The 57671-nt window shown below is 69.2% G+C and carries 44 protein-coding genes (2 of these 44 running past the window's edge); 31 read left to right on the top strand and 13 right to left on the bottom strand.

Going from position 1 to position 57671, the window contains the following annotated elements:
- The 11 genes in view from nuoG to AC07OX_RS05860 are tightly spaced (at most 37 nt apart) and all read left to right on the top strand, a layout consistent with a single transcriptional unit that may run on beyond the window.
- Positions 1-1159 carry the 3' portion of an NADH-quinone oxidoreductase subunit NuoG gene (gene nuoG, locus AC07OX_RS05910; RefSeq protein ID WP_495260228.1) on the top strand. 1007 nt of this gene lie to the left of the window's left edge, so only the last 1159 of its 2166 coding nucleotides appear in the window; its start codon lies off the left edge, out of view; its stop codon occupies positions 1157-1159.
- Complete coding sequence (nuoH, locus tag AC07OX_RS05905) at positions 1156-2232, top strand: NADH-quinone oxidoreductase subunit NuoH (RefSeq protein ID WP_095949076.1); 1077 nt, start codon at positions 1156-1158, stop codon at positions 2230-2232. The genes nuoG and nuoH overlap by 4 nt, the downstream gene beginning before the upstream one ends.
- Before the next feature lie 18 nt (positions 2233-2250).
- Entirely contained in the window at positions 2251-2796 is a 546-nt protein-coding gene (gene nuoI, locus AC07OX_RS05900; RefSeq protein WP_062475395.1) for an NADH-quinone oxidoreductase subunit NuoI, read from the top strand.
- A gap of 37 nt (positions 2797-2833) precedes the next feature.
- Positions 2834-3493: an NADH-quinone oxidoreductase subunit J gene (locus tag AC07OX_RS05895; RefSeq protein WP_062475392.1), complete on the top strand. Its 660-nt coding sequence runs from the start codon at positions 2834-2836 to the stop codon at positions 3491-3493.
- Positions 3490-3798, top strand: coding sequence for an NADH-quinone oxidoreductase subunit NuoK (gene nuoK / locus AC07OX_RS05890; protein WP_007837741.1), 309 nt, complete (start codon positions 3490-3492; stop codon positions 3796-3798). Before AC07OX_RS05895 ends, nuoK begins: the two co-directional genes overlap by 4 nt.
- A 7-nt stretch (positions 3799-3805) precedes the next feature.
- Entirely contained in the window at positions 3806-5851 is a 2046-nt protein-coding gene (nuoL, locus tag AC07OX_RS05885) for an NADH-quinone oxidoreductase subunit L (protein WP_070063108.1), read from the top strand.
- Between the two features lie 25 nt (positions 5852-5876).
- Positions 5877-7355 (top strand): NADH-quinone oxidoreductase subunit M, encoded by a 1479-nt coding sequence (locus tag AC07OX_RS05880; RefSeq protein ID WP_062475386.1) that lies wholly within the window; start codon positions 5877-5879, stop codon positions 7353-7355.
- A 24-nt stretch (positions 7356-7379) separates the two neighbouring features.
- Positions 7380-8867 (top strand): NADH-quinone oxidoreductase subunit NuoN, encoded by a 1488-nt coding sequence (nuoN, locus tag AC07OX_RS05875; protein ID WP_062475383.1) that lies wholly within the window; start codon positions 7380-7382, stop codon positions 8865-8867.
- A gap of 14 nt (positions 8868-8881) precedes the next feature.
- Positions 8882-9187 carry a DUF2818 family protein gene (locus AC07OX_RS05870; RefSeq protein WP_062475381.1) on the top strand — a complete coding sequence of 102 codons (306 nt, stop codon included), beginning with the start codon at positions 8882-8884 and terminating at the stop codon, positions 9185-9187.
- Positions 9188-9192: 5 nt separating this feature from the next.
- Positions 9193-9798, top strand: a complete 606-nt coding sequence (locus AC07OX_RS05865; RefSeq protein ID WP_062475370.1) for an NUDIX domain-containing protein — start codon at positions 9193-9195, stop codon at positions 9796-9798.
- Between the two features lie 7 nt (positions 9799-9805).
- Positions 9806-10291 carry a DUF1178 family protein gene (locus AC07OX_RS05860; RefSeq protein WP_095949073.1) on the top strand — a complete coding sequence of 162 codons (486 nt, stop codon included), beginning with the start codon at positions 9806-9808 and terminating at the stop codon, positions 10289-10291.
- A gap of 39 nt (positions 10292-10330) precedes the next feature.
- On the opposite strand, the gene AC07OX_RS05855 is transcribed toward AC07OX_RS05860, so the two are convergent.
- Complete coding sequence (locus tag AC07OX_RS05855) at positions 10331-12118, bottom strand: ABC transporter transmembrane domain-containing protein (RefSeq protein WP_495260227.1); 1788 nt, start codon at positions 12116-12118, stop codon at positions 10331-10333.
- Between the two features lie 78 nt (positions 12119-12196).
- Here AC07OX_RS05855 and AC07OX_RS05850 point away from each other — a divergent pair, with 78 nt between their 5' ends.
- The 5 genes from AC07OX_RS05850 to AC07OX_RS05830 are packed head-to-tail and all read left to right on the top strand — an operon-like array spanning position 12197 to position 18100.
- On the top strand, positions 12197-12733 hold the full coding sequence (locus AC07OX_RS05850; protein ID WP_159271080.1) for a MarR family winged helix-turn-helix transcriptional regulator: 537 nt from the start codon (positions 12197-12199) through the stop codon (positions 12731-12733).
- Positions 12726-14204, top strand: coding sequence for an efflux transporter outer membrane subunit (locus AC07OX_RS05845; protein ID WP_495260226.1), 1479 nt, complete (start codon positions 12726-12728; stop codon positions 14202-14204). The genes AC07OX_RS05850 and AC07OX_RS05845 overlap by 8 nt, the downstream gene beginning before the upstream one ends.
- Positions 14205-14239: 35 nt before the next feature.
- Positions 14240-15574: an HlyD family secretion protein gene (locus AC07OX_RS05840; RefSeq protein WP_495260225.1), complete on the top strand. Its 1335-nt coding sequence runs from the start codon at positions 14240-14242 to the stop codon at positions 15572-15574.
- Positions 15575-15609: 35 nt separating this feature from the next.
- The gene (locus AC07OX_RS05835; protein ID WP_062474087.1) at positions 15610-17172 is read left to right on the top strand and encodes a DHA2 family efflux MFS transporter permease subunit; all 1563 of its coding nucleotides are present in this window, start codon (positions 15610-15612) and stop codon (positions 17170-17172) included.
- 19 nt (positions 17173-17191) lie between these two features.
- A complete protein-coding gene (locus AC07OX_RS05830) occupies positions 17192-18100 on the top strand; it encodes a LysR family transcriptional regulator (protein WP_495260224.1) in 909 nt (302 codons plus the stop codon).
- 16 nt (positions 18101-18116) lie between these two features.
- Here the strand turns inward: AC07OX_RS05830 and AC07OX_RS05825 are convergent, their stop codons facing one another.
- The 3 genes from AC07OX_RS05825 to AC07OX_RS05815 all read right to left on the bottom strand — a co-directional run bounded on the left by AC07OX_RS05825 (position 18117) and on the right by AC07OX_RS05815 (position 20545).
- On the bottom strand, positions 18117-18560 hold the full coding sequence (locus AC07OX_RS05825) for a cupin domain-containing protein (protein WP_495260223.1): 444 nt from the start codon (positions 18558-18560) through the stop codon (positions 18117-18119).
- 51 nt (positions 18561-18611) lie between these two features.
- Positions 18612-19229: a cysteine hydrolase family protein gene (locus tag AC07OX_RS05820; RefSeq protein WP_495260222.1), complete on the bottom strand. Its 618-nt coding sequence runs from the start codon at positions 19227-19229 to the stop codon at positions 18612-18614.
- Between the two features lie 107 nt (positions 19230-19336).
- Positions 19337-20545 (bottom strand): AGE family epimerase/isomerase, encoded by a 1209-nt coding sequence (locus AC07OX_RS05815; protein ID WP_495260221.1) that lies wholly within the window; start codon positions 20543-20545, stop codon positions 19337-19339.
- A gap of 305 nt (positions 20546-20850) precedes the next feature.
- Here AC07OX_RS05815 and AC07OX_RS05810 point away from each other — a divergent pair, with 305 nt between their 5' ends.
- The 8 genes from AC07OX_RS05810 to AC07OX_RS05775 all read left to right on the top strand — a co-directional run bounded on the left by AC07OX_RS05810 (position 20851) and on the right by AC07OX_RS05775 (position 28170).
- Entirely contained in the window at positions 20851-21621 is a 771-nt protein-coding gene (locus AC07OX_RS05810; RefSeq protein WP_062474077.1) for an ABC transporter ATP-binding protein, read from the top strand.
- Position 21622: 1 nt separating this feature from the next.
- Positions 21623-22330, top strand: coding sequence for an ABC transporter ATP-binding protein (locus AC07OX_RS05805; RefSeq protein ID WP_062474075.1), 708 nt, complete (start codon positions 21623-21625; stop codon positions 22328-22330).
- Positions 22331-22367: 37 nt separating this feature from the next.
- Complete coding sequence (locus tag AC07OX_RS05800) at positions 22368-23567, top strand: ABC transporter substrate-binding protein (protein WP_062474073.1); 1200 nt, start codon at positions 22368-22370, stop codon at positions 23565-23567.
- Between the two features lie 31 nt (positions 23568-23598).
- The gene (locus AC07OX_RS05795; protein WP_062474071.1) at positions 23599-24795 is read left to right on the top strand and encodes an ABC transporter substrate-binding protein; all 1197 of its coding nucleotides are present in this window, start codon (positions 23599-23601) and stop codon (positions 24793-24795) included.
- A 45-nt stretch (positions 24796-24840) separates the two neighbouring features.
- The gene (locus AC07OX_RS05790) at positions 24841-25716 is read left to right on the top strand and encodes a branched-chain amino acid ABC transporter permease (protein ID WP_062474069.1); all 876 of its coding nucleotides are present in this window, start codon (positions 24841-24843) and stop codon (positions 25714-25716) included.
- A gap of 10 nt (positions 25717-25726) precedes the next feature.
- The gene (locus AC07OX_RS05785) at positions 25727-26713 is read left to right on the top strand and encodes a branched-chain amino acid ABC transporter permease (RefSeq protein ID WP_174254353.1); all 987 of its coding nucleotides are present in this window, start codon (positions 25727-25729) and stop codon (positions 26711-26713) included.
- Positions 26714-26820: 107 nt separating this feature from the next.
- Entirely contained in the window at positions 26821-27270 is a 450-nt protein-coding gene (locus AC07OX_RS05780) for a cupin domain-containing protein (RefSeq protein ID WP_495260220.1), read from the top strand.
- 141 nt (positions 27271-27411) lie between these two features.
- A complete protein-coding gene (locus tag AC07OX_RS05775) occupies positions 27412-28170 on the top strand; it encodes a hypothetical protein (protein WP_495260219.1) in 759 nt (252 codons plus the stop codon).
- Between the two features lie 21 nt (positions 28171-28191).
- Here the strand turns inward: AC07OX_RS05775 and AC07OX_RS05770 are convergent, their stop codons facing one another.
- On the bottom strand, positions 28192-29283 hold the full coding sequence (locus tag AC07OX_RS05770; protein WP_495260218.1) for a lipocalin-like domain-containing protein: 1092 nt from the start codon (positions 29281-29283) through the stop codon (positions 28192-28194).
- Between the two features lie 5 nt (positions 29284-29288).
- On the bottom strand, positions 29289-30368 hold the full coding sequence (locus tag AC07OX_RS05765) for a PLP-dependent cysteine synthase family protein (RefSeq protein ID WP_070063094.1): 1080 nt from the start codon (positions 30366-30368) through the stop codon (positions 29289-29291).
- Between the two features lie 98 nt (positions 30369-30466).
- Between AC07OX_RS05765 and AC07OX_RS05760 the strand changes: the two genes are divergently transcribed.
- The 6 genes from AC07OX_RS05760 to AC07OX_RS05735 all read left to right on the top strand — a co-directional run bounded on the left by AC07OX_RS05760 (position 30467) and on the right by AC07OX_RS05735 (position 48251).
- Entirely contained in the window at positions 30467-32974 is a 2508-nt protein-coding gene (locus AC07OX_RS05760) for a penicillin acylase family protein (protein WP_495260217.1), read from the top strand.
- A gap of 223 nt (positions 32975-33197) precedes the next feature.
- Positions 33198-33905, top strand: a complete 708-nt coding sequence (locus AC07OX_RS05755) for an STN domain-containing protein (protein ID WP_495260216.1) — start codon at positions 33198-33200, stop codon at positions 33903-33905.
- Between the two features lie 3 nt (positions 33906-33908).
- Positions 33909-34436, top strand: a complete 528-nt coding sequence (locus AC07OX_RS05750; RefSeq protein ID WP_062474055.1) for an RNA polymerase sigma factor — start codon at positions 33909-33911, stop codon at positions 34434-34436.
- A 72-nt stretch (positions 34437-34508) separates the two neighbouring features.
- On the top strand, positions 34509-35501 hold the full coding sequence (locus tag AC07OX_RS05745; RefSeq protein ID WP_495260215.1) for a FecR family protein: 993 nt from the start codon (positions 34509-34511) through the stop codon (positions 35499-35501).
- Positions 35502-35905: 404 nt separating this feature from the next.
- Positions 35906-47584 carry a filamentous hemagglutinin family protein gene (locus AC07OX_RS05740; protein ID WP_495260214.1) on the top strand — a complete coding sequence of 3893 codons (11679 nt, stop codon included), beginning with the start codon at positions 35906-35908 and terminating at the stop codon, positions 47582-47584.
- Entirely contained in the window at positions 47571-48251 is a 681-nt protein-coding gene (locus AC07OX_RS05735; RefSeq protein ID WP_495260213.1) for an RNA polymerase sigma factor, read from the top strand. The genes AC07OX_RS05740 and AC07OX_RS05735 overlap by 14 nt, the downstream gene beginning before the upstream one ends.
- 4 nt (positions 48252-48255) lie before the next feature.
- Here the strand turns inward: AC07OX_RS05735 and AC07OX_RS05730 are convergent, their stop codons facing one another.
- Positions 48256-50841 (bottom strand): FtsX-like permease family protein, encoded by a 2586-nt coding sequence (locus tag AC07OX_RS05730; RefSeq protein ID WP_495260212.1) that lies wholly within the window; start codon positions 50839-50841, stop codon positions 48256-48258.
- A gap of 73 nt (positions 50842-50914) precedes the next feature.
- Here AC07OX_RS05730 and AC07OX_RS05725 point away from each other — a divergent pair, with 73 nt between their 5' ends.
- Positions 50915-52348 (top strand): serine hydrolase domain-containing protein, encoded by a 1434-nt coding sequence (locus AC07OX_RS05725; RefSeq protein ID WP_495260211.1) that lies wholly within the window; start codon positions 50915-50917, stop codon positions 52346-52348.
- Between the two features lie 5 nt (positions 52349-52353).
- Here the strand turns inward: AC07OX_RS05725 and AC07OX_RS05720 are convergent, their stop codons facing one another.
- From AC07OX_RS05720 to AC07OX_RS05695, 6 genes are all read right to left on the bottom strand, one after another.
- Positions 52354-53586 (bottom strand): RNA polymerase sigma factor, encoded by a 1233-nt coding sequence (locus AC07OX_RS05720; RefSeq protein ID WP_495260210.1) that lies wholly within the window; start codon positions 53584-53586, stop codon positions 52354-52356.
- Positions 53583-53957, bottom strand: a complete 375-nt coding sequence (locus AC07OX_RS05715; protein WP_070063082.1) for a YciI family protein — start codon at positions 53955-53957, stop codon at positions 53583-53585. The genes AC07OX_RS05720 and AC07OX_RS05715 overlap by 4 nt, the downstream gene beginning before the upstream one ends.
- A 149-nt stretch (positions 53958-54106) precedes the next feature.
- Positions 54107-55468: an NAD(P)H-dependent oxidoreductase gene (locus AC07OX_RS05710; protein WP_495260209.1), complete on the bottom strand. Its 1362-nt coding sequence runs from the start codon at positions 55466-55468 to the stop codon at positions 54107-54109.
- A 5-nt stretch (positions 55469-55473) separates the two neighbouring features.
- Positions 55474-56349, bottom strand: coding sequence for a phytanoyl-CoA dioxygenase family protein (locus AC07OX_RS05705; protein ID WP_495260208.1), 876 nt, complete (start codon positions 56347-56349; stop codon positions 55474-55476).
- Positions 56346-57050, bottom strand: a complete 705-nt coding sequence (locus AC07OX_RS05700) for a GntR family transcriptional regulator (protein WP_495260207.1) — start codon at positions 57048-57050, stop codon at positions 56346-56348. Before AC07OX_RS05700 ends, AC07OX_RS05705 begins: the two co-directional genes overlap by 4 nt.
- An 83-nt stretch (positions 57051-57133) precedes the next feature.
- Positions 57134-57671 carry the 3' portion of an LLM class oxidoreductase gene (locus AC07OX_RS05695; RefSeq protein WP_495260206.1) on the bottom strand. The gene runs 488 nt beyond the window's last position, so 538 of the gene's 1026 nt are visible here — the last part of the coding sequence; its start codon lies off the right edge, out of view; the stop codon is at positions 57134-57136.

Below are 57671 nucleotides of genomic sequence, written 5' to 3'. Positions count from 1 at the left end.
CGGCAGCGACAACATCGACTACCGCCTGCGCAATGCCGAATTCACGGCCTTCGAAGGCGTGCGTTGGCTCGGCACTTCGATCGCTTCGCTCACGCAAGTGCAGCGCGCGCTGGTCGTCGGTTCGAACCTCCGCAAGGAACACCCGCTGTTTGCGCAGCGCATCCGCCAGGCCGTGCGCAAGGGCGCCGCGCTGTCGGTGATCACCTCGTCCAGCCTCATGGCCGACCGCGGTGCCTGGGCCATCGACGTGGCGCAAGCGGCCATCGTCGAAGCCGACCAGTGGGTCGAGGCGCTGGCCGCCGTGGCCGCTGCCATCGCCCAGACCAACGGCGCCGCCGCACCGCTGGCACCGAAGAACGCACCCGACGCCGTCGCGCAAGCCATCGCAGCCTCGCTGCTGAGCGGCGAACGCAAGGCGATCCTGCTCGGCAATGCCGCCGCGCACCACGCGCAAGCCAGCAGCCTGCTGGCCCTCGCGAACTGGATCGGCGCACAGACCGGCGCCACCGTCGGCTACCTGACCGAAGCGGGCAACACCGTGGGCGCACAGCTCGTCGGCGCCTTCCCGCAGAACGGCGGCCTCGATGCCGGCCGCATGCTCGCCGCCGGCTCCGGCCTCAAGGCCGTGCTGCTGCTGAACACCGAACCGGTGTTCGACTCGGCCGCCGGTGCTGCCGCCGCCGATGTCATCGGCAATGCGCAGATGGTGGTCACGCTGAGCCCCTTCAAGGCCAACCTCGAGTTCAGCGACGTGCTGCTGCCCATCGCCCCGTTCACCGAAACGCCCGGCACCTTCGTCAATGCCGAAGGCCGCCTGCAGGGTTTCCATGCCGTCGTGAAGCCGCAAGGCGAAACGCGTCCGGCCTGGAAGGTGCTGCGCGTGCTGGCGAACCTGCTCGGCCTGCCGGGCTTCGCCTTCGAATCGACCGCCGAGGTGCTGGCCACCGTCGGTGACAAGGGCACCGTGCCGGCGAACGCGCTGAGCAACGCCACCTCCGCCAAGGCCGTCGCGGCCAGCGGCGCCGTGGCCGCACCCGTGGTCGCGAGCATCTACCAGCTCGACTCGATCGTGCGCCGCGCACCGTCGCTGCAGCTGACCGCCGACGCGCGCCACAGCGCACAGGCCGCACCCGCTCGTGCCGAGGAGGCCCTGGCATGATCGACGCAATTCATGGCTTCGGCCAGGGGCTGGTCGCCGCAGGCTGGTGGACGTCCGTCGTCTGGCCCGTGGTCTGGACGCTGATCAAGATCATCGTCGTCGTGATCCCGCTGATGTTGGCTGTGGCGTACCTCACGCTGTGGGAGCGCAAGGCCATCGGCTTCACGCAGATCCGCGTGGGCCCGAACCGCATCGGGCCGCTGGGCCTGCTGCAGCCGATCGCCGACGCGCTCAAGCTGATGACCAAGGAAATCATCCTTCCGACGGTCGCCAACAAGGGCCTGTTCCTGCTCGGTCCCATCATGACCATCATGCCGGCGCTGGCCGCATGGGCCGTGATTCCCTTCGGCCCCGACGTGGCGTTGGCCAACATCAACGCCGGCCTGCTGTTCGTGATGGCCATCACCTCGCTCGAGGTGTACGGCGTGATCATCGCCGGCTGGGCCTCGAACTCGAAGTACGCCTTCCTGGGTGCGCTGCGCGCCTCGGCGCAGATGGTGAGCTACGAAATCGCGATGGGCTTCTGCTTCGTCGTGGTGCTGATGGTCACGGGCAGCCTGAACATGTCCGACATCGTGACGGTGCAGGGCAAGGGCATGTTCCAAGACATGGGCATTGGCTTCCTGTCGTGGAACTGGCTGCCGCTGCTGCCGATCTTCGTCGTGTACTTCATCTCGGGCCTGGCCGAAACCAACCGCCACCCGTTCGACGTGGTGGAAGGCGAATCCGAAATCGTGGCCGGCCACATGATCGAGTACTCGGGCATGAGCTTCGCGATGTTCTTCCTGGCCGAGTACGCCAACATGTGGCTCGTCTCGATCCTGACCGTGGTGCTGTTCCTCGGTGGATGGCTGCCGCCGTTCGAGTTCCTGAGCTTCATTCCGGGCTGGATCTGGCTGGGCCTGAAGACCTTCTGCGTGGTCACCATGTTCCTGTGGGTGCGCTCGACGTTCCCGCGCTTCCGCTACGACCAGATCATGCGTCTGGGCTGGAAGATCTTCATTCCCGTCACCCTGGTGTGGCTGGTCGTGGTCGGTGGCTGGATGCAGACGCCGTTCAACATCTGGAAATAAGCAGGAAGCGACGACATCATGACTGCTTCACACACCGCCGGAGGGCTCGGACGCACCTCCAAGCTGGCCTCCGCACCGTTCTCGCTCAAGGACTTCCTGGGCAGCTTCATGCTGTTCGAACTGTTCAAGGGCCTGGCCATCACGGGCAAGTACGCCTTCGCGCGCAAGATCACCGTCCAGTTCCCCGAAGAGAAGACGCCGCTGTCGCCGCGCTTTCGCGGCCTGCACGCGCTGCGCCGCTACGAGAACGGCGAAGAGCGCTGCATCGCCTGCAAGCTGTGCGAGGCCGTGTGCCCCGCGCTGGCGATCACCATCGAATCCGACGTGCGTGACGACGGCTCGCGCCGCACCACGCGCTACGACATCGACCTGACCAAGTGCATCTTCTGCGGCTTCTGCGAAGAGAGCTGCCCGGTCGACTCGATCGTCGAGACGCACATCTTCGAATACCACGGCGAAAAGCGCGGCGACCTGTACTTCACCAAGGACATGCTGCTGGCCGTGGGCGACCGCTACGAAAAAGAAATCGCGGCGAACAAGGCGGCCGACGCCAAGTACCGCTGAGCCGGCTCCGCTCGAAACCCGTACCAATCGAATTCCAATGGACGTCAAGACCGGTCTGTTCTATCTGTTTGCCGCGGTGCTGCTGTTTGCAGCCTTCCGCGTCATCACCTCCCGCAACCCCGTGTACGCCGCGCTGTACCTAGTGCTGGCTTTCTTCCAGGCCTCGGCCATCTGGCTGCTGCTGCGCGCCGAGTTCCTGGCGATCTCGCTCGTGCTGGTGTACGTCGGTGCCGTGATGGTGCTGTTCCTGTTCGTCGTGATGATGCTGGACATCGACGTCGACGGCCTGCGAGAGGGCTTCTGGAAGCACTTCCCGCTGGCCGCCGGCATCGGCGCGCTCATCGCGCTCGAAATGGCCGCCGTGCTCATGGGCGGCTTCCGCCTGGGCGAAGGCCCGCGCGCCATGGCGACGACCTCGCCCAACAGTTCGAACACGCTCGAGCTGGGCAAGCTGCTGTATTCCGAATACCTCTATCCGCTGGAAATCGCCGCGGTCATCCTGCTGGTGGCCATCATTGCCGCCATCGCACTGACGCTGCGCACCCGCAAGGACAGCAAGTACGTCAACCCGTCGGACCAGGTGCGCGTGAAGGCGCGCGACCGCGTGCGCATCGTGCAGATGCCCGTCACGCGCGCGGCCGAGCCGGTGGTTGAGGCCCCGGCAGCGGATGCCGCTGCAAAGGAAAACAAGGCATGACGCTCACGCTCGGACACTTTCTCTCGCTCGGCGCGATGCTCTTCGCGCTGTCGGTGATCGGCATCTTCCTGAACCGCAAGAACCTGATCGTGCTGCTGATGGCCATCGAACTGATGCTGCTGGCGGTCAACATGAACTTCGTGGCCTTCTCGCACTACCTGGGTGACATGCACGGCCAGATCTTCGTGTTCTTCATCCTGACGGTGGCGGCGGCCGAATCGGCCATCGGCCTGGCGCTGCTGGTCCTGTTGTTCCGCAACAAGTCCAACATCAACGTCGACGAACTCAACTCGCTCAAGGGTTGACAGCAGTATGAGCGCAACCCTTTCCGCATCCACCTTGCTGGCCGTGCCGCTGGCACCCCTGGTCGGCGCCGCACTTGCCGGCCTGTTCGGCACGAAGTTCGGCGGCAACCACATCGGCCGCAAGGTCACGCATTCGCTGACCATCCTGGGCGTGTTCGTCGCCTTCGTGATCTCGGCGATGACGCTGAAGTCGGTCATCGTCGACGGCGCCCGCTTCAACCAGACCATCTACGAATGGATGATCGTCGGCGGCCTGAAGATGGAAGTCGGCTTCCTGGTCGACGGCCTCACAGCCATGATGATGTGCGTGGTGACCTTCGTGTCGCTGATGGTGCACATCTACACCATCGGCTACATGGAAGAAGACGACGGCTACAACCGCTTCTTCTCGTACATCTCGCTCTTTACCTTCTCGATGCTGATGCTCGTCATGAGCAACAACATGCTCCAGCTGTTCTTCGGCTGGGAGGCGGTGGGCCTGGTGTCGTACCTGCTGATCGGCTTCTGGTTCAACAAGCCCACGGCCATCTTCGCGAACATGAAGGCCTTCCTGGTCAACCGCGTGGGTGACTTCGGCTTCATCCTGGGCATCGGCCTGATCGCCGCCTACGCCGGCACGCTGAACTACGGCGAAGCCTTCGCCAAGGCGCACACGTTGGCCGGCATCACCTTCCCGGGCACCGAGTGGATGCTCATCACGGTGATCTGCATCTGCCTGTTCATCGGCGCGATGGGCAAGAGCGCCCAGTTCCCGCTGCACGTGTGGCTGCCCGACTCGATGGAAGGCCCGACCCCCATCTCGGCGCTGATCCACGCGGCGACCATGGTGACGGCCGGCATCTTCATGGTGGCGCGCATGTCGCCGCTGTTCGAGCTGAGCGACACGGCCCTGAGCTTCATCCTCGTGATCGGCGCCATCACCGCGCTGTTCATGGGCTTCCTGGGCATCATCCAGAACGACATCAAGCGCGTGGTCGCGTACTCGACGCTGTCGCAGCTGGGCTACATGACGGTGGCGCTCGGTGCCTCGGCCTACTCGGTCGCGGTGTTCCACCTGATGACGCACGCCTTCTTCAAGGCGCTGCTGTTCCTCGGCGCGGGCTCGGTGATCATCGGCATGCACCACAACCAGGACATCCGCTGGATGGGCGGCGTGCGCAAGTACATGCCCATCACCTGGATCACCTCGCTGCTGGGTTCGCTCGCCCTCATCGGCACGCCGTTCTTCTCGGGCTTCTACTCGAAGGACAGCATCATTGAGGCCGTGCACGAAAGCCACCTGTGGGGCGCGCAGTTCGCCTACTACGCGGTGCTGGCCGGCGTGTTCGTGACGGCGTTCTACTCGTTCCGCATGTACTTCCTGGTCTTCCACGGCAAGGAACGCTACGACCAGAACCCGGACGCACACCACGACGACCATGCGCACGACGCGCACGGACACGACGACCACGGCCATGGCCACGACGCCCACAAGCCGCACGAATCGCCGATGGTGGTCTGGCTGCCGCTGGTGCTGCTGGCGATCCCCTCGGTGGTGATCGGCTTCATGACCATCGACCCGATGCTGTTCGGCAGCTTCTTCAAGGACGCGATCTTCGTCGACGGTGCCAAGCACCACGCGATGGGCGAACTGAAGGAAGCCTTCCACGGCCCGGTCGCCATGGCGATCCACGGCCTGCAGACCGCACCGTTCTGGCTGGCACTGGCTGGCGTGGCGCTGTCGTACTACATGTACATGATGAACCCGGCACTGCCGGCGGCCATCAAGCGCGCCTTCAGCCCGATCTACAACCTGCTCGAGAACAAGTACTACCTCGACTGGATCAACGAGAACATCCTCGCCCGCGGTGCGCGCCTGCTCGGCACGGGCCTGTGGAAGGGCGGCGACCAGGCGCTGATCGACGGCGCGCTCGTCAACGGTTCCTGGAAGGTGGTGGGTCGCGTGGCCGGCGTCGTGCGCTGGCTGCAGTCGGGCTTCATCTACCACTACGCCTTCGCGATGCTGCTGGGCATCTTCATCCTGATGACGTACTTCGTCTGGTTCAAACGTTGAGCCCGAACGCTGGAGAAAAAGAAAAATGGGTTTGTTGAGCCTTGCCATCTGGGTGCCGATCGCATTCGGCGCCGTGCTGCTGGCGTTTGGCCGCGACGAGCACGCCAAGGGCGTGCGCTGGGTCGCGCTCGTCGGTGCCATCGTGAGCTTCCTGGTCACGGTGCCGCTGTTCACGCGCTTCCAGAACGGAACCGCCGCGATGCAGTTCGTCGAGAAGACGAGCTGGATCTCGCGCTTCAACGTCAACTACCACCTGGGCATCGACGGCATGTCGCTGTGGCTGGTGCTGCTGACCTCGTTCATCACGGTCGTGGTCGTGATCTCGGCCTGGGAAGTGATCACCGAGCGCGTGAACCAGTACATGGGCGCGTTCCTGATCCTGTCGGGTTTCATGATCGGCGTGTTCTCGGCGCTCGACGGCATCCTGTTCTACGTGTTCTTCGAAGCCACGCTGATCCCGATGTATCTGATCATCGGCATCTGGGGCGGCCCGAACAAGATCTACGCGGCGTTCAAGTTCTTCCTGTACACGCTGCTCGGCTCGCTGCTGATGCTGGTCGCGCTGATCTTCCTGTACAACAAGTCGGGCGGCAGCTTCGACATCCTGAGCTGGCACAAGCTGCCGCTGGGTTCGACCGCGCAGACCTTCCTGTTCTTTGCCTTCTTCGCGGCCTTCGCCGTCAAGGTGCCGATGTGGCCGGTCCACACCTGGCTGCCCGACGTGCACGTCGAGGCCCCCACGGGCGGTTCGGCCGTGCTGGCCGCGATCATGCTGAAGCTGGGTGCCTACGGTTTCCTGCGCTTCTCGATGCCCATCGCGCCTGACGCTTCGCACGAATGGGCCTGGCTCATGATCGCGCTGTCGCTCATCGCCGTGATCTACGTGGGCCTGGTTGCGCTGGTGCAGCAGGACATGAAGAAGCTGGTGGCGTACTCGTCGGTCGCCCACATGGGCTTCGTGACGCTGGGCTTCTTCATCTTCAACGAGCTCGGCGTGTCCGGCGGCATCGTGCAGATGATTGCCCACGGCTTCGTGTCGGGCGCCATGTTCCTGGGCATCGGCGTGCTGTACGACCGCGTGCACTCGCGCCAGATCGCCGACTACGGCGGCGTGGTCAACACCATGCCCAAGTTCGCCGCGTTCGCGCTGCTGTTCGCCATGGCCAACTGCGGCCTGCCGGGCACCGCCGGTTTCGTGGGCGAATGGATGGTGATCCTGGGCGCCGTGAAGGCCAACTTCTGGGTCGGCCTGGGGGCCGCCACCGCACTGATCTTCGGCGCTGCCTACACCCTGTGGATGTACAAGCGCGTGTACCTGGGCCCGGTCGGCAACGACCACGTCAAGGAACTGAAGGACATCAACGCCCGCGAATTCCTGATGCTCTCGCTGCTGGCAATCGCCGTGCTGTGGATGGGCCTGTATCCGAAGCCTTTCACCGACGCGATGGATGCCTCCGTCGTCGAGCTTCTGCGCCATGTGGCGATTTCGAAGCTGCCCGTCTGATGCCACGCTGAAGAAGAGAACGAGATGATTGACAAACTCAGCTGGGTGACGATCTACCCCGAAATCGTGTTGCTGGTCATGGCCTGCATCATTGCGCTGGTCGACCTGTCGGACACGAGCCCGCGCCGCACCCGCACCTACATCCTGACGCTGCTCACGCTGGCGGCGGTGGCCGTGCTGACCGGCCTGGCCGCTGTCGGCGGCAAGACCTCCTACGGCTTCGGCGGCATGGTGGTGAGCGACACGATGGGCAACTGGCTCAAGTGCTTCGCCTCGCTGGCCCTGATGGTGACGCTGGTCTACGGCCGTCCCTACGCGGCCGACCGCGAGATGCTGCGTGGCGGCGAGATGTTCACGATCAGCATGCTGGCCCTGCTGGGCATGTTCGTGATGATCGGCGGCAGCAACTTCCTGCTGATCTACCTCGGCCTGGAATTGCTCACGCTGTCGAGCTACGCGCTCGTGGCGCTGCGCCGCGACAACGCGGTGGCCAGCGAAGCCGCCATGAAGTACTTCGTGCTCGGCGCCATGGCCAGCGGCTTCCTGCTGTACGGCCTGTCGATGATGTACGGCGCCACCGGCTCGCTCGACCTGAACGAAGTGTTCAAGGCGATCTCGACCGGCAAGGTGAACCACCAGGTGCTGGTATTCGGTCTGGTCTTCATCGTGGCCGGCCTGGCGTTCAAGGTCGGTGCCGCTCCGTTCCACATGTGGGTGCCCGACGTCTACCAGGGCGCGCCGACGGCGATCACGCTGCTGATCGGTGCCGCGCCAGAGCTGGCTGCCTTCGGCATCATCATCCGTCTCCTGGTCGACGGCCTGCAGCCGCTGGCCATCGACTGGCAGCAGATGCTCGCCGTGCTGGCGGTGGCGTCACTCGTGATCGGCAACCTGGCCGCCATCGCGCAGAGCAACCTCAAGCGCATGCTGGCCTACTCGACCATCGCGCAGATGGGCTTCATGCTGCTGGGCCTGGTGGCGGGTTCCGACCTGCAGGGCACGCAGAACGCGCAGGCCGCCTACAGCGCCGCGATGTTCTACGTCGTGACCTACGTGCTGACCACGCTGGCGAGCTTCGGCATCATCCTGCTGCTGGCGCGCGAAGGCTTCGAAAGCGAAGAGATCACCGACCTGGCCGGCCTGAACCAGCGCAGCCCGCTGTACGCCGGCGTGATGGCCATCGCGATGTTCTCGCTGGCCGGCCTGCCGCCACTCGTTGGCTTCTACGCCAAGCTGGCCGTGCTGCAGGCGCTGATCGCCTCGGGCGCCGCCATCTACATCGGCCTGGCGGTGTTCGCCGTGATCACCTCGCTGATCGGCGCGTTCTACTACCTGCGCGTGGTCAAGGTCATGTACTTCGACGCGCCCGTCACGGCGACCACCGTGTCGGCCTCGTTCGACGTGCGCACCGTGCTCACGATCAACGGCGCGCTGATCCTGATTCTTGGTGTCCTGCCCGGCGGTCTGATGACGCTGTGCTACGACGCCATCGCGGCCACGCTGGCCCACTGACGCGGCCCGCACAGGTGTCGCAAACCGCGTCGGTCTGGGTGGTGCTGCTGGTGGCCCTGGTGGCCGCCAACCTGCCGTTCCTGAATGAGCGTCTGTTCGGGGCGGTGCCCCTGTCGACCGCGCACAAGTCGCTCGCCATCCGCTTCGGCGAACTGGTGGTGCTGTACTTCATTGCTGGCGGCATCGGCCTGCTGTTCGAGCGCAGGGCAGGGCAGATCGCCGCCCAGGGCTGGGAGTTCTACGCGGTGACGGCCTCGCTGTTCGTCGTGCTGGCCTTCCCCGGGTTCACCTGGCGCTACCTGATGAAGCACAGGCACTGACCGACATGACTTCTCCCGCCCCCGATTCGCATCTGAAGGAAGCGCTCGTCAGCAGCGAAGAGCTCTTCAAGGGCAAGTTCCTGCACGCCAAGCGCGACACCATCCGCCTGCCCGACGGCCACAATGCCACGCGCGAGTACGTGGTGCACCCCGGTGCGGTGGTGGTGATTCCGCTGCTCGACGACGGTCGCGTGGTGCTGGAGCGCCAGTTCCGCTACCCGGTGGACCGCGTGATCGTGGAGTTTCCCGCGGGCAAGCTCGACGCTGGCGAAGATCCGCTGCTGTGCGGTCAGCGCGAACTGCTCGAGGAAACCGGCTACTCCGCGCGCGAATGGGCGCATGCGGGCGCCACGCACCTGGCGGTGGCGTACTCGACCGAAATCATCCACATCTACTTCGCACGCGGCCTCTCGCTGGGCGAGCGCCAGCTCGATCACGGCGAGTTTCTCGACGTGTTCACCGCCACGCCGCAGGAGCTCATCGGCTGGTGCCGCGACGGCACCGTGACCGACGCGAAGACGCTCACCTGCGCCCTGTGGCTGCAGAACGTCCTGTCGGGCGCATGGGCACTGGATTGGCAGGCCGCAGCCTCGCAAGGCGGCGCGGGATAATCCGCGCATGAAGGTCCTCGATCTCCGCTGCACGCACGGCCACGGCTTCGAGGGCTGGTTTGCGTCCAATGAAGCGTTCGACAGCCAGCTCGCCAGCGGCCTCGTCGAGTGCCCGGTCTGCGGCGACACCGCCATCGTCAAGCTGCTGAGCGCGCCCCGCCTGAACCTGAGCAACGCCAAGGCGCCGAAGGAAGAAGGGCGCGGCGACGCGGCCCGCGCGCCGGCGGCACCCGCAACGCCTTCCACGCAAGTATCCGCAAGCGCGACTTCACCTGAAGCCCGCTGGATGCGCGCCGTGCGCGAAGTGCTGGCCAAGACCGAAGACGTCGGCGACCGCTTTGCCGACGAGGCGCGCAAGATGCACTACGGCGAAACCGCCGAGCGCGGCATCCGCGGCCAGGCCACGCCAGAGCAGACCGAGGCGCTGCTCGACGAAGGCATTCCGGTGATGGCGCTGCCGATTCCGGCGGCGCTGAAAGAAACCCTGCAGTAACCGACCGGCTCGACGACGAGCCAGTCCGGCCCGGCCCGCTCAGGCCGTGAACTGCAGCGCGGCCAGCCGCGCGTACACGCCGCCTTGCGCCACCAGCGCCGCGTGCGTTCCCTGTTCGACGATGCCGCCGTGGTCCAGCACGATGATGCGGTCGGCCTTCTGCACGGTAGCCAGGCGGTGGGCGATCACGAGCGTGGTGCGGTTTTCCATCGCCGATTCGAGCGCGGCCTGCACCATGCGCTCGCTCTCGGCGTCGAGTGCGCTTGTGGCTTCGTCCAGCAGCAGCAGCGGCGGGTTTTTCAGGATGGCCCGCGCGATGGCGATGCGCTGGCGCTGGCCGCCCGACAGCCGCACGCCGCGTTCGCCCAGGAAGGTGTCGTAGCCCTCGGGCAGGGCCTGCAGGAAGTCGTGTGCGAAGGCGGCGCGCGCCGCGGCGTGCACCTCGTCGGCGCTGGCCTCGGGCCGACCGTAGCGGATGTTCTCGAAAGCGCTGGCCGAGAAGATCACCGCGTCCTGCGGCACGAGGCCGATGCGGGTGCGCAGGTCGTGCAGCGCGAGCGCATCGAGCGACGCGCCGTCGAGCACGATGCGGCCCGACTGCGGGTCGTAGTAGCGCAGCAGCAGCTGGAACACCGTGCTCTTGCCCGCGCCGCTGGACCCCACCAGCGCCACGGTCTCGCCCGGCGCGATGTCCAGGCTGAAGTCGCGCAGCGCCGGCGTGCCCGGCCGCGAGGGGTAGTGGAAGGTGATCGCGTCGAAGCGGATCGCGCTGCCCGCGGCGGGAACGGGCGCGACGGCCGGCTGTGCGGGTGAGGCAATGGCCGTCGGCGCGTGCAGCAGTTCCATCAGGCGCTCGGTGGCACCGGCGGCGCGCAGCAGGTCGCCGTACACCTCGCCGAGCACCGCGGTGGCGCTCGCGAGGATCGCCACGTAGACCACGGTCTGGCCCAGGTGGCCGGCCGTGATGTCGCCGCGCAGCACGGCCTGCGTGCCTTCGTACAGGCCCCAGAGCAGGGCGGCCGAGGTGGCAATGATGATGAAGGCCACGAGCACCGAGCGCGCGCGCGTGCGGCGCACGGCGGTATGAAAGGCGTTCTCGGTCGAGCCCTTGAAGCGGTCGGCCTCACGGCCTTCGGCCGTGTAGCTCTGCACCACCGGAATGGCGTTCAGCACCTCGGCCGCGATGGCGCTCGAGTCGGCCACGCGGTCCTGGCTGGCGCGCGACAGCTTCCGCACGCGGCGGCCGAACCACATGCTCGGCAGCACCACCAGCACCAGGATGCCCAGCACCTGCACCATCACATAGGGGTTGGTCCAGACCAGCACCGCCAGCGCGCCCACGCCCATGACGGCATTGCGCAGGCCCATGCTCAGCGACGAGCCGACGACCGTCTGCACGAGCGTGGTGTCGGCCGTCAGGCGCGACAGCACCTCGCCGGTCTGCGTGGTCTCGAAGAAAGCCGGGCTCTGCTGCAGCACGTGGCCGTAGACCGCGTTGCGCAGGTCGGCCGTGACGCGCTCGCCGAGCCAGCTCACCGTATAGAAGCGCGCGGCCGAAAACAGGCCCAGCGCCACGGCCACCGCGAAGAGGGCGCCGAAGTGCTCGCGCAGCGCCATGGTCTGGGCGCCCTTGTCGGCACTGACCAGGCCGCCGTCAATCAGGCTGCGCAGAGCGATAGGAAAAGCCAGCGTCGTGACGGCCGCCATCACCAGGAAGACCCCCGCCAGGACGATCTGCACGCGGTAGGGGCGAAGGAAGGGGCGCAACCCCGACAGCGAGCGGGGCGAACCCTTGGCTGCGGAGGACGACGGAGGGGAAGAAGCCATGGGCGCGAATTCTACCGAGCCCTTGCCCTCACAAAGGTCGCCTTGACAGTAATTGCCATGACAACTAATATTTCGGGCATGAGCGATGCCCCCATTTCCCCGGTCCCTCCGACGCCCGACGAGGCCGTGCGCCCGCCGGCCGACTTCTATCGCGCCGAGGACTACCGCGCCGAAGAGAGCATCGGCTACCTGATGCGCCGCATCGTCACGTCCGTGGGCCAGACCGTCGGCACGCGCATGTGCGAGCCCGGCAGCCCCACCTACCCGCAGTGGGTGCCGCTGTACAAGCTGCACGTCGGCGCCGCCACCACCGTGGCCGAACTGGCCCGCGCCTGCGAGCTCGACACCGGCGCCATGACGCGCCTGCTCGACCGCCTCGAGGCCAAGGGCCTGTGCCGGCGCGTGCGCTCGCTCGAAGACCGCCGCGTGGTCAACATCGAACTCACCGACGAAGGCCGTGCGGCCGCGAAGGAAGTGCCCTATGTGCTGAGCCGGGTACAGAACGAGTACCTGGCCGGCTTCAGCCTCGAAGAATGGGAGCAGCTCAAGGACTACTTGCGCCGCATCCTCGACAACGCACAGGGCCTCGCGGCCCGTGGAGAGAAGAATGACTGAGTCTTTCGCCGTGCGCGCGCTGCGCCGCACGCCCGTCGTGGCCGCCGCGCTGGCGGTGGTCGCGCTCGCCGGTTGCGCCGACATGGCCGGCATCGGCTCGCACGCGAAGTTGCGCGATGCATCCACGCTCGGCATCGCGGCCGACCCCGCGCGCGCCAACGTGCCCAGCCTGGACAGCCAGTGGTGGCAGGCCTTCGGCGACAGCCAGCTCAATGCGCTGGTCGACCAGGCCGTGGCCGGCAACCCGAACCTGCAGGTCGCGCGTGCGCGCCTCGTGCGCGCCCAGGCCTCGGCGGACATCGCCGGCGCGGCGCTGCTGCCCAAGGTCGGCGCCGACCTCAACCTGAACCGCCAGAAGTTCAACAACAACTACATCTACCCGGCGCCGCTGGGCGGCTCGACGCAGAACATCGGCCTGCTGCAGCTGGGCGCGAGCTGGGAGCTCGACTTCTTCGGCAAGAACCGCAGCGCGCTCGACACCGCCCTCGGCGCGGCCAATGCCGCCGCGGCCGACGCCGATGCCGCGCGCGTGCTGCTCGCGAGCAACGTGGCGCGCAGCTACTTCCAGTGGGCGCGCCTGAACGAACAGGTCGAAGTGGCCAAGCGCACGCTGGCCCAGCGCGACGAGACCTTCAAGCTGGTGCGCGACCGCGTCTCGGCCGGCCTCGATACGCGCCTCGAACTGCGCCAGAGCGAAGGCGGCCTGCCCGAAGCCCGTCAGCAGATCGAAGCGCTCAACGAGCAGATCGCGCTGCAGCAGCACGCACTCGATGCGCTCGTGGGCCAGCCCAACGTGTCGGCCTCGCTGAAGCCGCCGGTGCTCGCCGGCGTGAAGCCGATGGCGCTGCAGGCGAACATCCCGGCCGACCTGCTGGGCCGCCGCGCCGACATCGCCGCCGCGCGCTGGCGCGTCGAAGCGGCTACCAGCGACGTGGCCAATGCCAAGACCCAGTTCTATCCCAACGTGAACCTCACGGCCTTTGCCGGCTTCCAGAGCCTGGGCTTCGGCAAGCTGCTCAAGTCGGGCAGCGAGCAGTGGGGCGTGGGCCCGGCCATCCACCTGCCGATCTTCGAGGGCGGGCGCCTGCGCGCCAACCTGCGCGGCAAGTCGGCCGACCTCGACGTGGCCATCGAAAGCTACAACGCCACCGTGCTCGATGCGGTGCGCGACGCGGCCGACCAGGTCTCGAGCGCGCAGTCGATCGTGCGCCAGCAGACCGAGCAACGCGCCGCGCAGACGGCCGCCGAAGGCGCCTACGACATTGCCGTGCAGCGCTACCGCGCGGGCCTGGGCAACTACCTCAACGTGCTGACCGCCGAGACCGCCGTGCTGGCCCAGCGCCGCCTCGCGGTCGACCTGGCGGCCCGCGCCCTCGACACGCAGGTGGGCCTGGCGCGCGCCCTGGGCGGCGGCTGGCAGCCGCCGGCCACCGCCACGGCTTCGGCGCCGACGGCCGCCACCCAGAACTGATTTGCTGATCCGCCTTCTTCGGAAAGAACTCCATCATGAGCGATAACAACACTCCGACATCCGCTTCCCCCGTGCCCCCCACCGCAGCGCCAGACGCGCCCGACGCGCCCGCGGGCAACGGCAAGCGCCGCCGCGCACTCACCGTTCTCACCGCCGTGGTGCTGGTCGCCGGCGGCGGCTGGGGCCTGTACGAATGGCTGGTCGCCAGCCACTACGAGAACACCGACAACGCCTACGTGCAGGGCAACGTCATCCAGATCACGCCGCAGATCGGCGGCACCGTCATGGCCATCGGCGCCGACGACACCGACTTCGTGAAGGCCGGCCAGCCGCTGGTGCAGCTCGACCCGGCCGACGCCAAGGTGGCGCTCGAGCAGGCCGAGGCTGCGCTCGCGCAGGCCGTGCGCCAGGTGCGCACGCTGTACGCCAACAACGGCTCGCTGGCCGCGCAGGTCACGCTGCGCCAGAGCGACATTGCCAAGGCCCAGAGCGACATCGCCAAGGCGCAGGACGACCTGCAGCGCCGCCGCGCGCTGTCGGGCAACGGCGCCGTGTCGAAGGAAGAACTCAACCACGCCGAGACGCAGCTGGCCAACGCCAAGAGCGCGCTCGCTGCCGCACAGGCCGGCGTGGTCGCCGCGCGCGAGGCGCTGGCCAGCAACCAGTCGCTGACCGAAGGCACCAGCGTGGCCCAGCACCCGAGCGTGCTGGCCGCCGCCGCCAAGGTGCGCGAGGCCTACCTCGCCACGCAGCGCGTGGCCATGCCCGCGCCGGTCGACGGCTACGTCGCCAAGCGCACCGTGCAGCTGGGCCAGCGCGTGGCCGCCGGCACGCCGATGATGTCCATCGTGCCGCTGCACCAGCTGTGGGTCGACGCCAACTTCAAGGAAGTGCAGCTGCGCAACATCCGCATCGACCAACCCGTGAAGCTCACGGCCGACGTGTACGGCAAGAAGGTCGAGTACACCGGCAAGGTCGCCGGCCTGGGCGTGGGCACCGGCGCCGCCTTTGCGCTGCTGCCGGCGCAGAACGCCACCGGCAACTGGATCAAGGTGGTGCAGCGCGTGCCCGTGCGCATCGCGCTCGACCCCGAGCAGCTCAAGGCCAACCCGCTGCGCATCGGCCTGTCGATGGACGCGGAGATCGACATCACGCAGAAGACCGGCAAGATGCTGGCCGACGCGCCGCGCAGCACCGCCTTCGCGCAGACACAGGTCTACAGCCAGCTCGACCGCGGCGCCGACGCCGAGGTGGACCGCATCGTCGCCGCCAACCTCGGCCGCGGCGCGCCCACGGCAGCCGTGAACCGCCCGGCAGCGTCCGCCGCCGCACCGGCCGTGCACGCCGCCACGCAGGGCCAGCCGGGCTGATCGCCGCCGGCCGCTGAACCCTCACAGCCCGCGCCATGGCCACTGCTGCTCCTGCTTACATCGCGCACCCCCCGCTCGAGGGCTCCGCCCGCGTGTGGGGCACGGTCGCGCTGTCCGCCGCCACCTTCATGAACGTGCTCGACTCGTCGATCGCCAACGTGTCGCTGCCGGCCATCTCGGGCGACCTTGGCGTGAGCACCACGCAAGGCACCTGGGTCATCACCAGCTTCGCGGTGGCCAACGCCATCGCGGTGCCGCTCACGGGGTTCATGACCCAGCGCTTCGGCCAGGTGCGCCTGTTCATGGCCAGCGTGATCCTGTTCATGGTCGCTTCGCTGCTGTGCGGCCTGGCGCCCAACATGACCACGCTCATCCTGTTCCGCGCGTTGCAGGGCTTCGTGGCGGGGCCGATGATCCCGCTGTCGCAGACGCTGCTGCTGTCGAGCTACCCGAAGGCCAAGGCCGGCCTGGCCATGGCCATGTGGTCGATGACCACGCTGGTCGCGCCGGTGATGGGGCCGCTGCTCGGCGGCTGGATCACCGACAACATCTCGTGGCCGTGGATCTTCTACATCAACATCCCGGTCGGCATCGTGGCCGCGGCCATCACCTGGACGCTGTACCACAAGCGCGAGAGCAAGACGCACAAGGTGCCGATCGACGCCATCGGCCTGGCGCTGCTGGTGCTGTGGGTGGGCTCGCTGCAGCTCATGCTCGACAAGGGCAAGGAACTCGACTGGTTCCACTCGGCCGAGATCGTCACGATGGCCGTGGTGGCCGTGGTCGGCTTCGCCTTCTTCCTGGTCTGGGAGCTGACCGACAAGCACCCGGTGGTCGACCTGTCGCTGTTCAAGCGCCGCAACTTCTGGTCGGGCGCGGTGGCCACGGCCATCGCCTACGGCCTGTTCTTCGGCAACGTGGTGCTGCTGCCGCTGTGGCTGCAGCAGTGGATGGGCTACACCGCCACACAGGCGGGGATGATCATGGCGCCCGTGGGGCTGCTGGCGATCTTCTTCTCGCCGGTGGTGGGCCTCACGGTGTCCAAGATCGACCCGCGCCGCTATGCGACCTTCTCGTTCCTCGTGTTCGCGCTGGTGCTGTGGATGCGCTCGAACTTCAACACGCAGGCCGACTTCGTGACGATCATCATCCCGACGATCATCCAGGGCATCGCGATGGCGTTCTTCTTCATTCCGCTCGTGACCATCACGCTGTCGGGCCTCACGCCCGACCGCATCCCGGCCGCGTCGGGGCTGTCGAACTTCCTGCGCATCACGGCGGGCGCCATGGGCACCTCGATCGCCACCACGCTATGGGACAGCCGCGCGGCCCTGCACCACGCGCAGCTCGTGGAGTCGGTGAACCCGGGCAACAGCGCGGCCACCAGCGCCATCTCGGGGCTGACCGGCAGCGGCTTCAGTTCCGAGCAGGTGCTCGGGCAGATCAACCGCCTGGTCGACCAGCAGTCGTTCATGCTCGCGACGAACGACATCTTCTATGCCTCGGCGGTGCTGTTCCTGCTGCTGATCCCGCTGGTGTGGCTGGCGCGGCCGCAAAAGGGCGGCGCGGGCGGCGATGCGGCCGCCGGCGCGCACTGACAACCGGCAGCGCTCGCGCATGGACCAGTTCGCGGCCATGAAGGCGTTCCGCGCCGTCGTGGAGGCCGGCGGCTTCACCGCCGCGGCCGACGCGATGGACGTGTCGCATACGGTGGTCTCGCGCCACGTCAAGCAGCTGGAAACGGCACTGGGCGTGCAGCTGCTCAACCGCACCACGCGCCGCTTCGCGCTCACGCAGGCGGGCCAGGCCTACTACGAGCACGCGCGGCAGATCCTCGACCAGGTCGAGACCGCGGCGCTGGTCGTGGCGCAGCACCAGGTCGAACCCACGGGCCTGCTGCGCATCAACGCGCCGATGTCCTTTGGACTGGAGGAGCTGGCGCAGTGGCTGCCGGCTTTTCTCGACGCGCACCCGCAGGTCAAGGCCGACCTCGTGTGCAACGACCGCTTCGTCGACCTGATCGAAGAGGGCTTCGACGTGGGATTGCGACTGGCGTATGCACTCTCGGACTCGACGCTGATCGTCAAGCGCCTCGCGAGCTTCGAGGAATGGTGGGTGGCGTCGCCCGCCTACCTGCTGCGGCGCGGCACGCCGCGCACGCCCGCCGACCTGGCGGGGCACGACTGCCTCAACTATTCATTGGCCGCGAAGGCCGCACAGCCCAGCTTCACCGCGCCGGACGGCAGCGTCCACACGGTCGACGTGAGTGGGCGGCTGCAGGCCAACAGCGGGCTCGTGCTGCGCAGCGCCGCGCTGGCGGGCACGGGGCTGGCGGCGTCGCCGGCGTTCCTCGTGCGCGACCCTGTGGCGCGTGGCGAGCTGGTGCGCGTGCTGCCCGAGTTCCGCCAGCAGCCGCTGAACCTGTATGCGCTGTATCCGCAGAACCGGCACCTGTCGCCGAAGGTGCGGGCGTTTGTCGACTTTGCTGCCGCGCGCTACCTGCCCGCGCACGGGCAGGGCGACTGAGCGCGGCAGCCGCGCCTTACTTCGCTGCGGTGGGCACCAGGTCGAAGCGATCGCTCTGGTACTGGAACAACAGGCAGTTCGCCCCCGGCTCGCAGCCGCTGCGGTGCGGAAGCCGCGCCGGCAGCAGGTAGTACGAACCGGCCGGGTACAGCACCTTCTTGCCGTCATCGAAGATCGCATAGAACACACCCGAGAGCACGACGGACGGGAGCGCCTGTGTGTGGCGATGGTGCGGGTTGTCGAAGCCGGCCGGGAATTCGACGAAGGCTTCGTAGGGGCCGTTGCCCGTCAGGTTGCCGCGCACGTTGGCGTAGCGGATGCCGCCCGCGAGGGCCTGCCATTGCAGCGTGTCGGCCGGTGCCGAGATCGGCGTGCGGGGTGCCGGCGTGGCGGCAGTGGCGAGGCCCGACGCGCTCAGGGCGCAGGACAGGGCGAGGAACAAGGCAGAAGAGCGTTTCATGGTCATGGATCGAAGAGGTTGGATTCGTGGGGGCATGCGAAGGGCAGGGCGTCAGCGGCCCGCGTCCAGCAGTTGCAACACCTCGTCGGTCGAGCGCACCTCGGCCACCACATCCGACACGCCGCGCAGCGCCGCACGGTGCAGTTCGCGGTGGCCCAGCACGCCGCCTTCTTCCAGGTCGAGGTCGCGCGTCGCGCAGGCATCGCCCACGATGAGGCTCTGGTAGCCGCGCGGCGCGGCATCGAACGCCGTGGCCGACACGCACATGTGCGTCATGAGGCCCGTGAGGATCAGCGTCGTGATGCCGCGCGCCTGCAGCTCGGCCTCGAGCGTGGTGCCCGCGAAGGCGCTCGGCGTGGCCTTGCGCAGCACGGCGTGCTGCGGCGCCGGGCGCAGTGCGTCGTGGATGCCGAAGGCGTGGCTGCCGTCCGCGAAGATCGGGCTGTCGGCGGGCGCCACGTGCTGCACATGGAACACCGGCATCGCATGCCGGTCGGCGGCATCGATCAGGCGCCGCGCCTGGCGCAGGGCGGCCCCTCCGTCGGGAATGGGCATGCGCCCGTCGAAATACTCGTTCTGGAAATCGATCGCGATCAGCGCCGTGGTGGCGGGATCGAGACGGCTCGTGGGCACGGCGCCGGTGAGGCTGCGAATGCTGGGGTGCTTCATGCGTTCTCTGCGTGAGTGAAAGAAGGCCTGAAGCGTAGGCAGCCCGCGGGCTGCGGGGTAGGGGCGCCGCCGCACAAGATTTGTGCGGATATTGAAGGGTGACGCGGCTATTTGACGCCGTGCCCCAGCGCCTTCAGCACGTCATGGCACGCACCCATCGTGTGGTAATCGGTCTTGCCCGCCGGGCTCTTCTCGTCGCTGATCTTCGCGTTCTGCGGCGTGAGGATGCGGTACCACGCGCCGTGCGCGTGGTCGACGAAGTGGTCCCAGCTGTAGGCCCAGATCCGGTCGTACCAGTCCCAGTAGCCGGCGTCGCCCGTGCGCACCGCGAGCAGGGCGGCGGCGGCGAAGCTTTCGGCCTGCACCCAGAAGTACTTGTCGCCATCGCACACCGCGCCGTCGGGCCCGAAGCCGTAGACCAGCCCGCCGTGCGTGGCGTCCCAGCCGCGCTGCATCGCGGTGTCGAAGAAGTGGCGCGCGCGTGGCACGAGCCATTCGGTGCCCGGCGCGCCGCGCCCGAGGTGGCTCTCGAGCTGCAACAGCAGCTTGGCCCATTCGGTGAGGTGGCCGGTCTGGAAGCCCCAGGGCCGGAAGATGTTGGTCTTGTCGCCGCGGTTGTAGTCCCAGTCGACCGACCAGTCCTCGCGGTAGTGCTCCCACACCAGCCCGTCGGCGAGCGCGGCCTGCCGGCCCGTGATGCTTTCGGCCAGCGTGCGTGCGCGCTCGAGGTAGAAGGGCTCGCGCGTGGCGTCGTAGGCCGCGAGCATGGCCTCGCAGGCGTGCATGTTGGCGTTCTGGCCGCGGTACGGGCCGACCTGCCAGGCGGGCGTCGCCTCGTCGGCGTACAGCTGGTGCGCCGGTTCCCAGAAATGCCGTTCCATCAGGTCGCGGGTGTGCGCGAGGCCGGCGCGTGCTTCCTCGACGCCGGCCATCAGCGCATGCGCGTGCGCCAGCAGCACGAAGGCCAGGCCGTAGCAGTGCTGCGTGCCGTCCTGCACGGTGGCTTGATGGCCATCCCAGTCGATCTGCCATGCATAGCCACCATTCGGCTGCGCATGCGCGGTCTGCAAAAACGCCAGGCCGTGGCGCACCGCCGCAAGATCGTCGGGCCGGCCGAAGCGGCGCCACGCCATCGCGTGGTTGAACACGAAGCGCGTGCTGCTCACAAGGTGGCGCGTGCGGCGGTCGTACACCACGCCGTCGTCCTTGAAGAAATGGAAGAAGCCGCCCGAGGCATCGCGGCTGCGCGGCGCGTAGAACGCCAGCGTGTGGGCGATGTGGTCGGCAAGGAATTCGGGTGAGCGGAAGTTCGGCATGGCGGTGGTGGATTCAATCCGGGTGAAAGCGCATCGTGGCAGCGCGGCGGGCACGCGAGTTTTTCACGAAGCGTGCATGCATCGCGCGTTCGCAGGTGTGCGTGCTGCGGTGCGCAATGTCGTCGGGACGACAGTCGCTCGCGCAGAGGGGGCGCACTCTGTGAATGGTTGCAGTGCAGCATAGGCATTTGCCCCAGTATGCAATTGCATAGCAGCCACCAACAATCGGTCCGCGCTCGATGGTGGCGCATTGAGATGGACCGCATGACCGATTTCTTTTTTCCGCACACGGACGACGCCGCGAGATGAGCGACGTCATTCTTGAAACACGCCAGCTCACCAAGGAATTCAAGGGATTCACCGCGGTCAGCAAGGTCGACCTCTCGGTGAAGCGCGGTTCGATCCACGCGCTCATCGGCCCCAACGGTGCCGGCAAGACGACCTGCTTCAACCTGCTCACCAAATTCCTCGAGCCCACGGCCGGCACGATCCTGTTCAACGGCCACGACATCACGGGCGAACGCCCGGCGCAGATTGCGCGGCGCGGCGTGATCCGCTCGTTCCAGATCTCCGCCGTGTTCCCGCACCTCACGCTGCTCGAGAACGTGCGCCTGGGCCTGCAGCGCAAGCTCGGCACCTCGTACCACTTCTGGAAGAGCGAGAAGTCGCTCAAGCCGCTCGATGCGCGCGCCCGCGAGCTGCTCGCCGAGGTGGGCCTCGAAGAGCTGGCCGACGAACAGACCGTGAACCTGCCCTACGGCCGCAAGCGCGCGCTCGAGATTGCCACCACGCTGGCCATGGAGCCCGAGCTGATGCTGCTGGACGAACCCACGCAGGGCATGGGCCACGAAGACGTGCACCGTGTGGCCGAGCTCATCAAGCGCGTGTCGGCCGGACGCACCATCCTGATGGTCGAACACAACATGAGCGTGGTCTCGACCATCGCCGACACCATCACGGTGCTGCAGCGCGGCGCCGTGCTGGCCGAAGGCCCGTACGCCGAAGTCTCGAAGAACCCGCAGGTGATGGAGGCCTACATGGGCACCACCGACGGCGAAATGCAGGGGGCTCACTGACATGACCGCTGCACTCGAAATCAAGGGCCTGCAGGCCTGGTACGGCGAATCGCACGTGCTGCACGGCGTCGACATGGTCGTGCAGCCGGGCGAAGTCGTCACGCTGCTGGGCCGCAATGGTGCGGGCCGCACGACGACCATGCGCGCCGTGATGGGGCTCACCGGCGCCCGCAAGGGCAGCATCAAGGTCAACGGCGTCGAGACCGTCTCGATGGCGACGCACCGCATCGCCCACCTGGGCATCGGCTACTGCCCCGAAGAGCGCGGCATCTTCGCCAGCCTCTCGTGCGAAGAAAACCTGATGCTGCCGCCCGAGCTCAAGGGCGCGGGGCAGGGCATGTCGGTCGACGAGATCTACGCCATGTTCCCCAACCTGGCCGAGCGCCGCCACAGCCAGGGCACGCGCCTGTCGGGCGGCGAGCAGCAGATGCTGGCCGTGGCGCGCATCCTGCGCACCGGCGCCAAGCTGCTCCTGCTCGATGAAATCTCCGAAGGCCTCGCGCCCGTCATCGTGCAGGCGCTGGCCCGCATGATCACCACGCTGCGCGCCAAGGGCTACACCATCGTCATGGTCGAGCAGAACTTCCGCTTCGCCGCGCCGCTGGCCGACCGTTTCTACGTGATGGAGCACGGCCGCATCGTCGAGAAGTTCGGCGCTGCCGAGCTCGAAGCCAAGATGCCCGTGCTGACCGAGCTGCTCGGCGTCTGAGTTCTTTCACCCCTTCTTGCTACTGCCGGAGACATCCATGAAAAATCAGCTCACCGCTTTCGCCCTGGCTTTCAGCGCACTGGCGCTCGCAGCGTCCGCCCAGGCGCAAGGCCAGGACAAGGTCAAGATCGGCTTCATCACCGACATGTCCAGCCTGTACGCCGACCTCGAAGGCAAGAACGGCGCGCTGGCGATCCAGATGGCCATCGACGACTTCGGCGGCAAGGCGGCCGGCAAGCCGGTCGAGCTGCTCACCGTCGACCACCAGAACAAGCCCGACATTGCCGCCTCGAAGGCGCGCGAGTGGATCGACACGCAAGGCCTGAGCATGGTCTTCGGCGGCACCAACTCGGGCGTGGGCCTGGCGCTGGCCAAGGTCGCGGCCGAGAAGAAGCGCGTGTACTTCAACAACGGCGCGGCCTCCTCGGCGCTCACCAACGAACAGTGCTCGCCCTACACCGTGCACTACGCCTACGACACCGTCGCGCTCGCCAAGGGCACCGGTGCCGCGGTGGTCGACGGCGGCGGCAAGACCTGGTTCTTCCTGACGGCCGACTACGCCTTCGGCCACGCGCTCGAAGCCGACACCTCCACCGTCGTGAAGGCCAAGGGCGGCACGATCGTCGGCGCGGTGCGCCACCCGCTCAATGCGTCCGACTTCTCGTCGTTCCTGCTGCAGGCGCAGAACTCCAAGGCGCAGATCCTGGGCCTGGCCAACGCGGGCGGCGACACCGTCAACAGCATCAAGGCCGCCAAGGAATTCGGCATCGGCAAGACCATGAAGCTGGCCGGCCTGCTGATCTTCCTGAGCGACGTGCACAGCCTGGGCCTGAAGAACACCGAGGGCCTGCAGTTCACCACCAGCTGGTACTGGGACCTGAACGACGAGACCCGCAAGTTCGCCAAGCGCTTCTTCGACAAGACCAAGCGCATGCCCACCGAGATCCAGGCCGCCGACTACTCGGCCACCATGACCTACCTCAAGGCCGTGGACGCCGCCAAGACCGACGATGCCGACAAGGTCATGGCCGAGCTCAAGAAGATGAAGCTCAACGACTTCTTCGGCACCGGCCAGATCCGCCCCGACGGCCGCTACGTGCACGACATGTACCTGATGCAGGTCAAGTCGCCCGCCGAATCGAAGACGCCGTGGGACTACTACAAGCTCGTGAAGAAGCTGCCCGGCGACACGGTGTTCACTACCAAGGCCGAGTCCAAGTGCACGCTCTGGAAGTGACACCACCGAACACCCCACAGGAACAACATCCATGAAGACCACCACATTCGCTCTCTCCGCCGTTTTCGCCGCCGCCGCGCTGGCCGCCGGTGCCGCCCAGGCGCAGGACAAGGTCAAGATCGGCTTCGTCACCGACATGTCGAGCCTGTACGCCGACGTCGAAGGCAAGAACGGCGCGCTGGCGATCCAGATGGCCATCGACGACTTCGGCGGCAAGGTCAACGGCATGCCCATCGAGCTGCTCACGGCCGACCACCAGAACAAGGCCGACATCGCCGCCTCCAAGGCGCGCGAGTGGATCGACACGCAGGGCCTGACCATGCTGTTCGGCGGCACCAGCTCCGGCACGGCCCTGGCCATGGCCAAGGTGGCGCAGGAGAAGAAGCGCGTCTTCGTCGTGAACGGCGCGGGCAGCTCGGCGCTCACCAACGAGCAGTGCTCGCCCTACACCGTGCACTACGCCTACGACACCGTCGCGCTCGCCAAGGGCACCGGCGCGGCCGTCATCGGCCGTGGCGACAAGAGCTGGTACTTCCTGACCGCCGACTACGCCTTCGGCCAGGCCCTGGAAGCCGACGCGACCAAGGTCGTGAAGGAAAAGGGCGGCACCGTGCTGGGCTCGGTGAAGGCGCCGCTCAACACCTCCGACTTCTCGTCCTTCCTGCTGCAGGCGCAGAACTCCAAGGCGCAGGTGCTGGCGCTGGCCAATGCCGGCGGCGACACCATCAACAGCATCAAGGCCGCGAAAGAGTTCGGCATCACCAAGAGCATGAAGATGGTGGGTCTGCTGGTGTTCGTGACCGACGTGCACAGCCTGGGCCTGAAGAACACCGAAGGCCTGCTGCTGACCACCAGCTGGGACTGGAACCTGGACGACAAGACGCGCGCCTTCGGCAAGCGCTTCTTCGAGAAGACCAAGCGCATGCCCACCGACATCCAGGCCGCCGACTACTCGGCCACCATGACCTACCTGAAGGCCGTGCAGGCCGCCAAGACGGTCGATGCCGACAAGGTCATGGCCACGCTCAAGTCCACGCCCATCGACGACTTCTACGCCAAGGGCAGCATCCGCGCCGACGGCCGCTTCGTGCACGACATGTACCTGGTGCAGGTCAAGTCGCCGGCCGAATCCAAGCAGCCGTGGGACTACTACAAGGTGGTCCAGAAGCTCAAGGGCGAAGAAGTCTTCACGACCAAGGCCGAGAGCCGCTGCGCCCTCTGGAAGTGACCTCCCGCGGGCGCCCTTGCGGCGCCCGGGTTCGTTGAAACGCTTATGAACATTTCCCTTCCCGCCTTGTTGAGCCAGCTCCTTCTGGGGCTGGTCAACGGCTCGTTCTACGCCATCCTGAGTCTCGGGCTGGCGGTGATCTTCGGTTTGCTCAACGTCATCAACTTCGCGCACGGCGCGCTGTTCATGCTCGGGGCCGTCCTCACCTGGATGGCGATGGAGTACCTGGGCGTCAACTACTGGGTGATGCTGATTGCCGCGCCGGTCCTCATCGGCCTGTTCGGCGTGGTCATCGAACGGCTGTTGCTGCGCTGGATCTACAAGCTCGACCACCTCTACGGCCTGCTGCTCACGCTGGGCCTCACGTTGCTGATCGAAGGCGTGTTCCGCTCGGTCTACGGCGTGTCGGGGCTGCCCTACGATGCGCCCGAGCTGCTGTCCAGTGCCACCGACCTGGGCTTCATGGTGCTGCCCAACTACCGTGCCTGGGTGGTCGTGGCCTCGCTGGTGATCTGCTTTGCGACCTGGTACGTGATCGAGAAGACGCGCCTGGGTGCCTACCTGCGCGCCGGCACCGAGAACCCGCGCCTGGTGGAAGCCTTCGGCGTCAACGTGCCGCTGATGATCACGCTGACCTACGCCTTCGGCTGCGCGCTCGCCGCCTTCGCCGGCGTGCTGGCCGCACCGGTGATGCAGGTGTCGCCGCTGATGGGGCAGAACCTCATCATCGTGGTGTTCGCGGTGGTCGTGATCGGCGGCATGGGCTCCATCATGGGCGCCATCCTCACGGGCCTGGGCCTGGGCGTGATCGAGGGGCTCACCAAGGTTTTCTATCCCGAGGCTTCTTCGACGGTTGTGTTCGTGATCATGGTCATCGTGCTGCTCATCCGCCCCGCCGGCCTGTTCGGCAAAGAGAAATAAGGCGAGCGGCATGAACATGAAAAAAATCTCCACCGTCGTCTACGCGCTGCTGCTGGTCGCCCTGGTGCTCGCGCCGTTCTTCGGCGCCTACCCGGTGTTCGTGATGAAGCTCATGTGCTTCGCGCTGTTCGCCGCGGCCTTCAACCTGCTGCTGGGCTACACCGGCCTGCTGTCCTTCGGCCATGCAGCCTTCCTGGGCGGCTCCGCGTACGTAGCGGGCCATGCGATCAAGGTCTGGGGCCTCACGCCCGAGCTGGGCCTGATCGCGGGCACGCTCACCGGCGCGCTGCTGGGCTGGCTGTTCGGCGTGCTGGCCATCCGTCGCCAGGGCATCTACTTCGCGATGATCACGCTGGCGCTCGCGCAGATGATGTTCTTCGTCGCGCTGCAGGCCAAGTTCACGGGCGGCGAAGACGGCCTGCAGGGCGTGCCGCGCGGCAAGCTCTTCGGCATCGTCGACCTGTCGAACGACCTGACCATGTACTACGTGGCGCTGGTGATCGTGGTCGCGGCCTTCCTGCTGATCGTGCGCACCATCCACTCGCCGTTCGGGCAGGTGCTCAAGGGCATCAAGGAAAACGAGCCGCGCGCGCTGTCGCTGGGCTACGACGTGAGCCGCTTCAAGCTGCTGGCCTTCGTGATCTCGGCCGCGCTGTCGGGCCTGGCCGGCTCGCTCAAGACGCTGGTGCTGGGCTTTGCCACGCTGTCCGACGTGCACTGGACCGCCTCGGGCCAGGTCATCCTGATGACGCTGGTGGGCGGCCTGGGCACGCTGTCGGGTCCCATCGTGGGTTCGGCGGTGGTCGTGCTGCTCGAGAACAAGATCGGCGAACTCGGCAACTTCCTGGCGCGCATCACGACCGTCGACTGGTTCAACACGCTGGGCGAGTCGGTCACCATGGTCACGGGCCTGATCTTCGTGATCTGCGTGCTGGCCTTCCGCAAGGGCATCATGGGCGAGATCATCGCTTTCATCGAGCGCCGCCGCGCGAAGTAGCGATGCCGGTGGCGTGACGGCGGGGTGGTTACCCTCCCTGCGGCGCCATCGCTTGTGCCCCCTGTGGCCGGGGCGCAGAATCCGGCTCCCACTTCGAGGAGCCGGCCATGGCCCTTCTTCCGTACTTTGTCCTCCCGCCAGAGCGGCGCGAAACGCCCTTGAACGTGCTCGGCACGCAGGTGACGGTGCTGGCGTCGAATGCCTCGACGCAGAGCTACGGCGTCACCTTCCAGCGCGGCGACGAAGGCACGGGCCCGCCACCGCACAGCCACGACTGGGACGAGTCGTTCTACGTGCTCGGCGGCGAGGTCGAATTCCTCTGCGACGGCCAGGCCCACGTGTGCCAGCCCGGCACGCTGGTGCACGTGCCGCGCGGCACGGTGCACGGCTTTCACTACGGCAAGGGCGGCGGCCAGATGCTCGAGATCACGGGGCAGGACGCGATGGCCGCGCAGATGTTCGCGGCGATCGATCGCGAGATTCCGGTCGGGCCGGCGCCCGACATTCCGAAGCTGCTGGCGGTGCTGGAGCGCAATGGGGTGACGGTCTCCGCGTGAGTCGCGGCCCTCATCGGCACTGACAAGCCGACGCTGTCCAAAACCACCGGTTCCCGTGGCGACGCCGCATGCAGCGCTCGGCACAATCATCCGCACCCGGCCGCACAGGCCCACACCGACAAGAAGATGGAGGAGACCCCCATGCGCAGACGGCTGCTCGCACTTTTCGTGGCGCTCGCACTGACAGGGTGCATGACCCCGCCGCCGCTGCCACCGAACGGCGGCCAGCTCGCGAAGGGCGCGAAGGTCGGCCTGCTGGTGCGCATCCCCACCGCATCCGCGGAACACATGCACGTGGGCACGACCGTCTTCAACAACTTCTCGACCACGTACCCGTTCCCCTGGAACCCCACGGCCAAGGTCTACGAGGCCTTCACGTCGGAGCTCGAAAAAGCCGGCTTCCAGGTGGTGCGGCTCACGAGCTTTGCCACGACCTCCGTCAACGCGCTGGCCGTCTTCAAGGACGGTCGCTGGATCGCGAATCCTGCGCAGGCGTGGGCTGCACGCAAGCTGAAGGACGATCAGATCTCCGCCGTGGTCCTGGTCGAGGCGACGAAAACGCAGGCGCGCATGGAGTGCACCGGTGGGCCCTGCGGCGAGAGCTTCATGCAGAACTCGGGCCTCTTCACGCGCAGCATGCTGGGGTCGACGCGGTACTTCGCGGTGCCCGCGATCGAAGCCAAGGTCTTCGTCATGGACCCGCCGCTGAACCTCGCGGCCTACGAGCCGATGCTTGCCCAGCAGCGGCAACGGGTGCGGCAGCTCAAGGATTTCCCGGAGCCGCGCGACCTCAAGCGGTTGAGCACTGCCGAGTTCGCGCCCGTCGCTTCGGCGATCGACGACCACGTCCGCGCGCTGTCGCGCAACACGGCGCAGGCGCTGAGCCAGGGCGTGAAGTAGCCCATCGCGCCGGGCTTCGGCTCACAGCCGCAGCGGCGCCGCGTAGCCCGTCATCTCGAGGTATCCGCGCCCCACGCGCTGGCCCTGCTGCGCGTCGCGCAGTTCGCTCAGTCCTTCCCAGTACACGCCGCCCGTGGAGCCGCGGCTGTCCAGTTCCTGGTCGTCGAGCAGGGCCTGCACCTCGAAGCGGCCCGCGGGCGTGTCGATGCGCCAGTGCGTCGGGTAGCTCGCGCGCGTGCGCGGGCTGGTCCAGCTGCGCAGGGCGTCGAAGCGCACCTCGCCGGGCTGGAAGATGCGCGCCGCGCCGCCGCGCGGGCGGAACGAGCCGCCCGACCACAACGCGCTGCCGTCGCGGCGGCGCAGGTGGAAGGCGGTGAGCGCGCTGCCGTCGTCGAGGTTCATGCCGATCCAGTCCCAGCCCACGGCCTCGGGGTGCATCAGCGCCTCGCTCCATTCGTGGTCGAGCCAGGCGGTGCCGGCGATCTCGAACGGCGCCTGGCCCTGCAAGGTGAGGCGGCCCTGCGCCTGCAGCTGCGGCTCGCTGTAGTAGTAGCTCGCCTGCTCGGGGTCGGGGCCTTTGCGCGACAGGCCTTCGCGGCCCTGCAGCAGCACGGGTTGCGACGGCGCGAAGCGCAGGTCGAGCGTGAACTCGCCGGCGGGGATGCGCGCGGTGTAGGCGCCGCTGCCGGCGTCGCGCACCAGCGACCAGTCGCGCAGCCGCACGTCGGTGTCGGTTTCGCTGGCCGAGGCCACGTCGAAGCCCGCGCGGGCGATGCGCTGGTCGTGCCGCAGCACGCGGCCTTCGAGGTCGGTGACGGCGGCGTGCGCGAACACCAGCTGCTTGGCGGCGAAGGCCGAGCGCATGGCCTGCGTGGCGTCGACGCGCGAGCGAAAGAAGGTCACTTGGAAACCGAACGCGCGGCCCGCGGCGGTCTGGCCGTGGCCGGTGATGTACCACCACTCGGTGCGCAGCTCGGGGTGGCTGCCGAAGTCGCGCGGAAACTGCAGCGCCTTCGCGGGCAGGGCCCAGCCGGCATGCGGCGCGCCCGAGGCGGCCAGCGCGGCCAGCAGCAACAGCTGCCGCCGCGCGATGAGGCCACGGGTCGGGCGCATGGCCATCAGCCCGCCACCAGCGCGTCGATGCGTTGCTGCGCCGGCGCGATGTCGCCGAAGGCGTTGCGCACCCAGTCGGCGTCGTGGTAGCTCGGCAGGTAGCGTTCGCCCGCGTCGCACAGCAGCGACAGGATCGAGCCCTGCTGGCCGGCCGCGCGCATCTCGTGCGCCACGGCCAGCATGCCGACGAAGTTGGTGCCGGTCGACGGGCCGACCTTGCGCCCCAGCAGCGCCGACAGCGCATGCATGGCGGCCACCGAGTCGAGGTTGGGCACTTCGAGCATGCGGTCGACCAGCGTGCGCACGAAGCTGGGTTCCACGCGCGGGCGGCCGATGCCTTCGATGCGCGAGCCGGGTGCCGTGAGCGTGGCGTCGCCGCTGCGGTGGTAGGCCGAGAACACCGAGCCCTCGGGGTCGGCCACGCACACCTGCGTGTCGTGGCAGCGAAAGCGCAGGTAGCGCCCGATGGTGGCGCTGGTGCCGCCGGTGCCGGCGCCCACCACGATCCACGCGGGCACCGGATGCCGCTCGCGCGCCATCTGCTGGAACATGCTCTCGGCGATGTTGTTGTTGCCGCGCCAGTCGGTCGCGCGCTCGGCGTACGTGAACTGGTCCATGTAGTGGCCGCCGGTGCGTTCGGCCAGCGCGCGGGCCTCGTCGTACACCTGCGCGGCGTGGTCCACGAAGTGGCAGCTCGCGCCGTAGAAGGCGATCTGCGCCACCTTCTCGGGCGAGGTGCTGCGCGGCATCACGGCGATGAAGGGCAGGCCCAGCAGCCGCGCGAAGTAGGCCTCGCTCACGGCGGTGGAGCCGCTGGAGGCCTCGACGATGGTCGTGCCTTCGCGCACCCAGCCGTTGCACAGCGCGTACAGGAACAGCGAGCGCGCGAGCCGGTGCTTGAGGCTGCCGGTGGGGTGCGTCGATTCGTCCTTCAGGTACAGGTCGATGCCGTGCGCGGCCAGCGCGGGCAGCGGCAGCGGAATGAGGTGCGTGTCGGCGCTGCGCTGGTAGTCGGCTTCGATGCGGCGGATCGCGCCGGCGAGCCAGCTGTCGCAGGAGGAGGTTGAAGGGGTGGTGGGCTGCATAGCGCGCCAGTCTACAAGTCATGCCTTGTCACCCGTCGGGTGACAGAAATCGGGATACTGCCCGCTGCCAATCCACAACAAGACCGGAGACGAACTGCATGAAGAGAATGAACCATCGGCTTTCCCTGGGCGCCGTGTCGCTGGCGGTGCTCGCCCTCGCAGGGTGTGCGTCCAATGCCCCGGGCGTGAACACGCCCACGCGACCCTCGTCATCCTTCGCGGTGCCTGGTCTGGAGAAGCCGGCCGAAGTGCTGGTCGACCGCTGGGGCGTGCCGCACCTGTACGCGGGCACGCTCTACGACGCCTTCGTGGCGCAGGGCTTCATCGCCGCGCGCGACCGGCTCTGGCAGATGGACCTGTGGCGCAAGCGCGGCCTGGGCGAAATGGCGAAGGACTTCGGCCCCGCCTGGGTCGAGAGCGACCGCGCCGCGCGCGCCGTGCTCTACCGCGGCGACATGTACCGCGAATGGCTGGCCTATGGCTCCGACGCCAAGCGCGTGGCCGAGGCCTTCACGGCCGGCGTCAATGCCTACGTGGCGCAGGTGCGTGCGCAGCCCGCGCTGCTGCCGACCGAGTTCGCGCTGCTGGGCTACCAGCCGGCCACGTGGTCGCCCGAGGACGTGGTGCGCATCCGGCACCACGGGCTCACGCTCAACTTCAGCTCGGAGGTCGACCGCGCACGCGCCTTCTGCGCCGGTGCGCCGGGCGTCAAGGCCGACTGGCTGCGCCGCGAACTCGATCCGCCGGTCACGCCCAAGGTGCCCGAGGGCTTCGATCCCTGCAGCCTTCCGGCGGCGGAGCTGCGCGCGGCCTACCTGCGGGCGACCGATGCGCCGCGCTTCACCAAGGAGAACACGCGCGTGGGCATGAACGCGGGCGCGTCTTCCATGCCGGTCGCGCTGCTGCCCGGCAGCGCCGAGGCGATCGCCGCGAAGGCCGAGCAGGACGAAGCGTCGCAGGGCGACCCCACCGCCGCCTACGGCAGCAACAACTGGGTCATCGCGCCGAAGCTCACGTCCACGGGCCGGCCGATTCTGGCCAACGATCCGCACCGCGCGCACGGCGCGCCGAGCCTGCGCTACATGACGCACCTGAGCGCGCCCGGCATGGACGCCATCGGCGCGGGCGAGCCCTTCCTGCCGGGCCTGTCGATCGGCCACAACGGCACCATCGCCTTCGGCCTCACGCGCTTCTACATGGACCAGGAAGACCTGTACGTGTACGAGCTCAACCCGGCCAACCCCGAGGAATACCGCTACCAGGGCCGCTGGGAGCCGATGACGCGCGTCACCGAGCGCATCGCGGTCAAGGGCGAGGCCGCGCCGCGCGAGGTGGTCAACACCTTCACGCGCCACGGCCCCGTGCTGGTCGCGGAGCCCGGCAAGCGCCGCGCCTTCGCCTTGCGCGCCGCCTGGCTGGAGCCCGGCATGGCGCCGTACTTCGGTTCGATGGACTACATGCGCGCACGCAACTGGGACCAGTTCCGCGCGGCCATGAACCGCTGGGGCGCGCCGGGCGAGAACCAGGTGTATGCCGACAGCAGCGGCAACGTCGGCTGGATTCCGGGCGGGCTCACGCCGATCCGTCCGAACTGGGACGGCCTCATGCCCGTTCCCGGCGATGGCCGCTATGAGTGGTCGGGCTTTCGCAACGGCGACGAGCTGCCCTCGGAGTTCAACCCCGCGCGCGGCTACGTGGTCACGGCCAACGAGAACAACATCCCGGCCGACCATCCCGCCGCGAAGAAGGGCGTGGGCTACGAGTGGAGCGATGCGGCCCGCGCGCGCCGCCTCAAGGAACTGTTCGCGGCCAAGGTGGCGGCGGGTTCGCGCTTCACCATCGAGGACTCGGAGCGCATGCAGAACGACATCGTCGCGACGCCGGCGCAGCGCGTGCTGAAGCTCTTGGCCGGCCAGCGCAGCGACGACGCCCAGACCGCGGCGGCGCTGCGCCTGCTGCAGGCCTGGGACGGCGCCATGGACCGCGACAGCGCGGCGGCCGCGCTGTACGAGGTGTGGAGCAGCAAGTTCCTGCGCCAGGCCGTGCTCAAGGCCGGGGCGGGCGATGCCGGTGCCGCGCTGGCCGCGCCCGGCGACAACACGCGCATGGTGCTGCTGCTGGAGAACCCGTCCGGCTGGGTGAGCAACGCGCAGCGCGATGCCTTGCTGCTGACGACCTTGCCCGCCGCCATGCAGGAGCTGTCCGCCAAGCTCGGGCCCGACCCGGCGGCGTGGAAGTGGGGCGCCTTGCACCGCGCGGAGTTCCGGCATCCGCTGGGCGGCGTGGTCGATGCGGCCACGCGCAAGAAGCTCGAGGTGGGCGACTGGCCGATGTCCGGCTCGTCGTTCACGCCGATGGCGGCCACCTACCGCGCGAACGACTACAAGCTGACCTCGGGCGCGTCGTTCCGCATGGTGCTCGACGTGGGCAACTGGGACGCCTCGCGCGTCATCAACACGCCGGGCCAGTCGGGCAACCCCGACAGCCCGAACTACCGCGACCTGGCGCCGCTGTGGCTCGAAGGCAAGTACGTGCCGCTGGTCTACAGCCGTGGCGCGGTCGAGAAAGAAACGGTGGAACGGATCCAGCTGACGCCGGGGCGCTAGCAGGACCGGTCACGCAAGAGGGCGCCGCCCGCGCCCCGCCGCGGCGCGCCCGGCCCTGCCGGTCGTCACGCGGTCGTCATTCGCCGATGTGATGCTTGCAGGAGTTGAAATACTGCCCACAAGCTTGCTGACACGATCCACTTCTTCCTTGTTGACTTCAGCGCATGGTGGTCGTGGGCGAGTGGTTGGACGGGGCTTGGGCCGGGGCAGGGACGACAGGCTCGTGCGGGCCTTTGTCTCCGGCCTGACGTGCACCGTGGTGTGCGTCTGCATTGCCTGGGGATCGACAGCGAAGGCCGTGGCCGCGGGCATCGACGTGCAGTCGGCAGATGCCGCCACCCGCGCGTCGTCCGAATCGCAGATGCTCGACTTCGACCTGCCGGCGCAGCCCTTGGCGGCTGCCCTGGCGCAGTACGCCGCGGTGTCGGGCCGATCGGTGATGTTCATCGACGAGTGGGTGGCGGGGCGAACGTCCGCCCCGGTGCGCGGGCGCCATACGCCGCATGCCGCCTTGCGGGCCTTGCTGGCCGGCACGGGTTTCACCGCGGATGACGTGGACACGCAGCTTTCCGGTGCCTTCATCCTGAAGCGCGTCGCAGCGGTGCCCGGGGTGGCGTCGACCGCCGGTTCGCCACGCGGGTACGACGCCCTGGTCCAGGCCCGTGTCTGGGACGCGCTGTGCGCCGATCTGCGTACGGCCCCCGGCCACTACCGCGCGATCCTGCAACTGCAGGTGACCGCGTCGGGCCGCATCGGCCAGGCCCGCCTGGTGTCGTCTTCGGGAGACCCTGCGCGGGACGCCGCCATGCTCGCGGCATTGGCCCCTTTGAAGATGGACCATCCCCCGCCGGTGGACCTGGCGCTGCCGCTCACGCTGGCCATCCTCCCGCACGACGTGTTGCCCGGGCCCCGCTGTGCCACGGTGCACTGACGCATGACGGAGAACGTCATCCCGCTGCTGCGCAGCTTCCTGGTGCAACGCTACGAGCAGCTCAGGCAACGCCTGGCCGTGCGGCTGGGCAATCGCGAACTGGCGGAAGACGCCCTGCACGAAACCTGGCTGAAGCTGGAGCGCAGCCAGCCCATGGCGGGCCCCATTGCCACGCCCCAGGCGTACCTGCTGCGCATGGCGGTCAACCTGGCCATCGACGTCCGGCGCGCACAGAGCCAAGTCTTGCTGTCGGACGACATCGACATGTTGATGAATGAGCTGCCGGACCCGGCGCCCGGTCCTGCCGAGGTCGCCGAAGCCCGTTCGCAGCTGGAGGCGCTGGACGGCCTGCTGTCGCGCCTGCCGCCGCGCCGCCGCGAAATCCTGCTGCTGGTTCGCCTGGAGGGCTGGTCCCAGCGGGACGTGGCCACGCGGCTTGGCATTCCTGTGCGGACCGTCGAGTACGAACTGAAGGCCGCGCAGGATCTTCTGTTCTCGCGGCTGGAACCGCGCCCTGGCAGGTCTTCATGACGGCACGAAGAAATAGTTTGCGGATTGCGGCGTCGGCAACCGTCTATCAAGTACGGGGCTCCTGAAACCGACATGACGACGCACCCTTCACCACCGACGCTTCCCGAGACGCTGCGCGAAGACGCGCGCGCGTGGGTGCGCAAGCTGCATTCGGGCGCCGCCACGCAGTGGGAGGCGCAGGCGTTCCGCCGCTGGCGCGACGCGAGTCCCTTGCATCAGGCGGCGTTCATCGAGGCCCGGCAGCAGTGGCGCGTGCTTCAACCCGCGCTGAACCGGCTGGTGCGCACCGACGCCGAAGCGGCGAGCCTTCATCGCGAGACCCTGCGCAGGCCCGCGGCGAGCCGCCGGGCCTTCCTGGGCGTGGCCGGCGCAGCCGCCGCGGCCGGTGTCGCGGGGGTGGCGGTCTATTCGCCCTTGGGGTTGTGGCCCGCGGCCAATGAATGGCGTGCGGACTGGCGCACGGCCGCCGGCGAGCAGCGTGCGATCGCGTGGTCCGACCAGATCGACGTGACCTTGAACACCCGCACCAGCATCCGCCGGGTGGCCTCGGACGACCAGGCCGAGGGGCTGGAATTGCTGAACGGCGAAGCGGCGATCGAGATGCTGCCCAGTGCACACACCTTCAGCGTCGTGGCCGGCGCCGGCCGCAGCATTGGCGAATCGGCGCGCTTCGAGATCAGCCGCCTGGAAGGGCGGGTGTGCGTGACTTGCCTGGCGGGGCGCGTGCGCATCGAGCACCCGGCCGGCGACCGTGTGCTGCTGGCACGCCAGCAAGCGGTCTACCGCGATCACTCGATCAGCGGCATCGCCGCCGCAGACCCCGAGGTGGCTTCTGCCTGGCGGCGCGGTGAGCTCGTGTTCAAGCAGGCGCCCTTGTCGGCGGTGCTGGACGAGATCAATCGCTACCGCCCCGGGCGTGTGGTCCTGATGGTGGATGCGCTGCGGGGGAAAACGGTCTCCGCGACCTTCAAGCTCGACCGCCTCGATCTGGCCTTGCTCCAGATGCAGCGTTCCTTCGGTTTGAACGCCCGGTCGCTCCCCGCCGGCGTGCTGGTCCTGAGCTAGAGGTGGACCTCGGGGTTGGGTGGTGACCCTGTCTCGATGTCGCGGCTTCCCATGGTGGTCGTGCGCAGCCACTGTGAAGCTTTCGTGACTTTGCCGAGGTGCAGCGCGCCCTTGCCGTTGATCTGCAAGGACTTTCCGGACCGAGGCCGCAGCGACACGCGCGCGCCCGCAACGAACCCAAAAATATTCTTCTGGAATTCGACGTTTCCGTCCCGTCAAGAAACTGACGGCTCCTGTCGCGTTGGCTTTCGATCGCCATCGCAGGGGCTTCTTGAATGGGGCGTGCCTGCGCGACGCGCGCAGCCCCTTCGGCACAGGCTTTACTTCGGCGGGAACGAGAAATGACCATCAGTGGGTGCAAGGAAAAGAATCGACCGGCGCGCGCGGCGCAGCAGGTTTTCAGGATGGCTCCTCTCGCGCGGGCCATCGCGGTGGCGCTGGCTGCCGGCGGGGTCCTCGGCAGCGCGCACGCGCAGCGGGCGTTCAGCCCGGCGTGGTTCGCCGACAAGGGCGCGGCGCAGGCGGGCGCGATCGCCACGGGCAAGCTGCCGAACGGCGCGCCGGCGTCCAGCCTGATCCACCCGACGCAGCCGTCGTCGGCGGCGAGCCAGCAGCTGCAGACGTCCATCACCAACCTGAACCTGGCCGCGCGCGCGATCGCCGCGCAGCAGGCACAGCAGACGCAGAAGCGGGCCGAGGCGCTGGCCAGCGGCGAGTCCGCGCCGGACGGCCTGGCCGAAGGCGGCCTGAAGGTCGACACGAATTCGCTGACCGCCGGCTGGCTCAACGCCAGGGACCCCGTTCAGGCCGCGGCGAACGGCAGGACCACGGTCACCATCGAGCAGACCGCCGACAGGGCCATCCTGAACTGGGAGACCTTCAACGTCGGCAAGCACACGACGGTGAAGTTCGACCAGCGTGCCGGCACCCACGCCAAGACCGGCGCCAACGAGTGGATCGCGCTCAACCGCATCAACGACCCCAGTGGCCGGCCCAGCCAGATCGCCGGCCGCATCGAGGCCGAGGGCAGTGTCTACCTCATCAATCGCAACGGCATCCTGTTCACCGGCAGCAGCCAGGTCAACGTGCGCAACCTGGTCGCCTCCAGCTTGAAGCTCAGTGACGAACAGTTCAAGGCCGGTCTCAACACGCGCCTGGGCGCGAAATCGGGTGACCCCGGTTACTGGAGCGGCCTCGAAGTGGGCGTCGGGATTCCCACCTTCGGCGAGAACTCCAAGCAGATGCCGGCCGATTCGAACGTGCAGTTCGCCGACATGGGCCCGGCCTTCGATCCGGGCAAGCCGCCGGGCGACGTCAAGGTGCTGGCCGGTGCGCAGATCACGGGCCAGGGGGGTCACGTGCTGATGTTCGCACCCAAGGTCAGCAACGCGGGCAGCATCCGCACGCCGAGTGGCCAGACGCTGCTGGGCGCCGGCGAAAACGTGTGGCTGGAAGCCAAGGAAATCAGCCCCACCGTGCGCGGCTTCGATGCCGTCACCTCGTCGGTGCGGCCCTGGCTCTTTCCGGCCAAGTTCCTGATCAACCCGCAGACAGCGCCCGCTTTCCAGTCCTATCTCATCGGGCGCATCGTGTCCGACATCCTGCCGCTGATGGAGCAGCGCGCGGCCCAGGTCGGCTACAGCGTGCACAACACCGGCATCGTCCAGGCCGATCACGGCGACATCACGATGGTGTCACGCGAGATCCACCAGGGCGGCATCCTGCAAGCCAGCACCGCGCTGAACAACCGCACGGGCTCCATCCGCCTGCGCGCCTGGGGCCAGGGCGTGCACAACATCGACATCAACCTGGCGGCCGACGTCCCGCGCCTGACGGCCTGGTCGGGCGGCACGCTGACCCTGGGGCCGGACAGCATCACCCAGGTCGTCAACGACTGGCAGGACACCACGCGGATCGAAAGCGGCTCGCTGGCCAACCGCTACCAGCCCGGGCGCATCGAGCTCTACGGCAAGACGATCGACGTGCAGACCCGAGCCCAGGTCACCGCCGCTGCGGGCCACATCGACATCCAGGCCCAGGCCAACCCTGCGGCCCTGCAGCGCAACACCCAGGTGGGCGACGGCAGCCGCATCCTCATCGGTGAACACGCCACCGTCAGCACCGCGGGACTGATGCAGATGCCGGTGGACATGGCCAGCAACTTCGTCGAGGCCGAACTGCGCATCAACGAACTGCGCGACTCCCACCTGCAGGCGAACACCTGGCTGTACGGCCGGAAGGTCATCGTGGATCGACGCAGGTCGGGTGCCTTCAAGGGGCTGATGGCGGGCGTCGAATGGGTCACCGACGAGTCCGGCAAGGCGCTCAAGGGCGTCTGGGTCGGCACCCCGCTGGCGGACGTGACGGGCTGGGTCGGCAACGGCCTGGTGGGCTTGTCGGAGCTGGCGGCGCGAGGTGGCGACATCACCATCCAGTCCAACGGCTCGGTGATCACGCGGCCGGGCTCCATCCTGGATGTGTCGGGCGGCTCGGTGCGCTACAGCGACGGCTGGAACACGGAAACCCTGCTGCGCGGCGCGGACGGGCGCACCTACACGATGTCGTCTGCGCCGGCGGACATGACCTACACGGGCATCGCGGGCCAGTACCTGCACGCGCATGCGCGCTGGGGCGTCACGCAGACCTATGTCAATCCGATGCTGTCGGGGCGGCGCTGGGAGCCGGGCTACGAGGAAGGCCGCAATGCCGGTTCGATCGACATCCGTGCCGGCAGCGCCTTCATCCTGGAGGGCGAGTTCAGGGGCTCGGTGCAGCCCGGCGACCGGGTGCAGGAAGCGGCCGAGCTGCCTCGGGCCGGCCGCCTCACGGTGGGTTCCAACCGGGCGCAAGAGGGCATGTGGACCCTGGGCCAGGTCGTCATCAGCGACAAGCCCGCGTTGCTGCCGGCGGGTTTCAGCATCGACAGCCCGCTGGGCAAGGACGCCTTCCTCACCGAGCCGGAAGGGCAATCCCCCGGCGCCGGCGCGGGTGTGGGCCGCACCACCTGGCTGTCCGCCGCGGGGCTGAGCCATTCGGGCCTGGGCGCCATCGAGTTGAACCTCAACACCGGCTTCGTGCTGGAAGACAGCGCGGTGGTGACCCTGCAGCCGGGGGCGCGCTTCACGGCCGCGGTCTACGACGGCCAGGGCATCCCCGGCAACTTCGACATCCAGGGCAAGCTCATCGCCCCGGGCGGCTCCATTGCGCTGAGCGCCGGCGGCAAGGCGGACAGCGTGCTGCGCCTGGGGGCGAACAGCCTGCTGAGCGTCGCGGGCCAGTGGGTCAACGACACCGGCAGCGGCGTCACGTTGGGCCGCGCCATCCACGGCGGCTCGATTGCACTGGGGACCCCGATGAAAGAGGGCCTGGGCACGGTGTACGGCAATGTGGAGGTGGCCGCCGGCGCGACGCTGGACGTGTCCGGCGGCGGCTGGCTGTCCGGTGTCACGGCGGGCGGCAAGGCCGGCAAGGTGAAGGCGGGCAACGGCGGGGCCATCAGCCTCACGGCGTTCGACAACACGGCGCTCGAGACGCTGGACCTGCGCGGCTGGGCGGGGGGCGATGCGTCCCGGCTCACCCTCACGGCGATCGGCGACGTGCAGGTGGGCGGCGCCGCGCCGGCGGCCGACGCCACGGGCGGGAAGGCATCGGGCGCAGCCAAACCGCTGCACCTGCCGCAGACCCTGTACGCCGAGCGCGGCTTCGGCACGATCGGCATCCGTTCGCTCGGCGGGGACGTCGTGGTCGCGGAAGGCGCACAGGTGCACCTCCAGCCCACGAGCTGGGACATGCCCGCCGCGGTATCGACGCTGCGCACGCTGCCCAGCGGCAGCGCCTTGGGCGAGGTGCTGGCCCCCAAGGCACTGGACGAGTTGAGCGGACAGCGCCGCGCCGCGCGCGCGCCCGGTGGCCTGTCGCTGGCGACCGGCGCGACCGGTGGCGGCATCCGCATCGACGCGAACGCCAGCATCCAGACAGAACCCGGCGGCGCGATCTCGCTGGACGCGGACGGGTCCGGGCAGGCTTCCGTGCGGGTGGCGGGCCGCCTCCAGGCGCCGGCCGGGACGCTGAACATCCGCGCCAAGAACACCCTGACGCTGGCCGACGGGGCCGAGCTGCTGCTGCCCGGCGTGGCGCAGATCTTCCACGACCCGGCCATGCGCCTGCCCCAGGGCAAGGTGCTGCCGGGCGGCACGGTCACACTGAGCGCCGGCACGCTGGACGCGCAGGCCGGTGCGCTGATCGACGTGTCGGGCGCGCGGGGCACGGTGGCGTATTGGGACCGCGGCACGGGCGCGCTCGGCGCCTTGCGGCGCGTGGAACAGGAACTGGGCAGCGACGGCGGCGCGGTCGTGATGGAGGCCGCCGCCGGCGGCGCCATGAATGCCAGGCTGCGCGCGCACGGCGGCAATGCCCAGGCAGCGGGCGGGTCCTTGTCCATCACGGACACCAGCGCGGCCGGGCGTTCGTCCGGGGACCTGGTGGCGCCGGACATCGGCTCCTTCCTCTACTACAAGAGCCCCACCGGCACGTACACGTTCAACGGCGAAAAGTACGCGCGGATCATCGGCACCAGCGGCAACCTCGACGTGCGCGACGAGTACGCCGGCGACGTCAAGATGAGCAGCGCCATGCGCACCGCGATCAACACCACGCTGCCGACGTCGGTGTCCAGCAGCAAGGGGCTCGTCCTCGACGCGGGCGCGGCGCTTGCCGCGGGACCGGGCGCCGACAGGGCGCCGTGGGAGCACGACGCGAGCATCGACAAGCGGGTGGTCGAACTGCTCAACAAGTACTTCTGGAGCGGTACCGGAACGGCGCTGAGCCACAAGATCCAGATCGGCAACATCGCCACCTCGGACGGCACCCTGCACGTGTCGGCGAAGGCGCTGCAGGACACGGGCCTCTCGGCGGTCGATCTGCGTTCCACGCAAGTGGGCGTGCAGCTGGCCGGCGGCGTCGACCTGAGCGTTGCCGGTCGCTTGGGCATCACCGCCCCGGTCATCCAGAGCGACGGGCTGGGCGGCGTGGTGCGCTTGCATGCCCACCATCTGCAACTGAACCCCTTAACGGGCGCGGTCGGGGCGGTCGGCGCCACGGCCCGCAATGCGGGCGATCTGATCCTGTCGGCCACCCAGGCCATCGACATTGCAGGCAGGGGTGCGAAGGGCGAGTCCGCGTCGCCCGTCGACGTCAAGCTGCGCGGCTTCGAACGCACGGTGCTGGACACCGGCGACCTGCGCTTCGTGGCGAGCGCCTACAGCGAAGGCGGCACCGACTACGACGACCCCCAGCTGCGGGCCACGCTGGACGTGGGTGGCGCGCTGGAGATCAAGGCCGCGCAGGTCTACCCGGCCACGGCCGTCACGGCGCGAATCAACTCGGACCACTCCATCACCGTGCGCGGCAACGGGAGCGCCGCGGCGCCTCTGTCGGCCGGCGGCAGCCTGACGCTGAACGCGCCCGTCATCGAGCAGGACGGCGTGCTGCGCGCGCCCTTCGGGCAGATCGCGCTGAATGCCGGCGAGCGCCTGACGCTGGGCACGAACAGCCTGACCTCGGTGTCTGGTGCGGGCCTGGACGTGCTCTACGGCAGCCTGCGCAACGCCGAATACTGGCTGGACCCGGCCAACCCGCAGGGCCGCAATCGTGTCAATGCCGGCGATGCCTCGTCCCTGGACGAAAACCGCTACCTGTCGTCCCTGCCGGAAAAGCGCGTGCTCCTGCAAGCACCCGATGTGGCCATGGCCGCGGGCGCGGTGGTGGACATCGCGGGCGGGGGCGACCTGCATGCGTGGGAGCACGTGCCCGGCTCGGGCGGCTCGCACGACGTGCTGACGCTGCCCGGCATGTACGCCGTGCTGCCGGGCTACCAGGGCCTGTCGCCCGTGGCGGGCGGTGCGGCGGGCCAGAAGGTCTGGCTGGCCGGCGGCGGCCTGGGCGCCGGCTGGTACACGCTCCTGCCGGCACGCTATGCGCTGCTGCCCGGCGCCTTCGCGGTGCAGAGCACGGGCCAGGCCTTGCCGGCGTGGGCCGCGTCCCGTGGCGAGGTGGTCAGCCTGCGCGACGGCTCGACGATCGTGGCCGGACGGGAACAGAACACGATCAGCGGCGCGCGCGATGCCACGGCCTCGGGCTGGCGCGTGCTGCCCGCCAGCCTGGTGCGCAAGGTCAGCGAATACAACGAAGCGCGGGGCAACGCCTTCTTCTCGTCGGATGCGTTCAAGCTGACGCAATACCGCCTCACGGGGCAGGACGTCGTGACCCCGCGCCTGGCCCGCGATGGCGGCGCCGTGGTGTTCAAGGCCGACCGCGCCCTGACGCTGGACGGCGAGCTGCGCGCGCAACCCGATGCGGGCGGTCGCGGCAGCCTGGTGGACATTGCCGCCGCCAAGATCGCCATCGTCGGCGCGGGACAGGACAGCAGCGACCTGCGCGCCGACGGCTACCTGGTCGTGGATGCCGGCAGCCTGACGCGCTTCGGCGCGGGCAGCCTGCTGGTGGGCGGCACGCGCACGGGCAATGTGCGGGGCCTGCAGGTGGACGTGGCCGCCAGCGACGTGGTGCTGCGCAACACGTCAGGCACCGCGTTGAGCGGCCCGGAAGTGATCCTGGCCGCGGCGAATGCGGTGTCGATCGAGTCGGGCAGCGTGCTGCGCGCGGACGGCCGGGCCTCGGGCGACGAGGCGAACCTGGTGCTCAAGCCGCAGGTGGCGGCCGTGTGGAGCGACAACAACACGCCGAACGACACCAGCGACGACCACATCGTCACACCCTCCAAAGACTGGGGTGCGCTGGTGCGCGTGAGCAGCGGCCAGGCCGTGCGGGCGCTGCGCGAGAACGTGGACACCACCGTCGGCGGCCAGGTGCGCATCGGCGCCGGCGCGCTGCTGCAGGGCGGCGAGGCGCTGCTGCTCGACGCCACCAACAACACCGAGATGGCCGCGGGCGCGCAGCTGTCGGGCAAGGCCTTGTCGGTGGCCGCGAGCCGCATCGGCATCGGCGGCGGCAGCGGCGGCCTGGTGCTGGACACCGACGCCCTGGCGCAGCTGTCGCGCGCGCAGTCATTGACGCTGCACAGCTACGGCAGCCTGGACTTCTATCGCTCGCTCGACATGCGCGGCCTGGCGCAGGTGGTGTTCGACGCCGCAGCCCTGCGGGGGCATGGCGCCGATGCCGTGCAGGTGCAGGCCTCCCACCTGACGCTGCAGAACACGGGCGCGTCGCTGAGCAGTGCGGGCACGGGCGGTGGTCGTCTGGAACTTTCGGCCGGCGAGCTGGTGCTCGGCGCGGGCGACAAGACGATGTCCGGCTTCGACCAGGTGCTGCTGTCGGCCAGCCGGCGCATCGCCGGCGAAGGCACAGGGAGCCTGGACGCCGGTACAGCGGCGCTGACGCTGCGCACGCCGGTGCTGCAAGGGGTGTCCGGCGCCGACCAGGCCGTGCGAACGCAGGGCCAACTGGTGTTGCAGCAAGACGCGCAACTGGATGCGCAAGAGATGGCAGCACTGGGCCGCGCCAGCCTGGGCGCGCGCCTCAACCTGTCGGGCCAGGGCGTGACCGTGGCGCTGCCGGTGCTCGCGCTGGGCGGCAGCATTGCGGTCGATGCCGGCACGGGCAACCTGACGCTGGCAGAGTCGGGCCGCCTGCACGCGGGCGGCCTGGAAAAAGTCTTCTTCGACGCGGCCCAGTACGTGGATGCCGGCCAGATCAGCCTGGCGACGCGAGGCGGCCTGATCGACCTGGCCCCGGGCAGCCTGCTGGACCTGTCGGCCCATCCGCGCGGTGGCGATGCCGGCCGCCTGACGGTGGATGCATCGGCCGGTGGACGGGTCCACTTCGGTGGCACTGTGCAAGCGCAGGCCGGTGCTGGCGGCAACGGTGGCAACTTTGCGCTGGCCATCGATCGGCTGGACGATTTCGGCGCGCTGGCGCGAACGCTCAACGATGCGGGCTTCAGCCGCTCGCGCCAGTTCCGCGTCCGCCAGGGCGACCTCACGATCGCGGGCACCACGCGCGTGGCCGACTTCGAAGTCATCACCGACCGCGGCGTGATCTCTGTCGACGGCACGGCACGCGTCGAGGCCAACGCGGCCTACGGCGGCAGCATCCGCCTTGTCGGCGGGGCGGGGCTGACGATGCAGCCTGGCGCGGTGCTGGCGGCCCATGCCACCGACGCCATCGATGGCCTGGGCAGCAGCCGCATCGACCTGGAAGCGGTCGACGGCCAACTGCACCTGGCCGGCGGCACGCTGGACCTGAGCGGCGGCGAAGGCGGCAAGCTGCGATTGCGGGCGCAGCGCACCGCAGGCAACGACGGCCTGAACGTCACGGCGCTGAACGCTGCCGTGCTGGGCGCGCGCTCCGCGGTGCTCGAAGGCGTGCGCCGCCATGCGAGCACGGATGGCACGGTGGAATCCGTGGCCCCGCAGGCGATCGCCGAGGCCAATGCCTTTGCAGGCCACACCGGCATCCTGGCAAGGCTGGGCGGCAACGCCGCCGCCTACACCTTGGCGGCGGGCATCGAGATCACCAGCCCCGGTGACCTGACGCTCGGCCGCGACTGGAACCTGTTCGACAGCTTCGGTGCGGCGCACCGCGAAGGCACGCTCACGCTGCGCGCCGGCGGCAACCTGAACATCGACGGCCATCTGAGCGACGGCTTCGACGTGGCGGGCCGCGACAACGGCGCGGGCCGGGCGGCGCGGCTGCAGCAGGCGGCCTCGTGGAACCTGCGCCTGGTGGCGGGCGCGGACCTGGGGTCGGTCGATGCACTGGCCACGCGGCCATCGGGCGCGCTTGCAGCCGACACCGGCACGATCCGCGTGGGCACTGCCGGCACCGAGTCGGGCGCCGGCAAGCTGGTGCGCACCGGCAGCGGCGACCTGACGGTACGCGCCGGGCGCGACCTCGTGCTGGCGCACAAGGAGTCCGCGCTGTACACCGCAGGCCGGGCCGAGGCCGATCCCACCTTGGGCGGCGGCTTCGACACCGCCAGCGTCGATGCCCAGTACGGCACCGCAGGTGGCCACGTGGATGTCGCGGTCCAGGGCAGCGTGCGTGCGCCCACCGCGCAGGGCGCGCGTTCGGACCAGATCCTGACCGAATGGCTGTTCCGCCAGGGCCGCTATGGCGGAGATCTCAGCAGTCCCACCGGCTACTACGACGCGTACAACATGGGCGAGAGCTGGGCGCCGGTCATGTCCGCCCGGGGCCAGCAACCGAGCTGGTGGGTGAACCACGCCAGCTTCCAGCAGGGCCTGGGCGCGCTGGGCGGCGGCAACGTGAAGCTGTCGGCGGGCGGCGACCTGGTGAACCTGGTGGTGGCCTTGCCCAGCACCATGCGCGTGACGGGCGGGCGTTCCGCTGGCGATGCCGCGGCCTCCGTCGTGACGCGCAATGGCGGGCAGCTGCAGGTGAGCGCAGGCGGCGCCTTGAAGGCCGGCCAGTACTACGTGGGCCGCGGCGCCGGCGAGATCGACGCAGGCACGAGCGCCGCCGGCTATGTCATGACCGGCATCTCGAGCAGCTGGCCCAACACCGCCTATTCCTACGACATCGCGCCCGTGCTGGCGCTGTCGGACGCCACGCTCAAGCTGCAGACGCTGGGCGACCTGGTCCTGCAGACCGTGATCGACCCGATGCAGATACGCCGTGCCTACGTCGACCAGGCCGACCGGGACACCAGCGGCGCGTCCAGCCATGCGATGTTCATGAGCAGTCAGACAGAGCGCAGCGCCGTCAGCCTGGTGTCCACCGGCGGCAACGTGCGCCTGGTCAACCAGTCGGAATTCGTGGCAGGAAACGACACGGAGAACACCACCAGGCTGGTGAGCGGCATGACGGACACCAAGCTCCAGACGGACATGGTGGGCCTGTACCCGGCCAAGGTCAGCGTGTCGGCCCTGAGCGGCAACATCGACGTCGCGGGCCTGCTGGCGATGGCGCCGGCGAACAGCAGCGACCTGTCTTTGCTGGCCGCGAAAGACCTGCGCTTCCTGCGCGGCAGCAGCCTGCAGAACACGGGTGCCATCGTCATGACCCAGACCACGCTGGACAAGTGGCCGTCGATATTCCGGCCGTGGATGGGTTTCACGATCACGCTGGGCGGGGCATCGGCGTTCGGTGCGCCGCTGAAGTCGGTCTATGGCGGCTTCTCGGTGACGAACACGTTCCTGACCAACAGCCTCAATGGCATGGAGCTGTTCGACAACCCCGATGTGCTGCCGATGCAGGTGCATGACTTCACGCCCAGCCGCTTGTACGCGGCGACCGGTTCCATCAGCGACCTGAATCTGATCGCGTCGGAATCGGTGCACGTGCAGGCCGGCACCGACATCCGCAACTTCGAGCTCAGCGCGCGCAACCTGCGCCCCACCGACACCACCATGCTGGCGGCGGGCAACGACATCCTGGCTGTCGCCAACAGGCTCCTGTCGCACCGATATGCGCGATACAGCGGCGACGCGGCGGCCTACTACTACGACAGGGGCAGCCGCACCGCGCTGCAAGGGCCGGGATCCCTGCTGCTGCTGGCCGGGCGCGACATCCAGGGCAACAACCTGTCGCTGTACACCAATGCCAATCGCTATTGGGACTACGTGTCGGCAACGCCGCTCGGCGAAGAATCGAACGTCATCAAGGCCCTGCCCGCCGAGGGCGCCGGCATCACCCTGATGGCCGGCATGAACAAGGCCGCCAGCTACGACGCCTTCGAGCGGGCCTACCTGAACCCGGCCAACGTGGCCGCCATGCCGGACTATCTGAAGACCACCCTGGCCGACGGCACCGTGGCGCCGCTGTACCTGAGCGACGGGGTGGAAAACCGCGGCGACCTGGCCAAGTTGGCGCGCCGGGGCCTGGTGTCCTTCGTGGAAGGCATGCTCGGTGCCGACAAGGTCGCCAGCCTCACCGGCACTGCGGACGGCAAGCTGAGCCCGCAGCAGGCGTGGGAGCAATACCGGCAACTGCCGCCCCTGGTGCGCGAGCAGTTCCTGCGCCAGGTCTTTGTCTATGAACTGCGCGAAGGAGGGCGCGACCAGAACGGGGGCGATGGGCAGAACGGCCCGATCAACGGCGGCTACCGCCGCGGCTCCGCGGCCATCGACACGCTGTTCCGCGGTGCGACGGCCGAAGGCCAGCCCGTTCGCTACGCCGCGGACCTGCCGGACAACTGGCGCAGCAGCTGGTCCGGCGTGGGCAGCATCGCCGCGACCCGGATGGCGGCGCGCACCCACCAGGGCGGCGACATCAACGTCTTCACCCCCGGCGGCGGCCTGCAGGTGGCGGGGCTGGGCGCGGTGGTGCCGGACGGATACGGCCTGGTGACGCTGGCCTCGCCGGGGCAGGTCAATGTGTTCACCGACCGGGACATCATCGTGAACCGCTCGCGCATCCTGTCCTTCGTCTCGCAGGCCGAACCGCTGGGCAGCGACCAGGTGTTGTGGTCCAGCCAGGGCGACATCGACGCCGGCCGCGGCGCCAAGACCGTGCGCATCCCGCAGGCGCCGGAAGTCACGTCGGACGCCGACGGCAACATCACCGTGGAGGAAAAGCGCGACATGAGCGGCGCCGGCATCGGCACCGTGGGCGAAGGCGACGTGGACCTGGTCGCGCCCCGGGGCACCATCGATGCGGGCGATGCCGGCATCCGGGTCGCCAGCAACCTCAACATTGCCGCGCTGCAGGTGCGCAACGCCGACAACATCCAGGTCAAGGGCGAAACGACCGGGCTGCCGGTGGTGGCCGCGGTGAACATCGGGGCACTGACCACCGCCAGCGCGGCGGCGTCGGCGGCGGCCATGGCGGCGCAGGAGTCCATGCGACAGGAGCGGGCCGCGGCACGGCAGAACCTGCCCTCGGTCTTCACGGTGCGGGTGCTGGGCTTCGGCAACGAAAGCCTGCCGTCGGGCGGTGCGGGTGCATCGTCGCCGCCACGCCCCGGTGCGCAGGCGGGCGCTTCGCCTCGGTACGACCCTGCCAACCCCGTGCAGGTCTTTGGGCACGGCAACCAGTTCGACGCGTCGGTGATGTCGCTGCTGACCGACGCCGAGAAGAGCAGGTTGCGTCATGCCGGCAAGTAAGACGATGTCCGCGGCTGAGTTCGATCCCGGTCCTTGTTTTCAAGGGCCATTCATGGGTCACGGCGAGCCCGCCGGCGTGGCGCTGCGGGCGTTCCTGACGGCGAACTACACGTACCTGCATCGCCGGTTGGCCCGCGATCTCGGCTGCTCCGACCAGGCCAGCGAGTGCTTGCACGACGCCTGGCTGCGCCTAGGCGAGATGACGGCATCGGAGCCCGTGCGCAGCCCCGGGGCCTATGTCTATCGAACGGCGCGCAACCTGGCGATGGATCGCCTGCGCAGCGATCGGTCCTGGCAGTACGTGGGCGAATGGGATACGGCCCTCGATCTCCTGGCCGATCACGCGCCCGGCCCCGATGCCATCGCCGAGGCGCGTTCGGCCGTGGAGGCCGTCGAGCAGGCGATGCAGCGGCTTTCGCACCGGCATCGCTCGGTGCTCGTGGCACTGCAGATCGAGGAGATGACCCGCCAGGACGTGGCAGACCGGCATTGCATCTCCTTGCGCCGGGTGGACACGGCGCTTCGCCAGGCCCTGGACTACTGCGCGCATGCGTCCGGTCACACCGTGCGGGCGGAGGGCGCGTCGCCCCGACGCGGTCTTTCGCGGCGATGGCAGGAGAAAGTCGTCGCCCCGATGCGCGCCAGCGCGCCGCGCGCGCAGAAGTGAGGCGCTACCAGTCCTCTTTCACCGCCAGCACCACGTCGCGCCCCGCCGCGGCGCGCCCGGCCATCCACGCCGTGAACGTGCCGGCCGCCACCACGGCCGCGCACAGCGCCAGCAGCCGCACCCACGGCACCAGCAGGTCCATGCTCCAGTGGAAGCTCTGCGGGTTCACCACCTTCACCAGCACCACCGACACGGCCAGCCCGAGCAGCAGCCCGGCCACCGCGCCGATGGCGGTCCAGGCCGCGCCTTCGCCGGCCACCACGGCCAGCACCTGCCGCCGCGTGAAGCCCAGGTGCGCGAGCAGCCCGAACTCCTTGCGCCGCGCCAGCACCTGCGCGCTGAAGCTGGCCGCGATGCCGAACAGGCCGATGGCGATGGCCACGGCCTGCAGCCAGTAGGTGACGGCAAAGCTGCGGTCGAAGATGCGCAGCGAGGTCGCGCGGATCTGGCCGACCGAGGCGAGCTCCACCGCGCCGTCGCGTGAGGTGCGCGCGGCGAGGGCGCGAACGGCTGCCTGCACTTCTGCTTCGGACGCACCGGGCGCGAGCCACAGCGCGACGTCGCTCACGTCGTGCTCGCCGGTGATGCGCTCGAAGTCGCGCGCGTCCATCGCGATCGCGCCGAACTGCCGCGCGTAGTCGCGCCACACGCCGGCCACGAAGAACACCTGCGGCGTGGCCGTGCGCATCGCATCGGCCAGCGGCGCGAACACGCTGCCCGGCTTCGCGCCGTACAGCTCGACCATCGGCTCGCTCACGTAGATGCCGGTCTGCCCGGGCGGCACCGGCAGCGCTTCGCCCACCAGCGGCAGGCCGCGCACCACGCCGCCTTCGAGGCTGCGCGCGATCAGCGTCACGGCGGGCTGCGCGGGGTCGAGCTGCAGCGACTGCGTGCGTAGCGTGCCGGTGCGCGCCACGCCGGGCAGCTGCGCCAGCGCCTGCACGAAGGCCGGCGCGAAGGTCGCGGTGTCGGTGCTGCTCGTGCCGCCGCTGTTGCCGCTGCCGCGCCCGCCCGAGGTGGCGCGCACGTACAGGTCGGCCGGCAGCACCACGTCGAGCCAGTGCGTGACCGACTCGCGAAAGCTCGCGACCATCACCGTCAGCGCCACCGCCAGGCTCAGGCTCGCGACCACGCCGCTCACCGCCACGGCCGCCGTGCCGCGCATGCGCCGCGCGCGCTCGACGGCAAGCATCGGCAGCACGCGCCGAGCAAACGCGGGCGCCACGCGGTCGTACAGCAGCGCGATGAGCCAGGGCAGGGCGGTGATGCCGCCCACCAGCAGGCAGGCCACCGACAGGTACGCCGCCACCGGAATGCCGCCGATGGCCGGCAGGTTGGCCAGCGCCGCGCCCGCGCCGATGAGCCCGAGCGCGAGCCAGTGGTGGCGACCCTGCGCGGGTGCCGCGCCCAGGCCCTTGAGCGTCTGCGCCTCGGGCAGCGCCTGCGCGGCGCGCGCGGGCCACCAGCCGCCCACCAGCGCGGCGACCACACCGAGCCCGCCGTACAGCAGCGCGGCGCCGCTGCTCCAGTGCAGCCGGGGCGCCACGCCTTCGAAGTAGCCGCCGCCCAGGTCGCCGCCCAGTACGCGCAACGCGAAGGCCGCGAGCGCGGTGCCGAGCGCCAGGCCGGCGGCGCTGCCGATCAGTCCGAGCACCAGCGACTCGGCCAGCACCAGCCGCAGCCGTCCGCGCGGCGTGAGGCCCAGCACGCCGAGCAGCGCGAACTGCTGCGCGCGCTTGGCCACGCTGAGCGCGAGCACCGAGAACACCAGGAACGCGCCCGTGAACAGCGCCACCAGCGCCAGCACCGTGAGGTTGACGCGGTAGGCGCGCGACAGGTTGCTCACGCGCTCGGCCGCATCACCCGGCTCGGCGAACTTCAGGCCCGCGGGCCAGTCGGGCAACTTCTCGAGCGTGGCCACGAAGGCCGCGCGGTCGGTGCCCGGCGCCAGCCGCAGGTCGATGCGGCTCAACTGCCCGAGCGGGCCGAACAGCTCCTGCGCGACCGCGATGTCCATCACCGCCAGCGCCGCGCCGCCGGCCGTCACATGGCCAGAGACTGCGAGGCGCTGCCACGCGGCGCCGCTGCGCAGCTGCAGGCTTTCACCGGTCGCGGGCTGCAGCGGCAGCTGCAACGCCTGGCGCGCCGCCGCGTTGAGGAACACATGGCCGGGCGCGAACAGCGCGAAGCGGTCGGCTCCCGCCGCCGACTGAGGCATCAGCGCGGGCGCGATGGTGGGCAGCGCGAGCGCATCGACGCCGATCACGCGCAGCGGCACCTGGCGCCCGTCGTGGCCCAGGGCCAGGGCCTGGAACTCGAGCACCGGACTCGCCAGCGCCACCTCGGGCCGGCGCGCGAGCCGGCCGAACACGGCCTCGTCGAAGCTGCCCTGCGCGGCGCGCACCTCGAGGTCGGGCTGGCCGTTCACCGAGCGCACCGCACTGGAGAACTCGTCGAGCGCCGAGGCGTTGATGAGCTGCACCGAGAACGCCAGCGCCACGCCCAGCATCACGGCCAGCACGGCCGCCGCGTTGCGCCAAGGGTGGTGGCGCAGTTCCTGCCAGGAGAAAGTCGAAAGCAATGCACGCATGGGGTCATTGTGGCCGCCGTGGCAGGATGGCGTCTGTTCGACGATGACGACTTCACGCCCGAGGATTCCGACGATGCGGCTTCTGCCCTCCGCCTGGTGCCGCCGCTGGCTGGCGCCCTGGCTTCTCGTGCCCTGGCTGGCGGGCGCGGCGAGCGCACAACTCGCACCGCTGGCCGCACCCTCCGCACCGCTCTCGCTCGCCAGCGACCCCGCCGTGCTGGCCCGCACCGCGCTCGGCGCCGAGCGCGGCACGCTGGTGGTCGGCGTGCTGCGCGGCGACAAGGCCGCCTACGGCATCGCCCACAATCCCGAGCCGCTGGTGGCGCGCGCCATTGCGCCGGCCAGCGCGGAGCAGCCGATGTTCGAGATCGGCTCGGTCACCAAGGTCTTCACCGGCCTGCTGCTGGCGCAGGCCGTGGAGCGCGGCGACGTGGCGCTCGACGACAGCGTGGGCAAGCTGCTCGCCGGCCATGCCGAGGGCGTGCCGCCCGCCGTGGCCGCGATCACGCTGCGGCAGCTCGTCACCCACACCGGCTGCCTGCCTGTGATGGCCGACGGCGTCACCGGTGGCGCCGCACTGGCCGAGCAGTTCCGCAGCTTCGACCTGCCGATGTTCTGGGCCGCGCTCGCGCGCATCCACCTCACGGCCGCCGCGCCGCCGTGCGAGGCGCGCTACAGCAACTTCGGCATGGCGCTGCTCGGGCAGTTGCTGGCGCTGCGCTACGGCACCTCGTGGGGCGAGCTGGTGCGTGCGCGCATCACCGAGCCGCTGGGCATGAACGACACCGTGATCCCGCTCGGCGACAAGGCCTCGCGCATGGCGCCGCCTTTCGCGGGCGACCAGCGCCAGCGCCGCTTCGACATGCATGCCTACGCGCCCGCCAGCGCCTTGCGCTCGACCGCCGCCGACATGCTGGCCTTCAGCCGCGCCATCCTCGCGGGCGCCCACGGCCCGCTGGGCCCGGCCGCCGCGCGCCCGCTCACGCCGCTCGCGCGCTACGAGGGCGCCGAGATCGGCTACGCCGTGATGGTGCGCGGCCCCGAGACCGGCCGGCGCACCTACTACCACGCAGGCGTCACCGAGGGCTACCGCACGCTCTGGCTGCTGGCGCCCGACACCGGCGAGGCGCTCATCGTGCTGGCCAGCAACCAGCGCGCGCCGCTGCAGCCCGTGATGCTCGCCATCGGCAAGAGCCGCTACCCGGTGCCGACGACCGAAGTGCCCATCGATCCGAAGCGCCTGCCCGACTACGCGGGCGAGTTCCGCGTCGGTAAGGCGCAGGTGCTGGGCTTCACTGTGCGCGACGGGCGGTTGCTGGCGCGTGAATCGGGCAAGGGCTACAACGGGCTCACGCCCACCGGGCCGGATCGTTTTGCGGTGACGGCCATCGGTGCGCAGTTCGTGTTTCGGCGTGGGGAGGGCGGTGAGGTGAATGGCGTCACGCTGACGCAGGGTGGCAGTCGGCTCGAAGGGCGGCGGGCCGGCGTTGCTGTGCCGCAGGACTGAGCGCCTCAGGCCCGTTCCGACATCGCGTGCAGGTACGCCCGCACAGCGCCATTGCTGCTCAACCCGATCGCCCGGTCGTACGCCTGCCGCGCCGCCACGCGCGCACCGCCGGCCGCGAGCAGGTGCGCGCGTGCCGCCCAGAACGGCTGGTAGCTCGCCACCTCGTCCGACGGAATCGCATCGAGCGCGCGCAGCCCGGTCTCGGGCCCGCGCGCATTCGCCAGCGCACACGCCAGGCTCACCTGCGCGCCGATGCTCGGCCGCAGCGCGAGCAGGCCTTCGTACAGTGACACCAGCACCTCGGGCGGCACCGGTGCGCCCGCGCGGCGCTCGCAGTGGGCCGACTGGATCGCGGCCTCGAGCTGGTAGGGACCGAGCGACTGCATGGCCGACGCGATGCGCAGGTGGTGCTCGGCCTCGGCCAGCAGCGCGTGGTCCCAGCGCGTGATGTCCTGCTGGTCGAGCGGCACGTAGGCGCCGGCCTCGGTGCGGCGCGCGGCGGTGTGCGCCTCGCAGAACAGCATCAGCGCCAGCAGGCCCAGCGGCTCGGGCTCGGCAGGCAGCAGGCGGCACAGGATGCGGCCCAGGTCGATGGCCTCGGTCGTCAGGCCGCGCGGCAGGGCGTCGGCGCCGTCGACGTCGTCCCAGCCGGTGCCGTAGGCGGCGTAGATGCCGTCGAGCACGTCGCGCAGCCGGTGCGGCAGGTCGCGCGCCTGCGGGTACTCGAAAGGAATGCCGGCGGCGCGGATGCGGGCCTTGGCGCGCACCAGCCGCTGGCCCAGCGCGGAGGGCGAGGTGAGGAAGGCGCCGGCCATGCGCGCCGCGTCGAGCCCGAGCACGGTCTGCAGCATGAGCGGCGCGCGCGCGGCGGCGTCGATGGCCGGGTGTGCGCAGACGAACAGCAGGCGCAGGCGCTCGTCGGGCACGGTGGCGGCATCGGGGTCGGCCTCGTCCATCTCGCCGGCGAGCAGCAGCAGCGTTTGCGTGGCGTCGTCCTGCACGCGGCTGTGGCGCCAGGCGTCGAGCTTGCGGTGCCGCGCGACGCTCAGCAGCCAGGCGTCGGGCTGCACCGGCACGCCGTCGGCGGGCCAGCGCTCGAGCGCGCGGGCGAAGGCGTCGGCCAGCGCGTCTTCGGAGGCCGCGATGTCGTGCGTGCGGGCGGACAGGATGGCCAGCAGCCGCCCGTACGACTCGCGTGCCGCGCGTTCGGCGGCGTGATGTGCCGCCGGGGTGGTCACGTCTGGCTCGCGCCCGCCGCTGCGGTGGCGGTGAAGACCGGCCGCACTTCGACACCGCCGCTGGCGGCGCAGGGCGCACGCGCGGCCCATTCGAGCGCCGCGTCGAGGTCGGGCACGTCGACCACGAAGTAGCCGCCGAGCTGTTCCTTGGTGTCGGCGAAGGGACCGTCCTGCACCTGGCGCTTGTCGCCGCGCACGCGCAGCGTGGTGCCGGTCATGGGCGGCAGCAGGCCGTGGCCGCCGAGCGCGACGCCCGACTGGCGCACCGCGTCGGCGTACGCGACCCAGCTGGCGCGGTAGGCCTGTGACGAGGCGTCGTTGCGTTGTTCGAATTCGGCCGCGGGTTGGTAGAACATCAACATGTACTGCATGGTGTTTCTCCGTGAGGAAAAGCTTGCCGAGCAAGAGCGCTCACCACAATGACGGCCCGCAACCGGTCATTTCGACACCGGACCGGTGCCGAGCAGAAGATTCTTGATCTGTTCGCTCTTTGGCGCAACGTGGGCGCCAGGCCCCGCGCTCAGGCCGCGCGGGCGCGCACCGCGGGCGTGAACAGCGCTTCCATTTCCTGGCGCAGCCGGTAGGCGGCGGTGGTGGTGTCCATCGCCACGTCGGCCCAGCTCAGGCTCTGGCCCTTCTTCACGGGGCGCACGAGCTTGACGTTGTGCGCCAGCCCCAACGGCAGGCCGCCCAGGCGCAGCGAGCGCTCGGCCGGCAGCAGCTTGCCCCAGACGGTGTAGCCGCCTTCGCCGTCGAGCATCTCGCCCGCCGCGAGGTCGCGCTTGGCGGTGGCGACCACGTCGGCATTCCAGCCGGTGGCCACGCCCGTGGGCTCGCCGCGCAGCGCGACGCTGGCGACCGACATGCCCACCTCGAGCCCGATCAGGTGCCAGCGCTTGTACAGCGTGAAGTAGCGCCCGCTCGGGTCGGTGTGGGCGTTGTATTCCTCGAAGCAGTTCTTGATGTAGTCGGTCTCGGCCTCGACCGTGACCCACACGCCCATGCGGATGTCGTACGGGATCTTGCGGCCGTCGGCCTCGAGCGACGAGATCACCTCGACCATGCCCTTGCGCTCCAGCACGCCGCCTTCGCTGCGCGGACGCGTGACGAAGGGAATGTCTTCCACGCTCGCGGGCGGATAAAGCAGGCCGTCGGAGGGCACGCCCAGGCCGGTGGCGTTGGCCACGGCCGAGCTTTCGATCGACGGCTTGGAGCCGTCGAGAAAGCTGTTGAACATCTTCGGATTGAGCCCGCCGCGTTTCGCCTGCTCGGGCGTGAGCCCGTAGTTGCCCCACACGGTCTCGGGCGTCGATTCGGTGAAGTGCGGCAGCCACTTGTGGCCGCGCCCGGCCGCCACCACCGGAAAGCCGCAGGTGCGGGCCCAGTCGACCAGGTCGCAGATCAGCGCGGGCTGGTCGCCGAAGGCCAGCGAATACACCACGCCGGCCTGCTGCGCCTTGTGCGCGAGCAGCGGGCCGCAGAAGGCGTCGGCCTCCACCGTCACGTTGACCACGTGCTTGCCGTGCGCAAAGGCATCCAGGCAGTGGTCGACCGCGGCGACCGGGTTGCCTGTGCACTCGACCACGATGTCGATGCTGGGCTCGCGCGTCACGGCCTGCCAGTCGTCGGTGATCCAGGTGGCGCCGGTCTTCAGCGCCTCCTGCACCGAGCCGGCGTTGCTGCGCTCGGCCTGCCAGCCCACGCGCTCCAGGTTGACGCGCGCGGCGGCGGGCGAGAGGTCGGCAATGGCGACCAGCTGCACGCCGGGCGTGCGCGGAATCTGCGCCAGGTACATGGCGCCGAACTTGCCGGCGCCGATCAGGCCGATGCGGATGGGGCGGCCTTCGGCGGCGCGTTGTTGCAGGCGGGTGTGCAGGCTCATGGCGGTCAGGCTTCCACGGTTTCGATCAGGTCGGGCGAGGTGCGCAGCGCGCTTTCGGGCAGGCCGTCTTTCCACGGCACCTCGACGGGGTAGGGCGTCAGCAGGCAGTCGTCGGGCAGCATCTCGATCGGCGTGAAGTCGCGGTGCGCGATGTACTCGGGCCTTTTGTGGCGGCGGATGTGGTTGCTGACCGCGCACAGGCTCAGGTACACCGCCACGCGGTTGAAGGGCGAGAGGTTGCTGCCCGAGGCATGCACGAGGCAGCTGTGGAACAGGATCATCGAACCGGCCGGCCCCTTGGGCGAGACGATGCCGCCTTGTTTGCCGCCGGCGCGATCGACCAGCTGGCGGATCAGGTCGTTGTCGACCGTCCACAGCGGGTAGCTGGTGGTCGTGAGGTCATGCTTCGCATCGACCACGCCCTTGCGGTGGCTGCCCGGAATGAACATCAGCGGGCCGTTGTGCTCGGTCACTTCGTCCAGAAAGATGGCCACGTTCATCGCGCGCTCGGTGGGCATCAGGTCGTCGTTGAGCCAGGTGCCGTAGTCCTGGTGCCATTGCCACACGTCGCCTTCGAAGGCCATCTTGCCGTTGATCTTGAACTGGTGCATGTAGACCGCTTCGTCGAACAGGTCCATCACCGGCCCGACCATGCGCGGGTGCCGCGCCAGCCGCGCGAAGGGCTCGCTGATGAGGTGCGCCGCGAAGTTCGTGCGCACGGCGTCGGAGCCCTTCTCGCGCACGTTGAAGGCCGCGCGCTTGCTGTACAGGTCGGGCACCGCCTCGGTCAGCACCTTGGTCTCTTCGGGTGAGAAGTGGCCGGGGAAGAACAGGTAGCCCTCGCGCTCGAACTGCGCGCGTTGCTCGGGGGGCAGCTTCATGCCTTGTCTCCTTTTTTCGTGGGGGATGCGGATGCCGTGCGTGCCAGCTGCTGCGCGAGCCGCTCGGCCAGCGCGTCGCTGGCGCGCGAGACGTGCTCGTCGCTCAGGCGCGCGGCGCGTTCGACGTCGCCGGCGGCAATGGCGTCGGCAATGGCTTCGTGTTCGTCCCACAGTGACTCGCGCTGCGGCTCGGCCTGCAGCACCGCGCCCATCGCGCGGCGCAGGTGGCGCCAGTGCGGGTCGGCGCTCTGGCCGATCAGCGGGTTGCCCGAGGCGGCGTAGATGGCCTGGTGAAAGGCCACGTCGGCATCGATCATGGCTTCGACGTTGCGCCCGCGCGCCGCGCGCCGGCCGCGCTCGATGAGCTTCGGGTCGATGCGAAAGCGCTGCTGCGCCGCCAGCCGCGCGGCCAGCACGTCGAGCGCGCCGCGCACCTGGTAGACCTTGCGCATCGCCTCGGCCTCCAGCGGCGCCACCAGCACGCCGCGCCCGGGCGCGTCCTGCACGAAGCCGTCCTTCTTGAGCAGCCGCAGCGCCTGCAGCACCGGCTGGCGCGACACCGCGAGCCGCGCCGCGATGTCCTCCTGCGTGAGCCGCTCGCCCGGCGCGAGCGCGCCGCTGCTGATGGCGCCGAGCAGGGCGCGGTAGACCTGATCGACGAGGTCGGGAGCGACTTCGATGCTGAGCAACTGGGCGGGCATGGTGGGCCTTTTCTGAACTCTGTATACAGAGTACGGACTTCGGACCGGGGGTGCACTGGGGGTTTCACCCACGCGGCGGCGCGTTACCAGGGCGCTCGCAGCGGCGCGACGCTCTCGTGGGAAGGAAAGTGCGGCAGCACTTCTTCGGCCAGTTCCTGGAGGACTTCTCTCGCAGGTCGGCGCGAGAACTGCACGCCGAGCGCGGCATGGTTGACGCCGGCGTCGCGCCATTCCGTCAGCAGGGCGATCAGACCCTTGCGGCCCGTCTTGAGCACGTAGCCGTCGTTCATCGGGGTGCGCGGATGGTCGGGGTCGTCGCTCAGGTCGATCCACTCGTTGGTCATGTGCGGGCGGAAGCCGCCGCCGGGAATCAGCGCGCGCCAGGCGCGGATCTTCTCGGCCAGTTGGCGCGGCCCCATGACGTTCTGCGTCGAGCCCGGGTAGGTGAGCCAGCCGTCGGCGTGCGTGCCGATCCACTCGAGCGACTGCTGCGACGAGCCGGTCACCATCAGCGGGATCGCGCCGCTCGCGGGCCGGGGCAGCAGCGTTGCATCGGTGAGCCGCCCCAGTGGCGACGCGATGGGGCCGGCGCCGGGCTGCACCAGTTGCCGGAAGTAGGCG

It is taken from the genome of Variovorax sp. GW821-FHT09D07 (genome assembly GCF_059416345.1).
This window is presented reverse-complemented; position numbering and strand designations above follow the sequence as displayed.

Excerpts from the sequence above, each read along its gene's own strand:
- nuoH (WP_095949076.1), top strand. The coding sequence starts at position 1,156 with ATGATCGACGCAATTCATGGCTTCGGCCAGGGGCTGGTCGCCGCAGGC.
- nuoI (WP_062475395.1), top strand. The coding sequence starts at position 2,251 with ATGACTGCTTCACACACCGCCGGAGGGCTCGGACGCACCTCCAAGCTG.
- AC07OX_RS05895 (WP_062475392.1), top strand. The coding sequence starts at position 2,834 with ATGGACGTCAAGACCGGTCTGTTCTATCTGTTTGCCGCGGTGCTGCTG.
- nuoK (WP_007837741.1), top strand. The coding sequence starts at position 3,490 with ATGACGCTCACGCTCGGACACTTTCTCTCGCTCGGCGCGATGCTCTTC.
- nuoL (WP_070063108.1), top strand. The coding sequence starts at position 3,806 with ATGAGCGCAACCCTTTCCGCATCCACCTTGCTGGCCGTGCCGCTGGCA.
- AC07OX_RS05880 (WP_062475386.1), top strand. The coding sequence starts at position 5,877 with ATGGGTTTGTTGAGCCTTGCCATCTGGGTGCCGATCGCATTCGGCGCC.
- nuoN (WP_062475383.1), top strand. The coding sequence starts at position 7,380 with ATGATTGACAAACTCAGCTGGGTGACGATCTACCCCGAAATCGTGTTG.
- AC07OX_RS05865 (WP_062475370.1), top strand. The coding sequence starts at position 9,193 with ATGACTTCTCCCGCCCCCGATTCGCATCTGAAGGAAGCGCTCGTCAGC.
- AC07OX_RS05860 (WP_095949073.1), top strand. The coding sequence starts at position 9,806 with ATGAAGGTCCTCGATCTCCGCTGCACGCACGGCCACGGCTTCGAGGGC.
- AC07OX_RS05855 (WP_495260227.1), bottom strand. The coding sequence starts at position 12,118 with ATGGCTTCTTCCCCTCCGTCGTCCTCCGCAGCCAAGGGTTCGCCCCGC.
- AC07OX_RS05850 (WP_159271080.1), top strand. The coding sequence starts at position 12,197 with ATGAGCGATGCCCCCATTTCCCCGGTCCCTCCGACGCCCGACGAGGCC.
- AC07OX_RS05845 (WP_495260226.1), top strand. The coding sequence starts at position 12,726 with ATGACTGAGTCTTTCGCCGTGCGCGCGCTGCGCCGCACGCCCGTCGTG.
- AC07OX_RS05840 (WP_495260225.1), top strand. The coding sequence starts at position 14,240 with ATGAGCGATAACAACACTCCGACATCCGCTTCCCCCGTGCCCCCCACC.
- AC07OX_RS05835 (WP_062474087.1), top strand. The coding sequence starts at position 15,610 with ATGGCCACTGCTGCTCCTGCTTACATCGCGCACCCCCCGCTCGAGGGC.
- AC07OX_RS05830 (WP_495260224.1), top strand. The coding sequence starts at position 17,192 with ATGGACCAGTTCGCGGCCATGAAGGCGTTCCGCGCCGTCGTGGAGGCC.
- AC07OX_RS05825 (WP_495260223.1), bottom strand. The coding sequence starts at position 18,560 with ATGAAACGCTCTTCTGCCTTGTTCCTCGCCCTGTCCTGCGCCCTGAGC.
- AC07OX_RS05820 (WP_495260222.1), bottom strand. The coding sequence starts at position 19,229 with ATGAAGCACCCCAGCATTCGCAGCCTCACCGGCGCCGTGCCCACGAGC.
- AC07OX_RS05815 (WP_495260221.1), bottom strand. The coding sequence starts at position 20,545 with ATGCCGAACTTCCGCTCACCCGAATTCCTTGCCGACCACATCGCCCAC.
- AC07OX_RS05810 (WP_062474077.1), top strand. The coding sequence starts at position 20,851 with ATGAGCGACGTCATTCTTGAAACACGCCAGCTCACCAAGGAATTCAAG.
- AC07OX_RS05805 (WP_062474075.1), top strand. The coding sequence starts at position 21,623 with ATGACCGCTGCACTCGAAATCAAGGGCCTGCAGGCCTGGTACGGCGAA.
- AC07OX_RS05800 (WP_062474073.1), top strand. The coding sequence starts at position 22,368 with ATGAAAAATCAGCTCACCGCTTTCGCCCTGGCTTTCAGCGCACTGGCG.
- AC07OX_RS05795 (WP_062474071.1), top strand. The coding sequence starts at position 23,599 with ATGAAGACCACCACATTCGCTCTCTCCGCCGTTTTCGCCGCCGCCGCG.
- AC07OX_RS05790 (WP_062474069.1), top strand. The coding sequence starts at position 24,841 with ATGAACATTTCCCTTCCCGCCTTGTTGAGCCAGCTCCTTCTGGGGCTG.
- AC07OX_RS05785 (WP_174254353.1), top strand. The coding sequence starts at position 25,727 with ATGAACATGAAAAAAATCTCCACCGTCGTCTACGCGCTGCTGCTGGTC.
- AC07OX_RS05780 (WP_495260220.1), top strand. The coding sequence starts at position 26,821 with ATGGCCCTTCTTCCGTACTTTGTCCTCCCGCCAGAGCGGCGCGAAACG.
- AC07OX_RS05775 (WP_495260219.1), top strand. The coding sequence starts at position 27,412 with ATGCGCAGACGGCTGCTCGCACTTTTCGTGGCGCTCGCACTGACAGGG.
- AC07OX_RS05770 (WP_495260218.1), bottom strand. The coding sequence starts at position 29,283 with ATGCGCCCGACCCGTGGCCTCATCGCGCGGCGGCAGCTGTTGCTGCTG.
- AC07OX_RS05765 (WP_070063094.1), bottom strand. The coding sequence starts at position 30,368 with ATGCAGCCCACCACCCCTTCAACCTCCTCCTGCGACAGCTGGCTCGCC.
- AC07OX_RS05760 (WP_495260217.1), top strand. The coding sequence starts at position 30,467 with ATGAAGAGAATGAACCATCGGCTTTCCCTGGGCGCCGTGTCGCTGGCG.
- AC07OX_RS05750 (WP_062474055.1), top strand. The coding sequence starts at position 33,909 with ATGACGGAGAACGTCATCCCGCTGCTGCGCAGCTTCCTGGTGCAACGC.
- AC07OX_RS05745 (WP_495260215.1), top strand. The coding sequence starts at position 34,509 with ATGACGACGCACCCTTCACCACCGACGCTTCCCGAGACGCTGCGCGAA.
- AC07OX_RS05740 (WP_495260214.1), top strand. The coding sequence starts at position 35,906 with ATGGCTCCTCTCGCGCGGGCCATCGCGGTGGCGCTGGCTGCCGGCGGG.
- AC07OX_RS05735 (WP_495260213.1), top strand. The coding sequence starts at position 47,571 with ATGCCGGCAAGTAAGACGATGTCCGCGGCTGAGTTCGATCCCGGTCCT.
- AC07OX_RS05730 (WP_495260212.1), bottom strand. The coding sequence starts at position 50,841 with ATGCGTGCATTGCTTTCGACTTTCTCCTGGCAGGAACTGCGCCACCAC.
- AC07OX_RS05725 (WP_495260211.1), top strand. The coding sequence starts at position 50,915 with ATGCGGCTTCTGCCCTCCGCCTGGTGCCGCCGCTGGCTGGCGCCCTGG.
- AC07OX_RS05715 (WP_070063082.1), bottom strand. The coding sequence starts at position 53,957 with ATGCAGTACATGTTGATGTTCTACCAACCCGCGGCCGAATTCGAACAA.
- AC07OX_RS05710 (WP_495260209.1), bottom strand. The coding sequence starts at position 55,468 with ATGAGCCTGCACACCCGCCTGCAACAACGCGCCGCCGAAGGCCGCCCC.
- AC07OX_RS05705 (WP_495260208.1), bottom strand. The coding sequence starts at position 56,349 with ATGAAGCTGCCCCCCGAGCAACGCGCGCAGTTCGAGCGCGAGGGCTAC.
- AC07OX_RS05700 (WP_495260207.1), bottom strand. The coding sequence starts at position 57,050 with ATGCCCGCCCAGTTGCTCAGCATCGAAGTCGCTCCCGACCTCGTCGAT.